Genomic DNA, 56,509 nt, shown 5'->3' with positions numbered 1-56,509 from the left:
CGAGGAGGATCTCGACCGCGTCTTCGAGCCCTTCGAGCGCGGGCGGGGAGCGGCGGTGCGGGCGGTGGCCGGCACCGGCCTCGGCCTCACCATCACGCGGGTGCTGACCCGGATCATGGGCGGCGACATCGCGCTGCGCAGCAAATCGGGGGAAGGCAGCGTCTTCACCGTCCGCCTGCTGCTGTCGGAGGCGATGCAGCGGCCGGGCGACCAGCCGGAACGCCGCGCCGTCACCGGCTATGCCGGGCCGCAGATCACCATCCTGCTGGCCGATGACGACCGCGACCATCTGGCGCTGATGACCGACATCCTGCGCCCGCTGGGATTCGTGCTGTTCACCGCGTCGGACGCCACCGCCTGCCTGGAGCTGGCGGCGCAATGCAAGCCCGACGTCGCCATGCTCGACATCTCGATGCCGGGGGAAAGCGGCTGGGACGTGGCCGAGGAGCTGCGCCGGCAGTTCACCGACCGCATCCGCATCATCATGGTGTCGGCCAACGCCTATGAGGCGCAGGGTCCGGGCGACGGCCGGGCGCCGCACGACGCCTTCGTCGCCAAGCCCATCGAGATCCACGCCCTGCTCGACCGATTGCAGGCGCTGACCGGGCTGGAATGGATCCATGCCCCGGAGAAAGCGGAGAAAACGGAAAAACCGGTGGAACCGGTTGACCCCGCTTCCGCACCGGTCGAACAGGTGCGGAAGCCCGCAGGGCCGCCGGAAACGGCGCTGCGTCATCTCGACGACCTGCGCCAGCTCGGCCGGATCGGCTACATTCGCGGGATCGAGGCCAAGCTGCGCGAGATCGAGGCGGAGGACGCCGGCGCCCTGCCCTTCGTCGAACGGCTGCGAAGGCTGGTGCGCGCCTTCGACCTGAAAGGCTATATGCGTGCGCTGGAGGATGCGGCGACGGAGCGCGACGCCGGACGGGACCAGGCCCAGCAGCGGGGACGGGAACATGACGACGATCGGGCGGAAGACGGGGCCGTGACGGGATGAAGCGCCGCGACATGATCCTGGTGGTGGACGACACCCCCGACACGCTGGGATTCCTGACGGAGGCCATCGAACAGGCCGACCTGACCGTGCTGGTGGCCATCGACGGCGAAAGCGCGCTGGAACTGGTCGGCCAGATCACGCCGGACCTGATCCTGATGGACGCGGTGATGCCCGGCCTCGACGGGTTCGAAACCTGCCGGCGGCTGAAACAGATCCCGCATCTGTCGCACATCCCCGTCATCTTCATGACCGGCCTCAGCGACACCGAGCATGTGGTGAAGGGGCTGGAGGCCGGCGGCGTCGATTACGTCACCAAACCCATCGTGGTGGACGAGCTGATCGCCCGCATCCGCGTCCACCTGACCAACGCCCGCGTCGCCTATGCCGCCCGCGCCGCTTTGGACGCCACCGGCCGCTTCCTGCTGGCGACCGACGGGGAAGGGCGGCTGCTGTGGTGCACCCCGCAGGCGGAGCGGCTGCTCGGCGGGCTGCCGCCCGGTTCCGACGGCGTGCATCCCGATGTCGCATCGTCCCTGGCCGCCGGTCTGGTCCGGCTGCGCCGTCCCTCCCCGCCCGGCGGCGCGATGGAACCCTTCGCGCTGGAACTGCCGGATGGCGAGGGGGTGCGGCGGCTGGAATTCACCTATCTCAGCCCGGCCGGCCCGGATGAATATCTGTTCCGTCTGAGTGAACCGACCGCCGGCCGGCAGGAGGCGATCCTGCGCGACGCGCTCGGCCTGACCGCGCGCGAGGCGGAGGTGCTGCTATGGATCGCCAACGGCAAGCCCAACCGCGACATCGGCGAGATCCTGGGCATCAGCCCGCGCACGGTGAACAAGCATCTGGAGCAGGTCTTCGCCAAGCTGGGCGTGGAGAACCGCGCCTCGGCCGCCGCACTGGCGATCCGCACGCTGGCGGCGCGGGCGTGAGGGATCTGCCCTTCAGCGGTCGGCGATCTCGCAGGCGAGGCGGCGGCCCTCATCCTCCAGCCGAATCTTCAGCACCACCGACCGGCCGCGGTGCTGTGCGACCGCCAGATCGTCGATGACCTGCATGTCGTAGCCGAGTTCGGACAGATGGGACAGCAGCGCCTGTTGCGGGGCACGGATGCCGGGCATGGCGTCGGCATCCCACAATTCGCACAGGATCGGCGGGAAACCCGACCGCTTCAGCGTCTCCGCCGCGCCCTTCAGGACCGGAAGCTCCATACCCTCGACATCGAGCTTCAGCAGGCTCAAATCGCCGATGGCGAAATCATCCAGCCGCACCATGCTGGCCTGCCCCATCCGCACACCCGCCCGGTCGGTGTCGCAGCCCAGACCGGCCTCGCGCCGGATACGCCGAACCTCGGGATCGAGGCTGAGCGCCCCCAGATTGGTATCGCTGGCGTAATCGGGAACGGGAATGTCGATCACGTCCATCCGCTCGCCCAACGCCAGATTATGCACCAGGACATTGTCCAGCCCATTGAGCGCCAGCGATCCGCACAGCAGATGGTAAAGCGGCCGCTGCACCTCGAATCCAACCAGACGGTGGCTGTGGCGGAACTCCAGCGCCATGGGGATGGTGAAGGCGCCGACATTGGCCCCGCCATCCACGATGGTCCCGCCGCCACCGGCCGTCCCGCTCCCCTCCATCCGCACCAGGACCTTGGCGATCTGGAGCATGGTCGGTTCCCAGATGCCGTCGCGGCGCAGATGACGGGTGATGCCGTCCATGCACTCGAACAGCAGGAACCGTCCGATCCTCGTCTCGACAACGGTGGCGTTCGGCAGCATTCGGGAAAGCCTCGCAACGGGAAGGCGGGATAGTACCCCGTGGCGGCGGGGCCGTCATATGGCGATTGTCGCGCCCGGCCCGCTCCGCGCCGCGACGATGTGATTCATGATGCAGGTCATCACCGCTTCGCCGCGCTGGTTCAGCGTGGTGTAGGCCAGCCGCACCGTGCCGCGGCCGCCGCGACGCGACGGGATGGCTTCCACCACCTCCGCCCGGACGCGGATGGTGTCGCCGGGGCGCACCGGCCGCAGCCAGCGCAGTTCGTCCATGCCGGAGCCGCCCAGCCCGGTGCCGGTGATGATTCCGGTGTCGCGCAGCAGCCGGAAGGTCAGCGACAACGTGTGGAAGCCGCTGGCGATCAGCCCCTGGAACGGTCCATCGGCCGCCGCCGCCATGTCGATATGGAAGGGCTGCGGGTCGAAGCGCAGGGCGAAATCGATGATCTGGCTGTCGGTGAGGGTCGCCCCCTCCGATTCGATCACGTCGCCGACGCGGAAATCCTCGAAATGGCGGCCGGGCATCGTCGCGTTTCTCCCTTGATGTGCCTGCTTTGTCGGCTTTGCCGTCGTCGAGGGAGGTTAGCCCGCCCCGGCCATCCGGCAAAGGGCGGGGACGGTCGCGGCCTGGGCATAGGCCCTACGACGTAAACCTTTGGCGTAATTCGCATTCCGCCTGTGATCGGGCATGTTCCCGTTTGGATTCCAAACAATCGACGGACGGATGTCACCCCTGCCAGCGCCAACCGCCTCGCCGCCATCCGCCCCGCCATCGCCCCTCCCTTGCGTCGTGTTCTCGATCGCCGGCAAGGCGTTGGCGCTGCCGACGCAAGCCGTGCGGCGTTTCCTGCCGCTGCCGCGGTTGGACCGATTGCCGACGGCTCCGCCGCCGGTGGAGGGGGTGTTCCGCTATCGCGGGGAGCTGGTTCCGGTCCTGCGCCTGGACATCCTGCTGGAACTGGCGACGGGAGCGCCCGGGTCGGTGATGCCGCCGGGCCTCTATTCACCACTGATGCTCGTCACCTGGCAGGGGCGGCCGGCGGCCCTGCTGGCCGATCAGGTCCATGGCGACATGGCGGTCGACGCCGCCGAGCGCACACCCTCCGATCCGTCGCTGTCCTTCAACGGTTGTGCCGCCGGCGCCTTTCCCGACCGGATCACCGGCCGTGGCGGCGCGGTGACCCTGCTTGATCCCGACCGGCTGCTGAACGAGGCGGAGACCCGCCTGCTCGATGCCTTCCGGGCGGCGGCGGAGCGGCGGCTGGCGCGATGGCGGGATGCCGACACGGACGGGGATGCGGGCAGGGATGGTGCCGCATGATGTCCAGCGCCGCCGCCGGGATCGAGGCGATCCGCCGCGACCCGCATTTCCCGCGCCTGAAGGCGATGGTCATCGACGCCACCGGCCTCGCCTATTACGCCGACAAGGATGCCGCCTTCGCCGAGCGGATCAACCGCCGCCTGCCCTTCGGCCGGATCACCACGGTCGGCGGCTATCTGGCGGCGCTGAAGGCGGAGGGGCCGGGCGGGGCCGAGTATCAGGGGTTGATCAATGAGCTGGCGGTGGGAGAGACCTTCTTCTTCCGCTACATCGAACAGTTCGACGCGCTGCGCGCCGTCGCCATTCCCGAATGCCTGCGCCGCAACCAGGGCAGCCGCCTGCTGCGAATCTGGAGCGCCGGCTGTTCCATCGGGCCGGAGGCCTACAGCGTCGAGATCCTGCTGAAACAGCAGTTCGCCGTCCAGTTAGAGGGCTGGCAGGTCCATATCGTCGGCACCGACATCAACGACGCCTTCCTGGAACAGGCCCGGCGCGGCGCCTATGGCGACTGGGCGGTGCGCGGCCTGGCGCCGGAAACGCTGGACGCCTGCTTCGACCGCCAGGACCGGCTATGGTCGGTCAAGCCGAAATACCGGCAATGGACCAGTTTCATGCCCTTCAACCTCGTCGAGGGAGCGATACCCTCCTATCCGCACGGGATCGGGCATTTCGACATCATCCTGTGCCGCAACGTCATGATCTATTTCGACGAGGCGACGCGGCACCGGTTGCTGGGCGACCTGCACAAGGCGCTGGCCGACGGCGGCTGGCTGGTGGTCGGCCATGCCGAAGCCGGGCCGCAGATGAACGAGCTTTTCATCCCGGTGTCGGTCCCCGGCGCCACCCTCTACCGCAAGCAGGCCGAGCGGGCCATCCCCGCCGCCGGCCCGGTTCCCGGTGCCATGCCGGGTCCGCCGCCGGCCGCCCCGTCTCCCCCCACCCGCCCGCGCCGCACGGCCGCCGCCAAGCCGCCTGCCGAGCCGCCTGCCAAGCCTCCCACGAAACCCGACCCGTCTGCTCCGGCCGCCGCAAATGACCGCTCGACCGCACTGGAAACCTGTCTGGTTCAGGTGGAGGCCAACCGGATGGACCCCGCCGTCCATTACCGGCTGGGCCTGGTGGAGGAGGAGTTGGGCGTGGGCGATCCGGTCGCGGCCTTCAAGCGGGCGCTCTATCTCGATCCGCGCTTCGTCCTGGCCGATTATCACCTGGCGCTCGCCTATTGGCGGCGCGGCCGGCTGGTTCCGGCCCAACGCCATTTCCGCAATGCGCGCGAGGCGCTGGCGGACCGTCCCGACGGCGAGACGGTGACGGAAGGCGCCGGCCTGACCGTTCAGGAGTTGCGCGGCATGCTGGATCTCTGGCTGACCGGCGAGGAGGGTTGATGGACGAGACACTTGCCGCCAAGCTGGCCACCGGCTTGGCCACCCGTGCCGGCGCCGCGCCGCTCCGCGCCGCCCTCGACAGCGCGTCTCCGGACCGCTCGGCATCCCGCCCGGCGATCGACTGGGAGGGGGTGCGCGGGACGCTGGCCCGCCGCACCGCCGACCTGGAGGCGACCTTCGCCGGGCGCGGCCCCTGGGCCGACGCCGTGCTGGCCCGCCGGGCGGAGGAGCTGGCCGACATGCGGCAGCCGGCCGACGAGGCGGAGGCCGGCATTCCGATGCTGGTCGCGCGCGGGGCCGGCACGCTCTATGGCCTGGAGCTTCGCCATCTCGGCCATATCGTGCCGATGCCGCGGCTGGCCCGCGTGCCGGGGGCCGCCCCCGCCGTGCTGGGGGTGATCGCCGTCGCCGGCCGGGCGATGCGGCTGTTCGACATCGACCGGCTTTGCGGCGGGCCGCCCGTCGCCGATGCCGAAAGCGACCGGCCCGGCTACGCCATCGTGCTGCGCACCGCTGCCCGCCGCCCGGCCGCCCTGCGCCTGCGCGCGGTGGAACGGGTGGCCGACATCGCGCCACCGCGCGCCGCCGCGCCGGCGGAGGCCGGGCCGCTGGTCGGCGCGATCACCGCGGACCGCATGGCGATCCTCGACATGGCCGCCCTGCTCGACGCCGTGACGGGCTGACCACCGACCGATCCACCCGAAGGGCCAATCAGAGCCGGAGCATGAAGCCGGAACAAGGGGCCGGAGCATGGGAATGAACATGAAAGTCTCGCACAAGCTGGTCCTGGGATTCGGCGTGGTCTGCGTCCTCTCCGCCCTGCTGGCGCTCTATCAGATGTCGCGCTTCTCCGACGCGCTGTCGGTCATCATGGCGGTGTCGAGCTACGACAACGACGCCGCCGACATGGTGACGGCGGTCGGCAATTTTCAGGCGGAACTGCGCAGCACGCGCGAAACGGCGCTGAACGCGGTGTCCATCGCCAATGCCGAAGGGCGGACCGGCGAAATCCCCACCATCATGATGCCGCTGCGCCGGCATTACGACGAGGTCGGCGGCAGGCTGCGCGATAAGCTGGGCAAGCTGCGCTCGATGGTGGCCGAACGATCCAGTAACAGCGTGACCGACAGCCGCCGCAAGGGCTGGGTGGAACTGGACACCGCGGTGAACGAGATGAACCGCGCCATCATGGCGGTCGGGGACGAGGCGCGGACCATCTACACCCTGCTCGAACGCAACCAGATCGCCGACGCTCTGCAACGCCGCCAGCGGGTGGACGAGCTGCGCAAGGTGATGGAACAGCGCATCGAGGCCGCCCAGACCGCCATCGACCATCTGACCGCCGCCGGCCGCGACGACATCCGCGAGATCTACAATTCCGCCGTCCAGTCGGCGGTCGTCGCGCTGGTCGCCGTCTTCCTCATCGCGGTGGCGGTGGCCTATCTGATCGGCAGCTCGATCAGCCGGCGGCTCGGCCAGGCCATCGATTTCGTCACCGGGGTCGGCCACGGCGACCTGACGCGGGAGATCGTCATCGCCGGCAGGGACGAGCTGGCCATCCTCGGCCGGCATCTGAACGAGATGGCCGGACGGCTGAAATCGATGGCCCGCACCACGCGGGAAACGGCGGAGAGCGTCCATGCGGCGACCGCCCAGATCCGCGCCTCCACCCAGCAGCAGTCGGCCAGCGTCGCCGAACAGCTGGCGGCGGTGGAGCAGACCACCGCGACCCTGTCGGAGATCACCGAATCCGGCGCCCAGATCAACCGCCGGGCCCAGGACGTCGCCCACGGCGCCCAGTCCGTCGCCTCCTCCAGCCAGTCCGGCATGAAGGCGGTGGACGACACCATCCAGGCGATGGACGCCATCCGCGAACAGGCGGAGGCGGTGGCCGAGAACATCGTCATGCTGTCCGAACGCACCCAGGCGATCGGCGAGATCATCGTGACGGTCAACGACATCGCCGAGCGTTGCCACCTGCTGGCGCTGAACGCCGCCATCGAGGCGGCGGCGGCGGGCGAGCATGGCCGCACCTTCTCCATCGTCGCTGGCGAGATCAAGAGCCTGGCCGACCAGTCGAAGGAGGCGACCGCGCAGGTCCGCTCCAACCTGTCGGAGATCCAGCACGGCATCAACGCCTCGGTCATGCTGACGGAGGAGGCGGTGAAGCGCGTCGCCGCCGGCAAGCGCCAGACCGACGCCACCCAATCGACCATCCGCACCATGGCGGACAACATCCAGGAGAGCGTGCTGGCCTTCCAGCAGATCGTCGCCGGCACCAACCAGCAGCAGATCGGCCTCGAGCAGGTGATCCAGGCGCTTCAGAACATCCGCGAGGCCAGCAGCCAGACCGCCGCCGGCACCCGCCAGCTGGAGGGTGCGGCCGCCAACCTGAACAATCTCGGCCAGGGGCTGGTCGAGGCGGTGCGGAACTACCGGGTGTGACGCGGAGCTCCTGATGAACATCCGCCAGCGCCTGCTCGCCGCCTTCGATCTGGAGCACAAGGAGCATCTCTCGGCGATCCGCAACGCCCTGCGCGAGGCGGAGGCGACGGGCGCCGCGCCGGATCTCGCCGACATCCACCGGCGCGCCCACAGCCTGAAAGGCGCCGCCCGCGCCGTCGACCTGCCGGAGGTGGAGGCGATCTCCCACCGGCTGGAAGCCGCCTTCATCGCGGTACAGAAGGGCGAGGTCCCGGTCGATGCCGCCACGATCGGTGTCGTCCGACGCGCGCTCGACGCCATCGAGGATCTGGTGGCCTGGTCGCTGCAAGGCGGCGACGCGGTCGAGGTCGCCGGCACGCTCGCCGACCTCGACGCGCTGGCCGCCGGGCATGACCGCGGTCCCGCCCCCGCCCGCCCCATCGGACGCCCTCCCCCATCCCCCTCCCGGCGCGAGCGCGGCATCGATCCAGACTCCGCCGCCCTGGTCCGCATCGCGGCGCAGGGGCTGGAACGCCTGTCGGAGACCGCGTCGGCCCTGCTGCCCGAAGTCGAGGCGCAGGCGGGGCTGGGCGATCAGCTCCGCCTGCTGCGCCAGGACTGGCGGGCGCTCGACCGGGCATGGCGGCATCTGCGCGTCCAGCTCGGCCGGGGGGCCTTGGGACGGCGAGGCGGGGAACAGGGAGCGGACAGGCTGGACGACCGCGGGGCGCTTCCCGCCCTGATGGCGTTCGAGCGCCGCTTCCGGGCTCTGGGCGGCGCGCTCGATGCCGCCCACCGCGGCCATGACCGGCTTTTGTGGTCGATGCGGCGCTGGGGCGGCGGCCTGCAACAGGATATGCGGCGCCTGCGCATGCTGCCGGCGGAGAACCAGCTGAGCGGCCTCGGCCGCATGGTCCGCGACATCAGCCGGGCCGAGGGCAAGGAGGTCGAGGTGGATGTCCGCGGGCTGGAGGTGGAAGCCGACCGCGCGGTTCTGCAACGGCTGAAGGACCCCATCCTGCACATCGCCCGCAACGCCATCAGCCATGGCATCGAGACCCCGGCGGAACGGTTGGCGCTGGGCAAGCGGCCGGCGGCACGGGTGACCATCGCCGCCTCGGTGGAGGGGGCACGCCTGCGCCTGCGCATCGAGGATGACGGGCGCGGGCTGGACCGCGCGGCGATCCTGCGCAAGGCGGCGGAGCGCGGCCTGATCGACGCCGCCGACCTGCCGTCCGGCGGGCTTTCCGCCGGAGAGGACATCCCGCTGGAAAGGCTGACGGAGTTCCTGTTCCATCCCGGCTTCTCCACCGCTTCCCACACCACGGAGCTGGCGGGGCGCGGCATGGGCCTCGCCATCGCCCGGCGGGAGGTGGAACGGCTTCAGGGCAGCCTGACCGTCACCGACCGGCCGGGCGGCGGCACCGCCGTCACCATCGAGGTGCCGCTCAGCCTGTTGAGCCAGCGCCTGGTCTTCGTCGCCGTGCAGGACCAGATCCTGGCGATCCCCTCGGCCGATGTGAGCCAACTGCGCACCGTCACCGCCGGGGCGCTGTTCTGCGGGATCGGCGCCCCGATGATCCGCATCGGCGAGGAGGAGGTCCCCGTCACCTCGCTCGCCGCCCTGCTGGGGATGGAGGCGCCGGTGGTGCCGGCCGCCGACCGGTCCCTGGCGCTCGCCGTCATCCGGGCGGGCGACCGGCGGCTGGCGCTGGCGGTCGACCGCTTCGTCGCCACGCGCGAGGCGGTGGTGACGGCGGCGGCGGAGACCGGGCTCGACCCCGGCCGCTATCTCGGCACCGTGTTGATGGACGATGGCGGGCCGGCGCTGGTGCTGAACATCCCCGGCCTGACACCGCCCACCGGCAGCGTCCTGCCGGCGCCGGTCCGCGCGGCGGAGGATGCCCCTCCCGACCGGGCGCATATCCTGGTCGTCGATGACAGCATCACCACCCGCACGCTGGAAAAGAGCATCCTCGAAGCCCATGGTTATCGGGTGACCCTGTGCGTTGACGGGCGCGAAGCCCTGGAACGCCTGTCGGAAGGGATGGAGGTCGAGCTGATCATCAGCGATGTCGAGATGCCGCGGATGGACGGCTTCGCCCTGTTGCAGGCGGTCAAGGCCGACCGGCGGCTGGCGGAAATCCCGGTCGTCCTCGTCACCTCGCGCGCCAGCGACGAGGACCGCGAACGCGGTCTGCGGCTGGGGGCTGACGCCTACATCGTCAAGACCCGCTTCGACCAGAACGAGCTTCTGGCCGGCATCCGGCGGCTGCTGTGAACGGGGCCGCGAACGGGGGAACCGCAGGGGAAGCGGCTGGGGGCGCGACTGGCGGAGCCCGGCGCATCCGCGTCCTGGTGGTCGAGGACAGCCCGGTCATCCAGCAACTGCTCAGCCACGTCATCGGGGCCGATCCGCGGCTGGAGGTGGCGGGAATCGCCTCCAGCGGCGAGCAGGCGTTGCGCATGATCGAACGGACGGCCCCGGACGTGGTGTCGCTCGACATCCGTCTGCCGGGGATCGACGGCTTCGAGGTGACCAGCCGCATCATGCGGCAGACGCCGCTGCCGATCGTGGTGGTGGCGTCGGACGTGCGCGACCTCGACATCCCGATGCGGGCGTTGCAGGCCGGCGCCCTGGCGGTGGTGGAGAAGCCCGGCAGCATGGCGCGTGCCGACTACCAGACGGTGGCGCGGCATCTCTGCACCCAGCTGGTCATCATGAGCCAGGTGAAGGTGATCCGCCATCGCATCGGCGCCCGTGCCGCCGCCAGACCGGCCGTCCCCGATGGGCCGGCCCAGGGTGGCGGAATGCGTCGCTTCCGCGCGCTGGGGCTCGTCGCCTCCACCGGGGGACCGGCGGCGCTGGCCCGGATCCTGAAGGAATTGCCGGCGGCTTTCCCGCTGCCGGTCTTCGTGGTGCAGCATATGGGCGCCCCCTTCATGGAGGGTTTCGCCAATTGGCTGGGCACCGTCTCGCCCCTGCCGGTCCGGCTGGGCGAGGCGGGGGCGAGCCCGCGCCCCGGCACGGTCCATGTGGCGCCGGGCGACCGGCACATGCTGGTGGAGGGCGGTATCATCCGCCTGTCCGGCGACCCGCTGGTCTGCGGCCAGCGGCCATCGGGCGATGTGCTGTTCCGCTCGATGGCGCAGGCCTATGGCGCCGCCGGCATCGGCGTGCTGCTGACCGGCATGGGAGAGGATGGAGGGAGGGGACTGGTGGAGATGCATCGGACAGGGGCTTACACCATTGCCGAACACGCCTCCACGGCGGTGATCCACAGCATGCCGGGCACCGCGGTGCGGCTGGGCGGCGTGCTGGAGGAACTGCCGCTCGACCGGCTGGCCGGACGGCTGCTGCATCTGACCTCCGACCAAAAGATGGCGTCATGAACGGGCACCGCACCCTGGTCGTCATGGCCTCCCGGACGCAGGGGCTTCTGTTGAAGCTGCTGCTGGAGGAACGCGGCGTCGAGACCGTCTGTGTCGATGCCGTCGAGCCGGCGCTGGCCGAGATCGCCGGCCGCCCGCAGGATCTGCTGATCGTCGAGGGCACCCTCGCCGGCCCCACCGGTCTGGCCGAATTGCGGGCGCGCTGCGACGCCGCGATCCTGGTGCTGGGGCATGGCGAGGGGGAACATGACCCGTCCGACCCCAGGGGCGTGGTGGAAGCGGCCGTTGGCTTGATGGAGCGGCGCGGCGCCCCGCCTACGGCGGCGGAGATTTTCCACCGCGCCCGCGTCCTCATCGTCGATGACAGCGCCACCTATCGGGAATTCCTGCGTGCCGAGCTGGAGCAGGAGGGCTGCGCCGTCACCGCCGCCCGCAACGCCGACGAGGCGGTCACCGCGCTGGCCGGTGGCGGACTGGATTGCGTCATCCTCGATCTGGTCATGCCGGGCACCAGCGGCACCCAGCTTTGCGAGCGTTTCGACAGGTTCCGCCGCCGTCGCGGCCTGTTCTTCCAAATCGTGATCCTGACCAGCCAGGATGACGAGGAGCAGCTGATGATCAGCCTGAACGCCGGCGCCGACGATTTCGTCGGAAAGGCCCAGACGATGGATGTGCTTAAGGTGCGCTTGATGGCGCTTCTGCGCCGTAAATACTTTGTCGAGGATCATCTGTTGCGGCCGCCTCGGCTTTTACCTTCCGCATAGGAAGGGAGTAGAGCCATCGTGTGATTTCGCAACCCGCCCTATCCGATTATCCTCTGCGGACATTTCGAAACCATCCGACGGTCCGACCGGTGCCCATGGCGATCAGCCTCCAGCCCACCCAGGGGATTCCGATCCCCAGACGCACCGATGCGAGAGACACCGACGCGATGCAGCGATCCACGGCCCCAACCAAGCCCCCGGCTGATCAGCGCCATCGCGAGTGCCTCGACAACGCGCGGCGTCTCTGCGCGGCCGGGACCGTCCCGACCATGCTGGTGGTCGGCGGACCGGACATGGCCGCCGTCCGTTGCAACGATGCGCTGGCCACCCTGTTGAACCGCCCGCATGCCGCCTCCCGCGACGAAAGCGGGCCGACCCTGCTGCCGGCCGGCTGGCCGGTGGTGGCGGCGGCGTTGCGACCGCTCTACGAGGCTGGGGCTGGGGCTGGGGCCGGGGGGGAACGGAGCGCCGACACCATCCTGCTGCCTCTGCCGACCGATCCGCCGCTGACCCTGCGCGCGGCGCCGCTGCTGGTCGAAGGACGCGTGGTGGGGGTGCTGGCGGCGGCGACGCTGGACGGCGCCATCGCCCAGCTGGCGGAGACCATGCGGGCGGAGGTGGCGCGCACCACGGCCGCACGCTCCCGCTTCCTGGCTTCGGCCAGCCACGATCTGCGTCAGCCCTTCCAGGCGATGCGCCTGTTTCTCGACGCCCTGACCACCCAGGTGGAGGGCAACGCGCGGGCGACCCGCACCGCCGGCATGCTGGGCAACGCGATGACGGCGGGCGAACAGCTGCTGAACGCGCTGCTCGACATCTCGACGCTGGATGCCGGCACGGTGGAAGCCGATGTCCAGACGGTGCCGCTCGACGCGCTGCTGCTGTCGCTGGCCGATGAATTCCGCCCGCAGGCGGAGGAGAAGGGCCTGCGGCTGCGGGTCCATCTGTCCGGCCATCCGTCCGGACCGGCGGCCACCCGCAGCGACCCGGTGCTGCTCGGCCGCATCATCCGCAACCTGCTGGCCAACGCCATCCGCTACACCCAGCGCGGCGGCATCCTGCTGGGCCTGCGCAAGCGGGACGGGCGATGGCGGATCGAGGTGTGGGACACCGGCTTCGGCATTCCCCAGGACAAGCTGGACGTCATCTTCGACGAGTTCCACCAGTTGACCAATCCGGCCCGCGACCCCACCCGCGGCCTCGGGCTCGGACTCGCCATCGTGCGGCGGCTGTCGGTTCTGCTGAACGCTCCGGTCGACGTGCGGTCGCGGTCCGGCCGCGGTTCCGTGTTCGCCGTCTCCGTGGATCGTCTGGAGGGGAAGGAGGCGCCCGCCGCCGGCGCGCCGGCCCCGGCGACCGCCCCCCCTGGCTCCGCCCCCGGCATACCGCTGGACGGCATGCGCATCCTGGTGGTGGACGACGACAGCATGGTGCTGTCCGGCCTGCTGCTGACATTGGAGAGCTGGGGCTGCGCCTTCGTCTCCGCCTCCAACATGCGCGAGGTTTTCGCGGCGGTCGATGGGCTGGAAGGCCCGCCCGACGCCATCCTGACCGACCTGCGCCTGCCGGGGAAAGTGTCCGGCTTCGACGTGATCGACCGTGTGCGCAAGCTGTTCAAGGCCGAAATCCCCGCTGTGGTGCTGACCGGCGAAACGGCGCCGGAATCCCTGCTGGAGGGCCAACGCCGCGGCTGCGCCTTTCTGCACAAGCCGCTTCACCCCGGCGAGTTGCGCCGTGTGCTGGAGCAGTTGCGGCGGGACGGCCGGAGCGGCTCTTAGACACGCTTCCTAAAGCCCGAAGAAGCCGCGCAGCCGCGCCAACAGCGCCTGCGATTCAACCGGCGCCGGCGGGGCCGCCCCTTGCTGGCGGTGGCGCTGGGCGGCATTGCGGGTCTGGCGTTCGGCCATCAGCTCCGCCAGCTTTTCGGCCAGTTCGGGACGACGGCGCAGGATGGGGTCGAGATGGCTGCGGGCCAGTTCGAACACCACGGCATCGGTACAGGCGATGACGGAGGCGCTGCGCGGCTGGCCGGTCAGCAGCGACATCTCGCCGAACAGGTCGCCCGGCCGGAGCCGGGTCACATGCATCGGTCCGGTCCGGAAGCCGCCATCGGCGCCATCCGCCGCGGAAACGGAGACCTCGACATCGAACACGCCCTCGGCGATGACGAACAGCGAGTCGCCGGCATCGCCCTCACGGACGGCCGCACCACCGGCGGGGATGTCCACCCGATGCATCGCCTGGGCCAGGGCCTCGACCTCCTCGTCGTCGAAGGCGTCGAACATCTCCGGCCGGCGCAACAGGCCGCGCCGCAGCCTCTCGGTGTCATGTAGGACCGGCTGGCGCCGGCGGATGTCCTGCTTGGGGCTGGCCGGTTCGATCCCGGCGCGGCCGAGATTGGCCAGCGCCGCCGTCAACACGGCGTCGCGCACCTGTGACAGCCGGGCGCCGTCGTCGGTCCAGAAACGCGCCAGATAGGAGATGCCGTTGGGCGTCACCGCATCCACCAGCACGTCCGGCCGCGGGTTGGACAGCACGCCGTCGGCGCACAGCATCGCCGACAGCAGGATGCGCTTCGCCCGCTCCACCGGCACCTCCTGGTCGAGCAGGATCGGCACGCCGCTGCGGAACGCCGGGTTGGGGCGGCTGTAATTGACGAAACGGCTGCCGGCGACGATGCCGTTCGGCACGACGATGGCGGTGCCGTCGCTGGCGATCAGCCGGGTGGCACGCCAGTTGATCTCGTCCACCCGCCCCGTCACACCGGGCGACAGTTCCAGCCAATCCCCCAGCCGGTAGGGATTTTCGATGTTCAACGCGATGCCGGCGAAGATGTCGGCGATCATGTTGCGCAGCGCGAAGCCCAGAACGGCGATGGCGACGCCGGAGGTCGCCAGCAGCCCGGTCACCGGCTGCTCGAAGACGAAGGCGAGGATCGCCAGCACCGCGGCGCCATAGACGAAGAAGCGCAGCAGATCGGCCAGCAGCCGCGGGATGCGCGGCGGCCGGGGCGTGCCGTCCGGATTGAGGCCGCCCTTGCCGGCCGCCAGCAGGGCGATCAGCCCGGCCCCGGCCCAGGCGGCGACCAGCCAGGCGGCCGAAGCGACGGCGATGTCGAAGGCGCCGCTCAGCATCGGGCCGACGAAGGGTTCCAGATGGCCGTGCAACCACGGCTTCGCGGCGACCAGGGTCGCCAGCAGCGCAAGAAGAAGGACAGGGGCGAACAGACGCCGCAAGGCGTTCATCAAAAGGGATCTCCTCGGCGGCCGGCCATCCTCGGCCGGGCGAGGCGTGACGATGGCACGAGCAAGCGCCGTCCCGTCAAGCCGCCAGTTGGCAACCCTCCCATAAAGCCGATGGCGAAAATCGGCGTCCGAAATCAGTCGGTTGACCGGTCAGGCCGTCGCCGGACTCATCGGGACCATGGCCTAGCGGTCGAGCAGCCCGTGCCGACGGTGCCAAGCCTCCAGCGATTCGTCCGGATAGCGGGCGAAATGGACATCGTTCGGGCCGCTCGGCACCTCGACCCACGGCGCCTTGAAGTCCAGCATGATATGGACCCGTTCCGGCGGGGTGGGCAGCGGCGTGTCGATGGCCGAGGCGAAGGGATGGACCAGTTCCGGCCAGGCCGGATCCTCCGCCCACAGCGCCGTGCCGCAACGCTTGCAGAAATGCCGGCCCGACGGCCCAAGGCGGGTCTGTCCCGGATGGTCGGGGTCCTCCACGCAAATGGGACCGCGACCGCCATTGGAGAATGTCGATCCTCCGCAACCATCGGCGCGCCGGCCGGCTGCGCCGCGATGCCCGGCATCGGCTGGTCCGTCCGGCGACGGAAAATGGCGGCCTGGCAACAGGCAAGTCCGCCGGGTGGCGCCACATCCGCCCCCCAAATCCGGAGACGGTGACAAACAAACACTCCCGCCCCCGGAGGAAGCGGTACGCTTCACCTCAGGGGTGACGGGTCACCCCATGATGTTCTCATCCACCATGCGGCGCGGCATGTCGGTTTGATGGTGACGATCCTGCTTCGGCGGCTTGGCGACGCTGAAGCCGATGCCCGACAGCAGAAGGATGCCCAGCGAAGCGACGGTGACGATGTTGCAGAGCATGATGACTGACCCTTTCCCTGACCTCTTGCGACCGCCCGGCTTTGCCGGCGGCCAGACCCTTTTTCCGCGGTCCCCTGCGTTAGATGGCGGGAGCCGCTTCTTTCTTCCATCAGCCATTCCAGGATGAAGGGGAATTAATGATCCGCCGCGCGGATTGTCGATCCTTCAGCATCCTGCCGGCACTGGCTGTGCGGATGCGTCAAATAGTCTCGCAAGTGCGAACTGGCAACGGAAGCCGGCGGAGCATCCGCGCAGCTCTGGTTAACGAAATTGTCATATCGACGGTGGAGTGCCCGCGGAGACGGGCCGGACGGTTGTCACACACCCCGGCTCTCCGCCGCCGACCCCACTGAAGCGGCAGCGGCTTCGGCCGGACGCAGCGTCACCGTCACCTTCAGCCCCCGGCCATCCGGTCCGGCATCGAGCCGCACCGACGCTCCCAGCCGGTCGGCGAGCGCCCGGACGATGGCGAGCCCAAGTCCGCTTCCGGTGCGCGGCGGCTCACCCGGACGGTCCAACCGATAGAAGCGCTCGAACACCCGCTCCCGCTCAGCCTCGGGAATACCGGGACCGTCATCCTCGACCTCCATCACCGGCCCGGCCCCGGTCCCGGTCCCGACCCGCACGGTCACCATGCCGCCCGGCCGGTTGTAACGGATGGCGTTGTCCAGCAGGTTGCCCAGCAGTTCGCCGACCAGAACCGGGTTTCCGGCGACCCGTGGGCCAATCGCGCCGTCCCTCCCGCCCTCGAACCCGCCCTCGAACCGCACCTCGACATCCTGGGCCAGCGCCGCCGGAACCTGTTCGGCGGCCACCTCCATCGCCACCTGCGGCAGGTCGGTCACCTCGGCGGTGGACGGCATGGCCGGCGGATCCTCGTCGGCCCGTGCCAGCGCCAGCAGTTGGACCAGCAGCCGCTCAAGCCGCTTGACCGCCCCCTCGACATCGTCCAGCGCCGCCCGCCCCTCGGCGCTGTCGGTGCCGTAGCGGCGCAGCAGGGCCAGATGGGTGCGCAACACCGCCAGCGGCGTGCGCAGCTGGTGCGAGGCGTCGGCGGTGAAGCGGCGCATGGTGCCGATGGATTGGTCGAGCCGCGCCAGCAGCCCGTTGATGGCGATCACCAGCGGCAGCACCTCCACCGGCACGACGGCCAGCGGCAGCGGCACCAGCGCCGGAGCACCTCCCGTCATCCCACGGGCCGACCGGCTGTCGATCACCCGGCGCAGCCGGCCGAGCGGCGCCAGCCCGCGCCCGACCGCCCCCCACACCAACACCCCGCTGCCGCCGACCAGCGCCACCTCCAGCAGGGCCAGCCACAAGAACAGATGAACCACTTGCGCCCGCCGCCCCTCGGTCGTTTCCGCCACCTGGACCAGCACCGGCTGCGCCACGCCATAGAGCCGGCGAGCCTGTGCCGCCACCCGCACCGGATGACCGTGATAGGTGGCGTCGCGGAACAGCGTGACGTTGGTCGGCATCGCCGAGATGTCGGGCAGCGGCAGATCGAGATAACCGGTGATCACCCCACCCTCATGAGCGACGTTGTAATAGATGTTGTCGCGCGCCTGGCTCTCCAGCATGCCGAAGGCGACGGCGGGCAGATCGACCGTCACCTCGCCATTGTCGTCGTCCACCGCCAGCCTTTCGGCGATGGCCAGCGTCGAGCCGGCAAGCAGCCGGTCATGGGTGGACTGGACGAAGCCATCGATCAGCGCCGCCCCGCCGACGCCCAGCCCCACCGCCAGCGCTCCCAGCGGCACCAGCAGCCGGACCAGCAGCCGGCGCCGCAGCGACGGCACCCGGTCCCGTCCCCCCTGCTTCCGACCCGCCGGGACTGCGGCCATCAGGCATTTTCCATCAGATAGCCCAATCCGCGGATGGTGCGGATCTGCGGCCCGTCGGGCTCCAGCTTCTTGCGCAGCCTGGCGACATACAGTTCGATGGCGTTGGGAGCCACCGGCTCGTCAAAGCCGAAGACCTCGCCGGCCAGCCGGTCCTTCGGCACCACCTTGCCGGCCCGCGTGATCAGCCCCTCCAGCACCGCCAACTCGCGCTTGCGCAGATCCAGCACCCGGCCGTTCAGCGTCACCGTCGCGGTGGAGCGGTCATAGCGCAGGGGGCCGCAGGCCAGCTCCGGTATGGGCGTGCCCTGGCCACGGCGCATCAGCGCCCGCACCCGCGCCTCGAACTCCGCCGGGTCGAAGGGCTTCAGCAGATAATCGTCGGCGCCAAGGTCAAGCCCCTTGACCCGGTCGGCCACCGCCTCGCGCGCGGTCAGGATCATCACCGGGACGGTGGAGCCGCGGCGGCGGATCAGCGTCAGCACCTCGAACCCCGACAGGTCGGGCAGGCCCAGATCCAGCACCACCAGCCCATAGGGCTCCGCCCGCTCCAGCCGCACCGCCTCCTCGCCCGACGCGACATGGTCGACCGCATAGCCGGCGAGTTTCAGCGCCCCGGTCACGCCGCGCGCCAGGGCCGCGTCATCCTCGACGATCAGGATGCGCACGGGCCATACCTATCGTCCGAGCGGGCCATCATCCGATTGCGCCTGTTCCGTTTCACAAACAATTTTGACCCGCGACAGATTGGCGACAGGTTGATTGCCTATAGTCGCGCCAAAGTCGCTTGTAAGCCCAACCAACACGGCCCGCAACGGCGCCGTGGCGACCAACCGCAGGAGAGGAAGAGATGCGCACCAAATTGGCCCTTCTGGTCGCGACCGCCCTGACGATCACGGTTCCGGCCTTCACCGCCGGCACCGCCCAGGCGCAGTCCGTCCCCGCCGGCTACGACCCCGCCTATGCCAAGATCATCGAGGCGGCGAACCAGGAAGGCGCGCTCAGCATCTATTCCGCCACCGACGCGGCCGCCGTGTCGGAACTCCTGAAGGGGTTCGAGGCGCTCTATCCCAAGATCAAGCTGGAATACGCCGACCAGAACTCCACCGAGATGTACAACCGCTTCATCAGCGAGGCGGCGGCCAACACCGGCACCACCGACCTGATGTGGTCGTCGGCGATGGACCTGCAGATGAAGCTGGTCAATGACGGCTATGCCCAGTCCTACGGCTCGCCGGAATCGAAGAACATCCCGGACTGGGCCAACTGGAAGAACGAGGCGTTCGGCACCACCGCCGAGCCGATCGTCTTCGCCTACAACAAGCGCGTGGTCCCCGCCGCCGACGTGCCGAAGACCCATGCCGACCTCGCCAAGCTGCTTGCTGAGAAGCCGGACGCCTACAAGGGCAAGGTCACCTCCTATGATCCGGAGCGCAGCGGCGTCGGGTTCCTCTACATCACCCAGGATGTCCAGGCGAACAAGAACACCTGGGATCTGGTGAAGGCGATGGGCCAGACCGGGGTGAAGCTCTACACCTCGTCGGGCGCGATGATCGAGCGGCTGACCTCGGGCGAGCACACCATCGGCTACAACATGATCGGCTCCTACGTCTATGAGCGCCAGCACAAGGATCCGGAGTCGCTGGGCATCGTGCTGCCGTCCGACTACACCATCGTGATGTCGCGCATCGCCTTCATCCCGAAGGGCGCCAAGCATCCGAACGCCGCCAAGCTGTTCCTCGATTATCTGCTGTCCAAGCCGGGCCAGCAGGCGATGCAGGCGCGCTACATGGGGTCGATCCGCACCGATCTGGCGAGCGCCAACCCGACCGCAGGCACGCCCGACGGCACGCTGCGCCCGATCCATGTCGGCCCGGAGCTGCTGACCTATCTCGATCAGGTCAAGCGCCTGAAGTTCCTGAAGGATTGGCAGAAGGCCCTGCAAGGGAAGTGATAGCCGTCCACCTCCCTCTCCCGCCCCGGGAGAGGGAAGGGTGAGGGGTGAGGCACGAAGCCGTGCGGTTCGGGATCCTTGGAATCCCCCTCACCCTCCCCACGCCAATGGCGTGGGGCCCCCTCCCTCTCCCGGGACGGGAGAGGGCCTTTAGCGCCGAAGCCGCCGAATCAAGGAATCCCCCCATGAACCGCGCGACGCGCATCGCGGTGATCGTCGCCATGGCGATCGCCGTGCTGGCCCCGATCGGCCTGGTCGTCTACCAGAGCTTCCTCGACGGGCCGTTCTTCCAGCCCAAGATCTCCTTCACCCTCGACGCCTACGAGTTCGTGCTGGACGACGAGGATTTCTTCGACGCCCTCTACAACTCGGCCGTCATCGCCTTCGGCATGACCGCCATCGCCGTGCCGGTCGGCGCGCTGCTGGCCTTCCTGATGACCCGCACCGACCTGCCGGGCCGCCGCTGGATCGAACCGGTGATCCTGGTGCCGATGTTCGTATCGTCGGTGGTGCTGGCCTTCGGCTTCGTCGTCAGCCTTGGCCCGGCGGGCTTCGTCACCCTGTGGTTCAAGGGCGTCTTCGGTTTCGTCCCCTGGTATCTCTATTCCAAGACAACGCTGATCGTGATCGCCGGCCTGACCCACGTCCCGCACGTCTTCCTCTACACCTCGTCCGCCCTGCGCAGCCTGGGCTCCGACGTGGAGGAGGCGGCAAGGATGACCGGCGCCGGCCCGTTGCGCACGGCGCTGACCGTCAGCCTGCCGATGGTGATGCCGAACATCCTCTATGCCGCGGTGTTGGTCTTCTTCCTGGGCTTCGAGCTGTTCGGCCTGCCGCTGGTGCTGGGCGACCCCGAAGGCATCCTGGTGCTGGCGACCTACCTCTACAAGCTGACCAACAAGCTGGGCACGCCGTCTTACCAGCTGATGGCGGTGGTCGTGGTGGCGATCATCTGCATCGCCCTGCCGCTGGTGGCATTGCAGCGCTTCCTGCTGCGCACCGCCAACCGCTATGTCTCGGTCAAGGGCAAGGCGGCGGCGCAGAAGCCGGTCTCCATCGGGGTCTGGCGCTGGCCGGCGGCGGCGCTGATCACCGCCTGGCTGCTGTTCACCGTGGTGGTGCCGCTGAGCGGCCTCGTGCTGCGCGCCTTCGTGTCGAGCTGGGGCGAGGGCGTCAACCTGCTGGACGTGCTGACGCTCGCCCATTTCCGCGAGCTGATGGAATTCCCCAACCTGACCCGCGGCATCGTCAACACGCTGCTGATCGCCTCGGTCGGCGGGGCGCTGTCGGTCGGCGTCTACACCATGCTGAACCTCGCCGCCCACCGCTGGCAGACCGGCTGGACCCGGCTGATGGATTATCTGGTCCTGCTGCCGCGCGCCATGCCGGGCCTCGTCGCCGGTCTGGCGATCTTCTGGGTATTCCTGTTCACGCCCTTCCTGTCGCCGCTGCGCCAGACCATGATCGCCATCTGGGTCGCCTACACGCTGGTCTGGCTCGCCTACGGCATGCGTCTGGTCAGCGGCGCCCTGCTCCAGATCGGTCCCGAGCTGGAGGAGGCCGGCCGCATCGTCGGCGCCAGCCCCGGCCGCGTCTCCCGCGACCTGACGATCCCGCTGATCAAGGTCGGGCTGGTCTCCAGCTGGCTGCTGATCTTCGTCACCTTCATGCGCGAATATTCCACCGGCGTCTATCTGCTCGCCCCCGGCACCGAGGTGATCGGCTCGCTGCTGGTCTCGCTGTGGGGAACCGGCGCCGTCGATCTCGTCACCGCGCTGTCAACCGTCAATATCGCGATGATCGGCGGCGGCCTGCTGCTGATGTCGCTCTTCGGGAAACGCTCCCATGGCTAAGCTCATCATCGACGACCTGCACCTGTCCTACGGCAGCAACGAGATCCTGAAGGGCATCACCGCCACCTTCGCCCAGGGCGAGATCGTCGCCCTGCTCGGCCGGTCGGGCAGCGGCAAGACCACGCTGCTGCGCTCCATCGCCGGGCTGGAGGAGCCGAAGAAGGGCGTCATCTCCATCGGCGACCAGCCGGTCTTCGACGCCGCCGCCGGCCTGAACGTGCCGTCGGAAAAGCGCGGGCTTGGGCTGGTCTTCCAGTCCTACGCGCTGTGGCCGCACAAGACGGTGTTCGAGAATGTCGCCTACGGCCTGCGGCTGCGCAACGTGGCCAAGGCCGACCTCCAGCAGCGCGTCGCCGCGGTGCTGGACGGCGTCGGGCTCGGCCATCTCGGCGAGCGCTATCCGCACCAGATGTCGGGCGGCCAGCAGCAGCGCGTGGCGCTGGCCCGCGCGCTGGTCTACAACCCGCCGGTCATCCTGCTGGACGAGCCGCTGTCGAACCTCGACGCCAAGCTGCGGGAGGAGGCGCGAATCTGGATCCGCACGCTGATCAAGCGGATGAACCTGACCGCCGTCTTCGTAACCCATGACCAGATCGAGGCGATGGCGATCGCCGACCGCATCGTCCTGCTCGACGGCGGCCGCATCGTCCAGGCCGGCACCCCCGAACAGCTCTACACCGAGCCGGTCAGCCTGTTCGCCTCGGAATTCATGGGCGTCAACAACCTGATGAGGAGCCGCGTCCAGGACAAGCGCGGCGGCTACGCCCGCATCGAGCTGTCCGGCCACGCGCTGTGGGGCAAGGATCGCGGCGGCAAGGGCGTGTCGGAGGAGGCGACCGGCGTCATCCGCCTGGAACAGGTCGAGATGGTGGACGGCCCCGGCGACGGTGACGGCGACAACCGCGTCCCGGCCCAGTTGGAGACCTCGGTCTATCTCGGCAGCCAATGGGAGCATGTGTTCCGCTGCGGCGACCAGACCCTGCGCGCCTTCGGCCGCCCCCTGGCGGCGGGCACCCACTGGCTGCGTCTGCCGCCGGAACAGCTCTGGGTGTTCTGACGGGCCATCCCCTTTCCGGGGTCGGGGAATGCGGTTCCTGTTTCGGGGCCGTCGGCGTACAGCCGGCGGCCCTTGCCGTATCCAGGAGACACAGGACGCGAGCCGTTGACAGCGCCGGAGCACGGCTCTAGCTCTCGAACCTCGTGACACCCGAAAGCATCCTGAAAGCCCAAGCATGACCGTCGAGCTTGTCATTTGCGAGACCTGCCGCCGTCCGGAAGACCCGCCCGAGGCCATCCGACCGGGGGCGGAGCTGGTGGCGCTGATGGAACGGGCGCTGGCCGATGCCCCCGATCTGGCGGCACAGGTTCGGCTGCGGCCGATGCGCTGCCTGATGAGCTGCCGCCGTGCTTGCGCCGTCGCCGTGCGCGCGGCGACCCGCATGAGCTATGTGCTGGGCGACATGGCGCCGGACGAGGTGACGGTCGAGACGCTGACCGCCTACCTGCGCGCCTACGCGGCCACTGCCGACGGGATCGTTCCGTTCAAGCAATGGCCGCAGGGTGTCAAGGGTCGTTTCGTTTCCCGATTGCCGCCGCTGGAGGAATGAAGGGAGGGCCTCAGCCCTCCGATATCTCCGGATTGAGTTGGATCAGCACCTTGTCGATGCGGCGACCGTCCATGTCGACCACCTCGAAGCGGATGCCGTTCCAATGGAAATGTTCGGCCGCGGTCGGTACGTGGCCGAACTGATCAAGCAGGAAGCCGGCGATGGTGTGGAAATCGCCTTCCCCCTTCAGGTTCTTCATCCCGACCAGCGCCTCGACCTCCTCGACCGGAGTCATGCCGTCGACCAGCCAGCTGCCGTCCTCGCGCTGGACCGCGCCGGCCTCGCCCTCATGGCTGCTGTCGGGCAGTTCGCCGGCGATCGCCTCCAGGATGTCGGTCATGGTGACCAACCCCTCGACGCTGCCATATTCGTCCACCACGATGGCCATATGGACGCTGGCCTGCTTGAACAGGTCGAGCAGGCGGAAGACCGGCGTGCCGTCATGGACGACCAGCGGCTGGACCATCGCCGCCCGCACGTCGAAGGCCACCCCCTTCAGCGCCTGATCGAGCAGAGCCTTGGCGGCGACAACGCCCTGCAACTCGTCCACATCGCCGCGGCAGACCGGAAAGCGGGAATAGCCGCTCTCGCAGATCTCGCGGCCGACCGCCTCGGGGCTGTCGTCGATGTCAAGCCAGATCAGATCGGGGCGCGGCGTCATGATCGACCGTACGGTGCGGTCGGACAGATGCATCACCCCTTCGATCATCTGGCGTTCGGCCGGCTCGAAGACGCCGCTCTGGGTGCCTTCGGCGATCAGGGTCTTGACCTCCTCCTCCGTCACCGTCTGCTCGCGCGAGGTCGGCAGGCGCAGCAGCTTCAGCACCGCGTCGCTCGACACGCCGAGGACCCAGACCACCGGCGCCGACAGGCGCGACACCGTGCGCATCGGGGCGGCGACCAGCGAGGCGATCCGCTCCGAGGAGATCAGGGCGACGCGCTTTGGCACCAATTCGCCGACGATCAGCGAGAAATAGGTGATGGCGGCGACCACCAGGGCGAAGGCGACGGTGTGGCCGTAGGGGGCGATCCACGCGACCTGTTCATCCAGCACGATGCCCAGCCGTTCGGCGAGCGTCGAGCCGCCATAGGCGCCGGCGATGATGCCGGTCAGGCTGATGCCGACCTGCACGGTGGACAGGAAGCGGCTCGGATCCTCCGACAGCTCCAGCGCCGCGCGGGCGCCGGCGCCGCCCTTTTCCTCGGCCATCTGCTGAAGCCGGGCGCGGCGCGCCGACACCAGCGCCATCTCCGACATCGCGAAGAAGGCGTTGAGCAGGATCAGCAGGACGATGACCAAAAGTTCCCAGATCATGGCTTTGTGCCCGAAGGGCGCTCCCTCAACCGATCAATTGTTGCGCCACGGCGATCGCCGCCTGCCCGAGACCGAGCAGGACGGCGGCGACGATGGCGATGGCCAGAAGGCCGGCGACGAGGCCGGCCGACACGAAGACGCCGTCGGATTCCATCAGCCCCAGCGCGATCAGCGCGATGGCGAGTGCCGGGGGCTGGTTTCCGAAGACGATGGGTAGCGCGAGGATGCCGGCGAGGATCACCACCGCCAGCCCCAGCAGCCGTTCGGCGGTGGGACCGGCCAGCGCCGGCAGGCGGGGGCGCAGACGCCGCTCCACCCGCTCGGCCCAGGGCTTGGCCCGGCGGATCACACCAAGGAAGGCCTTGCGGTCGAAACTGGCCGCCAACATGCGACGGGGAAGCCAGGGGCTGTGCCGCCCCGCCGCCATCTGGGCGCCGAGCAGGATCATCGGCACGCCGGTGGCGGTCGACAGGCCGGGGACCGGCAGCACATTGGGAATCGACAGGATCAGCAGCAGGGCGCCGAAGGCGCGGTCGCCCAAAGCGTCCATGATCTCGCCGAGCGAGATGCGAGATGGATCGCTTGCAAGAGGGCCAGCGGAATCAGGCCCGGTGCCACGCGTCAGGAAGTCGTCCAGCAGGTCGGAAACGCGGTCGCAGGACCGTTCCGCACCGGACGGGCGTGCGTCGTTCGACCTGGAGGACGACCCGGGAGGTCGATCTTTGCTCACGGCTCTCCCCGATGCCGGAAACGGGATCGGAGCGGGCCGGGCGAAGGATGGCAGGAACCCATGGACCTTTCGCGTCGCGGCATCATCGATCTCCCTTCTACAGCAAGGGAGACGAAAGCGCCAGCGCGGGTTGCGGCACGAAGAGGCGCCGACAGGGGAGGCCCCCTGTCCATCCGGGCTACTGCCGTTTCTGCAGGACGAAGCTCAACCGCTTCATCAGATCGGCTTTCGACACCGGCTTCACCAGATAGCCGGAGATGCCATAGGCGATGGCGCGCTTCACCACATCCGCCTCGCGATGGCCGGTCAGCACCAGCACCGGCAGATCGGCCAGCGGGTTGCCGGTGGCGGTACGCAACGCATGCAGCAGGTCCAGCCCGCTCATGCGCGGCATTTCCAGGTCGCAGATCACCACATCGACCTCCTCGCCGTTCTTGCGCAGGACATCGAGCGCCTGGATGCCGTCGGTGGCCTCGTAAAGCTTGCGCAGACCGATGTCGTGCAACAGCCGGTAGATCAGCTTTCGGGTGAAGTCGTCATCCTCGACGAGAAGCACGCAAAGATCGTGAATCGACCGGATCTGGTGGGTCCGGCCGCTCGCTTCCACCACCATGACGCTCTCCGTTCCGCCAAAGTTCCCCGGCGGCCACCGCCGCAGCCCGCCCGGCACAGTTTTCTGAATGCACCATTGCACAGTCGTTAACAAAATCCCAATACGGCGGGCTGTAGACGAGCGGAAACCGCGATGGGTGAATGGCATTCGGCGCGGCAACGTCCTATGCTTGCAACGGCCTCGCATCATGCACCAAACCGAACCGACCAGGACCGCCGCCTTGACAGCGCCGCCCGCCGCCACCCCGCCGCCCTTCGGCGGTTCGTCCGACGCGGCGATGTTCGCCGCCGTGGTGGAGGCCAGCGGCGCCGGCATCGCCGTCACCGACGCCACCCGTCCCGACCACCCGATCGTCTATTGCAACCGCGCCTTCCTGGAGATGATCGGCTATACGGCGGAGGAGGTGATCGGCCGGGACGGCGGCTTCCTGCATGGCCCCGCCACCGACGCGGAAACGGCGGCGGCGATCCGTGCCGCCCTGGCCGAGGCGCGCCCCCTGTCGGTGGAGGTGGTGAACCACCGCAAGGACGGCAGCGCCTTTTGGAACGCGCTCAGCCTGCGGCCGGTACCGGGTCCGGACGGGCGCGCGCGCTGGATCACGGCAACCTGTGCCGACGTCACCGACAGCCGCCGGTCGCAGGAGGAACTGCGCGCCGCCGAGGAGCAGTTGACCCGGCTGGCGGCCGAGACCTTCGCGCTGGCCGAGAAGCTGGACGGCGCGCGGGAGGAGGCGGAGGACGCCCGCGTCGCGGCGGAGAATGCCAGCCGGGCCAAGTCCCGCTTCCTGGCGATGATGAGCCACGAACTGCGCACGCCGATGACCGCGGTGATCGGCATGGGCGATCTGCTGCTGGGCACCGGGCTGAACGAGCAGCAGATCGCCCTGGTCAAGACGCTGCGGTCGTCGGCGGACACGCTGATGACCATCCTGAACGACGTGCTCGACTTCTCCAAGATCGAGGCGGGACAGCTGACACTGGAGGAGATCGACTTCTCGCTGCCCCGGCTGGTCGAGGATGTGGTGCAGCTGTTCCTGGTGCGGGCGGCGGCCAAGGGGCTGAGCCTGTCGGCCTCCATCGCCGAGAACACGCCGCGCCACATCCGTGGCGACCCGACGCGGCTGCGGCAGGTGCTGTACAATCTGGTGTCCAACGCCATCAAGTTCACCGACCGCGGCGCCATCGAAATCGCTGTGTGGTCGCCCGACCCGCCGGCCTCCCCCCTGTCCGCGTCGCCGATGACCCTGCGCTTCGAGGTTCAGGACGACGGCATCGGCATGACGGCGGACCAGCGCGCCCGCCTGTTCGACGCCTTCGTCCAGGCCGACGCCTCGACCAGCCGCAAATATGGCGGCACCGGCCTGGGGCTGTCGATCTGCAAGCGGCTGGTCGAGGCGATGGGCGGCGAGATCTCGGTGGCCAGCACGCCGGGCCGCGGCTCCACCTTCCGTTTCTCGATCCGCACCCGCCGGGCGGAGGCGCGGCCGGTGGGCGATCTCGGCGCCCGGCCGGTTCCGGCGGAGATGACGGAAGAGCCGGCGGCGCAGGTGCCGCTGCGCCTTCTTCTGGCCGAGGACAACGACATCAACCGCATGCTGGTCGTCGCCATGATGAGCCGCGCCGGTCACCGGATCGACGCGGTGACCGACGGCCGCGCGGCGCTCGACGCGATCGCCGCCGCCGATTACGACGCGCTGATCCTCGATATGGAGATGCCGGTGCTCGACGGGCGGGCGACCGCGCGGGCGATCCGCCGGATGGATGGACCGGTCGCCCGGATCCCCATCGTCGGGCTGTCCGCCGACGCCATGCCGGAACATCGCGACGGCCACATGGCCGCCGGGCTGGACGCCTATCTGACCAAACCGATCGACTGGGACCAGTTGAACGCCGTGCTGATCGATCTCGCCACCCGGCCCCAGGAGGGGCGCGTGGCGCCGGTGCCCAGCCGCCCGGCGGCCGAGGGCAGCCGTTTCTCCGCCCTGCCGCTGGTCGATCGGGTGAAGCTGGCGGAACTGCGGCTGGCGCTCGGTGGCGAGGCGCTGGACGGCATGCTGGAACTTCTGCCCGAAACGGCCCTGCGCGAACTGACGGCCATCCGGTCCGCACTGCAAGCCGGCAGGCCGCAGGAGTTGAAGCAGGCGGCCCACACGCTGGCGGGACTCGCCGCCAATTTCGGCACGCCGCGGATGGCCGCCATCGCCCGCGCCATCAACGATACCCCGACCGATGCCGAGGCGGTCGCCACCCTGCTGCCCCTGCTGGAGACCACCGTGACCGCCACCAGCAGTCTGGTCCGCGAGACCACCGGAAACGAGGATTGAGGCGCGCATGCCCGATGCGACGCCACCGCCCGACGCGCGGTTGAGCGGCGCCCCCCCGATCTGGTAGAGACATGGGGGCCATGACGAAAGCAACGCCGAAGCGGCGGAGCGGGTCGCCCCGCGTTCCCCATCCCGACCAGTTCGACCTGCTCGACGTGCCCGAGCCGACGGCGGTCATGATCACCTATTCCGGCCGCACGGTGGATCTGGAGCGGCCGGACTTCGGCCCCTTCGACATCGAGGACATCGCCCGCCCGCTGGCCTACCAATGCCGCTTCGTCGGCAACACCCAACGCTTCTTCAGCGTGGCCCAGCATTGCGTCCTGGCCAGCCGGCTGGCGCCTGTGGGCTACGCCTACGACGCCCTGATGCATGATTGCGAGGAGGCCTTCACCGGCGACTGGCCGACGCCATGGAAGGTGCGGATCGGCCGCGATGCAATCCGGCAGGCGGTCGAACCGATCAAACGGGCGCTGGCGGCCCGTTTCGGCTTCCGCCATCCCGAACCCAAGGCGGTCAAGCTGGCCGACCAGCGGGCGCTGGCCACCGAATTGCGCGACCTCTGCGCGCCGCACCGGGTCAACTGGCGCGACCTGCCGGCCCCCGACGCGGCCGCCATCGTGCCGCTCGGCCCGGAGGAGGCCCTGGCCGATTTCCTCGAGCAGTACCGGCGGCTGAAGCCGGTCTGAGGGTGGAACGGATCAGGCGCGGTCGCCCTGCTCCACCCGCCGCCGGCGCCGGCGTGCCGGCGCTCCCTCCGCCGCGCCCCCCCCCTCGGCCTGTTGCTCGGCGCAGCGCTCGGCCAGTTCGCGGATGGCGCCGCGGATGTGAGGGTCGCGGATGCTCTGGAAATAACGCGCCAGCATCAGCGCCTCGCGCGATTGCAGGGTGTTCTCCTGCTCCTCGCCACCGGCCGCCGGCCGCACGCCACCCTCCGCCACCGGCTCACGGTTCTCCAACCCCTCGAAGAAGACCGAGACGGGAACCCGGAAGAACTGGCCCAGCGTGAACAGACGGCTGGAGGACACGCGGTTGAAGCCACGCTCGTATTTCTGCAATTGCTGGAAGGTCAGCCCGAGCGCGGAGGCGACGTCGCTCTGGCTCAGGCCGGCGAGCATCCGCAGTTCCCGCAGGCGCTGGCCGACGAACACATCAACCTCGTTCAGGCCTTCCTTCTTTTCCCGGCCACGCCGCTTCATGTCTTTGGTCCCTTCGATCCTGTGCTGGTCCCGGCAGCCGATTCTTCCCGCCGCCGTCCGGGACGCCGGTCGAGTCCGTCCACCGTTAAGCATCGCCTTCGGCGCGGAAGCTTAGGAACACGTCGCCGGGAAAGACGAATCGGCCGGTTACGGACATGGAATGCAACTCAGCTATGATCGAGTTCTGTCGATGTCAACCGCGGTCGGGTCGAATACCTCTTTTGGACAGTGCGTTTTTCGCTGGAATCGGCCGGTTCGTCATACCATCGCACTCCTTTCGCGCATCGGCCGGTATCATCCTACCCACGGTCGCCGATGCCTGGGCGGCCCCGCCATCGCGGCGAACTCCTGCGGCATCGTGACCCAGGGTTGCAGACCGGAAGCTGACATTATCGTCGCAAGGCTGCAACATTTGCGGGGCGCTAGGCATATTTTGCCGGGCGCCCGGCAAAAATTGCCGCCGATTAACCCTCTCTTCATCAAGACGACGCAGCATGCCACAGCATAGGCATGCCCGGCGCGGAACTTGCACAATCCATCTCGCATTGGCGAAACGGAGCTGTGTGGAGAGTATGCCGGGGAGATATCCGATCGGGGACCGCGCGTGAACAACCTGCTGCAGACCTTGCGCAATCTCGGACCCGCCCGCCTTGCCGCGATCGGCGGCGTCGGGCTGCTGCTGATCGGATTCTTCGTCTATCTGACCACCCGGCTGTCGACACCGGAAATGGAACTGCTCTACGCCGAGCTCCAGCCGACGGAGGCGGCGGCCATCGCCAAGAAGCTGGAGGAGGCCAAGGTTCCCTTCAGCGTCGACAAGAGCGGCACCAAGATCATGGTCCCGGCGGATCAGGTCGGCCCGATGCGCATGCGCATGGCGGCGCAGGGCCTGCCGTCCGGCGGCTCGGTCGGCTACGAGCTGTTCGACAAGGGCGAAGGCTTCGGCGCAACCAGCTTCATGCAGAACATCAACCACCTGCGCGCGCTGGAAGGCGAGATGGCGCGCACGGTGCAGACGCTGAACGGCGTGCAGCAGGCCCGCGTCCATCTGGTTCTGCCCAAGCGCGAGCTGTTCGCCCGCCAGCAGAATCCGGCGACCGCCAGCGTCTTCCTGAAACTCCGCCCCGGCGCCCAGCTGAGCCGCGAGAACATCCAGGCGATCCAGCAGCTGATCGCCGCCTCGGTCCCCAACCTGGACCCCAACCGCATCTCCATCGTCGACGACAAGGGCAAGCTGCTGGCGCGCGGCACCGGCAGCGACACCGCCGAAGCGATGATGGCGAGCGCCGAGGAGAAGAAGCAGGCCTATGAGGGCCGTCTGGCCCGCACCATCGAGGATCTGCTGGGCCGGACCCTCGGCTATGGCAAGGTGCGGGCGGAGGTGTCGGCCGACCTCGACTTCGACCGCATCACCACCCAATCGGAAATCTTCGATCCGGACAGCCAGGTCGTCCGTTCGACCCAGACCGTCAATGAATCGAACGAGAGCAGCGACCGCGACCCGCTGGCCCCGGTCACGGTGGACCAGAATCTGCCGACCGCGCAATCGAGCAGCAGCGCCAGCCCGCTGTCCTCGAACAAGTCGAACCGCGCCGAAGAAACGATCAATTACGAGATCACCAAGACCACCAAGTCGCATGTCCGCGAAAGCGGCCAGGTCCGCCGCCTCTCGGTCGCGGTGCTGGTGGACGGCACCTACCAGCTTTCCAAGGACGCGCCGCCGGCCTATCAGCCGCGCAGCGACCAGGAGATCGAGAGCATCAAGGCGCTGGTGCGCTCGGCCGTCGGGCTGGACGCCGTGCGCGGCGACTCGCTGGAGGTGATCAACATGCGCTTCTGGTCGCCCGAGGACGACATCCAGAAGCCGGACGAGCTGTTCATGGGCATGACCAAGGACGACCTGTTCCGCATCGCGGAGATGGTCGTGCTCGGCATCGTCGCCGTCCTGATCATCCTGCTGGTCATCCGCCCGCTGATCGCCCGCGCCTTCGAGAAGGCCGAGATGCAGGAGGAGGACGAGATGGACCGGCTGCTGACCGATCAGGCCGGCATGCCGGCGGCACTCGCCGCCCCCACCGGCGCGCTGGCCCAGGATCTGGCGCTGGAGGCAGCCCAGGCCGACGAGGAGCTGGAGCAGATGATCGACATCAACCGGGTGGAGGGCCGCGTCCGCGCCTCCTCCCTGCGCAAGGTCGGCGAAATCGTCGACAAGCACCCGGAAGAGGCCGTGTCGATCCTGCGCAACTGGCTGTATCAGGAGAGCTGAGCGATGCCGGCCTCCGTTTCCATACCGCCTGAAGGGGGACCACGGCGATGAGCGTGCGCAAATTCCTCTTCGACGAGTCCTTCGACGTCGATGCCGTCCCCCGCATCACCCATGTGGACCAGGACGAGCTGCTGCCAGAGGACGAGCTGTCGGCTCAGCCGGAACCGGAGCCGGAGCCGCCGCCCGCCCCGACCTTCGGCGAGGAGGAGCTGAACGCCGCCCGCGCCCAGGCCTATGAGGAGGGCATGGCCGCTGGCAAGTCGGAGGGCACCGCCGCCGGCTACGGCAAGGGCTTCACCGACGGCATGGCCGCCGGGCAGAACACCGGTTACGAGCGCGGCAAGACCGAGATCGAGGCGACGGTGAACAACCGCATCGCCAACGCACTCGCCCAGATCGCCGACGGGGTGGCCCGGCTGCTGGCCGAACGCGAGGCCGGCAATGCGGCGCGCGGCGAACAGCCGGTCCATCTGGCGCTGGCCATCGTCCGCAAGCTGCTGCCGGAATGGGCGCGGCGCGGCGGCATGCTGGAGGTGGAGGGAATGGTCCGCACCTGCCTGACCGACCTGACCGACGAGCCGCGGCTGGTCATCCGGGTGGCGGAGGACACGATGGGTCTGGTGCGCGACCATCTGGACGGGACGGTTGGGGCGCGCGGCTTCGGCGCCAAGCTGATGGTGATCGGCGATCCGTCGATCGCCCCCGGCGGCTGCCGCATCGAATGGGCCGAGGGGGGCATGGAGCGGGATACCGCCCAGTTGCTGGCCGAGATCGAACGCCGCGCCGCGCACATGCTGGAGGCTCCGGCCCCCGTCTGAGGGGTGTCCGGAATGAGGGAGGTCCGAGACCGACATGCCGAGCGACAATTTTTCGCTGAACGATCTGCACGGCGGCGACAACGACGAATACACCAGTCCAGGCATCGCCAAGGATCTGGAGGCGGTGTACGACATCCCCGTCCAGATTTCCGCCGTGCTGGGCAAATCGACGATGCAGGTGGCGCAGCTGCTGAAGCTGGGCCGCGGCGCCGTGGTCGAGCTGGACCGCAAGGTCGGCGAGGCCATCGACATCTACGTCAACAACCGCCTGGTCGCCCGCGGCGAGGTGGTGGTGGTGGAGGACCGGCTGGGCATCACCATGACTGAAATCATCAAATCGGACCGGGGCTGATGGCGGTTTCCTCCGACAGCACCGCATCCCGCGCCAAAGCGGCGGCCGGCGGCCCCCGTGCCGCGGCGCAGGCCGAGCCGACGGCCAGCGGCGCCCCCACCGGTGCGAGCGCGCCGGGGCGGAGCGTGCGGCTGCGCGGCGGGCTGGACATGGCGACGCTGGTCGGGCTGGCCGCCGCCGCCGCGGTGATCCTGATCGCCATCACCACCGGAGGTTCGGCCCGCGCCTTCCTCGACCCGCCGTCGCTGCTGATCGTGCTGGGCGGGACGCTGGCGGTCACCACCGCCTCCTTCTCGCTGGGCGACGTCGCCGTCGCCTGGAAGAACGCGGCGGCGGTGCTGGTCCACCAGACGCTGGATCCCAAGGGGGTGGCGCGGCAGGTGCTGCTGCTGGCCGAGGCGGCGCGCCGGGCCGGGCCGGAGACCCTGCGCAACGTCCTGCCGGAGCTGCGCGCCGAGCCCTTCCTGCACCGCAGCGTCACCCTGATCACCGAGGGGCTGCCGCCCGACGCCATCGAGCGGATGCTGACCGGCGAGGTCGAGGCGACGGCCGGCGGCCATGGCAAGAGCGCCGGCGTGCTGCGCCGCGCCTCCGAGGTGGCCCCGGCCATGGGGCTGATCGGCACGCTGGTCGGGCTGGTGCAGATGCTGGGCAGCCTCAGCGACCCGTCGGCCATCGGGCCGGCGATGGCCTTGGCTCTGCTGACGACCTTCTACGGGGCCGTGCTCGGCAACGTCGTCCTCTCCCCGCTCGCCGCCAAGGTCGAGCGGGCGGCGGAGGAGGACGCGCTGGTCAAGACCCTCTATACCATCGGCGCCGTGTCCATCGCGCGCCAGGAGAATCCGCGGCGTCTGGAGATGCTCCTGAACGCCGTCCTGCCGCCTGGAAAGCGGATCCAGTATTTCGACCGGGAAGCCCCGAGAGTGGGAGCGTAAGGCTATGCGTCTGCTGATCGTTGGAACGTTGGAAGGCTACATCACCGCCGCCGGCAAGATCGCCATGAAGCGGGGCGCCAAGGTGTCGCACACCGACAGCATCGAAGGGGCGCTGACCGCGTTGCGCGCCGCCGCCGGTGCCGATCTGGTGATGATCGACGTCAAGCTGGACATCGCCACCTTCATCGACAGCCTGAAGTCGGAGCGGATCACCATCCCGGTGGTCGCCTGCGGCATCGGCACCGATGCGGCCGCCGCCGTCCGCGCCATCCGTGCCGGCGCCAAGGAATATCTGCCGCTGCCGCCCAATGCCGAGCTGATCGCCGCGGTCCTGGAGGCGGTGGCCGAGGAAAGCCATTCCATCGTCTGCAGCGATCCGGCGATGCTGGCGACGCTGCGGCTGGCCGAACAGGTGGCGCCCAGCGACGCCTCCGTCATGATCACCGGCGAAAGCGGCACCGGCAAGGAGCTGATGGCCCGCTTCATCCACCGCAAGAGCCGGCGGTCGGGCGAGCCCTTCGTCGCGGTGAACTGCGCCGCCATCCCGGAAAACCTGCTGGAATCGGAGCTGTTCGGCCATGAGAAGGGCGCCTTCACCGGCGCCGTCGCCCGCCGGCTCGGCAAGTTCGAGGAGGCCAACAACGGCACCCTGCTGCTGGACGAGCTGTCGGAGATGCATCCGCGGCTCCAGGCCAAGCTGTTGCGCGCCATCCAGGAGAAGGAGATCGACCGCATCGGCTCCAGCCAGCCGGTCAGGGTCAATGTCCGCCTGATCGCCACCTCCAACCGCAATCTGGAGGCGGAGGTCCGTTCCGGCAATTTCCGCGAGGATCTGTATTTCCGCCTGAACGTGTTCAGCGTGGCGATCCCCTCCCTGCGCGAACGCCCGGCCGACATCCCGCTGATCGCCGACCATTTCCTGAAGAAATACGCCGAGGCCAACGGGCTGGGCGAGAAGCGCCTGACCGAGGACGCGCTTTTGATGCTGAAGACGCATCACTGGCGCGGCAACGTGCGCGAGCTGGAAAACACCATGCACCGCGCCGTTCTGCTGTCGCGCGGCGAGGAGGTCGGGCCGGAAGCGATCATGCTGACCAGCAAGATGCTGGCGCCGGAAGGCAGCGCCCAGGCCTCCATCCCCAGTGATTCGCCGGTCGCCAACCCCTTCGCCGGTCCCGGCGGCACGGTGCCGGCCGCTGTCGCCCCGCCGCTGATGCCCCCCCCCCAGGGAGGGCTGCCGAGCGGTTACGGACCGCCCAAGGGCGGCAAGCCCGGCCCTTACGGCATGCCGGCCAACGGTGGTGCGGCGGCGGCCGCTGCGGCGGCCTCCGCCAACAACGGCAGCGCCGCCGGCCTCGCCGCGCTGATCGGCCGCACCGTGGCGGATGTCGAGCGCGACCTGATCCTGGAGACGCTGACCCACTGTCTGGGCAACCGCACCCACGCCGCCAACATCCTGGGCATCTCGATCCGCACGCTGCGCAACAAGCTGAAGCAGTACGGCGACGAGGGCCGCGCCGTGCCGGCGCCCGGCAACGAAGAACGGGCGACAGCCTGACGGCGCGTCCATCCGGGCCTGAGCGGCGGGAGCAGACATGGCGCTGACGGAGCAGAACAGCGGCGGGGGAGGTGCCGGCGGTGGCGGCGGTCCCGGCAACATGGCCGCCTTCGGCGAGATGTGGGCGGTCACCAAGGCGTCGTTGAAGCGCGGCGACGTGGCGATGGCCATCGGCATCCTGATCGTCGTGGTCGGGCTGATCATGCCGCTGCCCAGCATCATGCTCGACATGATGCTGGGGCTGAACATCACCGTCTCCATCCTGATCCTGATGGTGGTGCTGTTCATCGAGAAGCCGCTGCAACTGTCCTCCTACCCGACGATCCTGCTGATCACCACCCTGCTGCGCCTGTCGCTGAACATGGCCTCGACGCGCCTGATCCTGACCCAGGGGCATGAGGGCACCTCGGCCGCCGGCCATGTGATCGAGGCCTTCGCCAGCCTGGTGATGGGCGGCGACTTCGTCATCGGCGTGATCATCTACTCCATCCTGACCATCGTGAACTTCAAGGTCATCACCGCCGGTTCGGGCCGCATCGCCGAAGTGGCGGCGCGCTTCACCCTAGACGCCATGCCCGGCAAGCAGATGGCCATCGACGCCGACCTGTCGGCCGGCATGATCGACGAGGGCACCGCGCGGGCGCGCCGCAAGGAGCTGGAGGACGAAAGCGCCTTCTTCGGCTCGATGGACGGCGCGTCGAAATTCGTGAAGGGCGACGCGGTCGCCGGCCTGATGATCATGTTCATCAACATCATCGGCGGCGTCACCATCGCGGTGCTGCGCCACGACATGCCGGTGATGACGGCGCTGGACACCTTCACCAAGCTGACCATCGGCGACGGCCTCGTCTCCCAGATCCCGGCGCTGGTGATCTCGATCTCCGCCGGCTTCCTGGTGTCGAAGGCCGGCATGGGCGGCTCCACCGACAAGGCGGTGGTGGGCCAGCTCACCGGCCACAGCCAGGCGCTGGCGCTCGCCGCCACCGCCATCGGCGTGCTGGCCCTGCTGCCGGGCATGCCGATCCTGACGCTGGCCCCGGTCATCGGCGCCGTTGGCTTCGCCGCATGGTACATGCCGCGCCTGCGCGCGCGGAAGGAGGCGGAAGAGGCCGCGGCGGCGGCGGAGGCCGAGGCGGCCGGCGCCGGACCGGGCGGCGCGCCGGGCGTCGGGCCCGCCCCGGACGAGCCGATCGCCACCGCGCTCGCCATCGATCTGATCCGGCTGGAGCTGGGCTATGGCCTGTTGTCGCTGATCAACCAGCCGCAGGCGGGCAGCCACCGGCTGACCGACCAGATCAAGGGCCTGCGCCGGCAGATCGCCGGCGAGGTCGGTTTCGTCATGCCGGCGGTGCGCATCCAGGACAACCTCCAGCTGCCGCCCAACACCTACATCATCCGCGTGAAGGAGATCGAGGCCGGGCGCGGCGACATCCGCCCCAACATGCTGCTGGTGATGGACCCGCGCGGCGACGCCATGAGCCTGCCCGGCGAACAGACGGTCGAGCCGACCTTCGGCCTGCCCGCCATCTGGATCGAGCCGGGATACCGCGAGGAGGCGCTGTTCAAGGGCTACACCGTGGTCGACCCGTCGACCGTGGTCACCACCCACCTGACCGAGCTGATCAAGGACAACATGCCGGAACTGCTGTCCTTCACCGAGACGCAGAAGCTGCTGGACGAGACCGACAAGGAACACCAGAAGCTGATCGGCGACGTGGTGCCCAGTCAGATCACTGTGGGCGGATTGCAACGGGTGTTGCAGAATCTCCTTGCCGAACGCGTCTCGATCCGGGATCTTCCCACCATATTGGAAGGGGTATCCGAAGCGACCAGCCAGACCCGCAGCATCACCCAGATCACCGAGCATGTGCGCTCCCGCCTTGCCCGGCAGATCTGCGACGCGAACACGAACGAGATGGGCTTCATCCCGCTCGTCACCCTGTCGCCCGAATGGGAACAGGCGTTCGCCGAATCCCTGGTGGGCGACGGGGACGACCGGCAGCTGACGATGGCCCCGTCCCGCCTGCAACAGTTCATCACCTCCGTCCGCCAAACCTTCGAGCGACATGCCATGATGGGCGAGAGTCCCGTTCTGTTGACCAGCCCGCTGATCCGGCCCTTCGTCCGCTCCATCGTCGAGCGGTTCCGGCCGGCGACCGTGGTCATGTCACAGAACGAGATCCATCCGAAGGCCCGCATCAAGACGCTGGGGCAGATCTGATGGCGCGCGCCGTCCCCCTTTCCTTCGCTGACGGAAGGCGCTGCCCATGCGGCTGAAGTCCTTCCACGCCAAGACCATGTCCGACGCCATGCGGATGGTGCGCCAGTCGCTGGGCGACGATGCCATCATCGTCGCGACGCGCGAGGAGGAAGGCGGCGGCGTGCGGGTCACGGCGGCGGTGGAGGAGGACGACCTTCCGCCGGCCCCGGCCAACGGCGGACGCGGGGCGCGCGGCAAGGCGCCGGTGAAGCCGATCGAACCCGAGATCGATGTCGGCGACGTGGTCGCCGACGCCCTGCAACGCCACGGCGTGCCGGCGGCGCTGGCCGAACAGCTGATCGACGCGGCGTCGGGCCTGGACACCGACGATCCGCGGCTGGCGCTCGGCTCGGCGCTCGATTCCTTCTTCACCTTCAATCCGCTGCCCGACGGCCGGTCGCCGGTGAAGCCGCTGGCCCTGGTCGGCCCGCCGGGATCGGGCAAGACGCTGGTCGCGGCCAAGCTGGCGGCGCGGGCCGTCTTCCGGAAATGCTCGGTCGGCGTCATCACCACCGACACGGTGCGGGCCGGCGGCGTCGACCAGTTGGCCGCCTTCACCCGGCTGATGAAGCTGAAGCTGGCGACGGTCGAGGATCCCGACGCGCTGGCCGGCGCCTTCGAGGTGCATCGCCGCACCGACCTCGTCCTTGTCGATACCGCCGGGCGCAACCCATTCGACGCCGACGACATGCAGGATTTGCGGACCATGCTGGCCGCCGGCGAGGTGGAGCCGGTGCTGGTGCTGCCCGCCGGGCTGGACGCGCTGGAGGCCGCCGACATGGCGCTCGCCTTCAAGGCGGTCGGTGTGCGGCGCATGCTGGTCACCCGGCTCGACATGGCCCGCCGTCTGGGCAGCGTCCTGGCGATCGCCGCCCGCGCCCGGCTGTCCTTCTGCGATGCCAGCATCTCCTCCAAGGTGGCCGAGGGCCTGACGGCGCTGAACCCGCTGGCGCTCGCCCGCATGATGATCCCACCCGAGGAGAAGGCGGCGGCGGTGAAGGACGAGGCCCCGCGCCGGACCTCACGGGCCGCCGAGCCCGACGAGGATGAGGATTCCCACGAAGATCGGCAGGAGGACCGGGAACCGGAGCGGAGGCCCAAGCGCGGTCCCCAGTTCGGACCGGGATTCGGCCGGGGTCAGGACCATCCGGACGATGATCCGGAGAATGAACAGGACATGGCGCCGACACCCCCACCACAGCGCCGGGCCGCCGCGAAGCCGGCGAAGCCCGCGACCCAGAAATCCGCAACCAAGGCAAAAGCCGCCAGTTCCCCCTCGTCGAGGACCCTGCCATGACCGATCCGGTGTTCCCGGCCGCCCTCAAGAACGTTCGCCCGTTGCGCGGCGCCAACGTCATCGCCGTGGCCAGCGGAAAGGGCGGCGTCGGCAAGACGTGGTTCTCGATCACGCTCAGCCACGCCCTGACCAAGGCGGGCATGAACACCCTGCTGTTCGACGGTGACCTCGGCCTCGCCAACGTCGACATCCAGCTGGGATTCTCGCCCAAGAATGATTTGGGCGCCGTCATCAACGGCGAGGTGACGCTGGCCAAGGCGGCGCAGCGCTTCCCCGACACCGGTTTCGACATCATCGCCGGCCGCTCGGGATCCGGCACCCTGGCCCAGCTGCCGAGCCAACGGCTGTCCGGCCTGCGCAACGATCTGCTGGAGCTGGCCAAGAGCTATGACCGGGTGGTGATGGACATGGGCGCCGGCGTCGACCGCACGGTGCGCACCCTGTCCGGCCCGGCCGGCACCACGCTGGTGGTGACGACGGACGAGCCGACCTCGCTGACCGACGCCTACGCCTTCATCAAGCTGACCCACGCCACCAACCCGTCCGCCGACCTCAGGATCGTGGTCAACATGGCGCAGAGCGTGAAGGACGGCGAGCGCACCTATGGCACCATCCTGAAGGCCTGCCAGAATTTCCTGAAATACAAGCCGGCGCTGGCCGGCATCATCCGCCGTGACCTGAAGGTGCGGGACGCCATCCGCAACCAGACCCCGCTGCTGACCCGCTCGCCCGCCAGCGACGCGGCGCGCGACGTCGAGGCGATCGTGCAGCGGTTGCTCGCCAGCGCCAAGTAACGGGCGGCCATGGGCGGGGCGATCCCACCGTCGGTCACGCCGGTTGCCGCCACCGCCGCGGCGACGCCCGCCGCGCCCGCCCCCGTCACGGCGGAGGCCACGGTCGTCCAGCTTCCCGAGCGACTGCCGGAGGTGACCCGCCCGGTGGTGCTGACCGGCACCGTCGCCGGCCAGACGCCGGAGGGGCTGACCCGCGTGCGCACGGCGGCGGGCGAACTGCTGCTGGACAGCGCGGCCGATCTGCCGCCGGACAGGCCGGTCACCGTGCAGTTGACGCCGAGCTCCTCCTCCCCGGCGGCAACCCCCACGGGAACGCCAACCACGGGCAAGCCGACGGCGCTGATCCTGCTGCAATCGCTGACAGGCCCGGCGACGCCCGCCACCGGCGCGACGGCCCCCGGTCCAAGCCCGGCTGCGGGGAGCGGTGCCGCGCCGGCCGTGCTGCTGCCTACCCCCGGTCCGGCGACGGTCATCCCAAACCTGCCGCCGCTGCTGCCGGGCACCGTCGTGCCGGCGCTGGTGCTGGCCAGCGGATCGTCGGGCGCCAAGCCGCTGCCGATGGCCGGACCACCACCGCAGGATACATCCGCAACGCCGGCCGTCACCGTGCCGACTGGAAACGCGCCTGAGGGAACGGCCCCCGCCAAACCGGACGCTCCGACTGGCGGAGCATCGGCCCAACCCCCTCCGGGGGCGCCGGCCTCCGCGGCTCCGCCGTCCTCCCCGGCCATGGCCGGCGGCAGCGCCACCTTCGGCACGCCGGTCGAACTGGGCGGCGACGCCGCCCATCCCGGCGCCGAAAGCCCCGTCTCTCCTGGCCCGCCCCCTTCAAACCAACCCTCCGCGGGCCCGTCCGCCGGCGGCGTCGACCCCGCCGAACCACCGGAGCTGCCGCGCGGCGCCACAGTGGCGCTGAAAATCCTGACCGTCACCCCGCCGCCGCAACAGCCACGCCCTCCCGGCGATCCGGAGGCCGGCGGGCGGAATGGGCAGGCCGGGAGCCAGTCCGGCCAGCAACCCGGCGGACAGGCGACAGCCCAGCCGGATGACCTGCCGCCCGACACCCCCGTCCTGCGCGGGACGGTGGCCGGCAGCACGCCGCAGGGCCAGCCGATCCTGGCGACGAAGCAGGGCATGCTGGCGCTGACCGTGCCGGCCAGCCTGCCGCAGGGGGCGACGGTGACGGCGGCGCTGACCGACCTCGCCCGTGCCACCCAGGCGGCGGCCCCCGCCCTGCCCGGTCCGCCGGGACCGCTGGACGGGCGTGACTGGCCGGCGATGCGCCAGCTGATGGCGACGCTGGCGGCGGCCGATCCGGCGCTCGCCAGATCGATGCTGGCGACGATGCCGCAACCGAACCGCAAGCTGACGGCGGCGCTGGGTTTCTTCATCGCGGCGATGCGCGGCGGTGACGCCCAGGGCTGGCTGGGCGACGACGCCACCTCCGCCCTGGACAAGGCCGGGCGGCGCGACCTGCTGGAGCGGCTGGAGAAGGATTTCGACGGCCTGCGGCGCGAGGCGGCGGAGCCGCTGCCCGGCGACTGGCGCAGCTACACCATCCCGTTGATGGACACCAACGGGCCGAAGCCGATCAAGCTGCATGTCCACCCGCTGAAGGACGATGAGGATGGCGGCAAGGAGCGGTCCAAACCGGGCAGCCGCTTCGTCATCGACCTCGACCTCAGCCGCTTCGGCCCGATGCAGCTGGACGGGCTGGTGCGGCCCAATCATTTCGACCTGATCCTGCGCAGCCACGCCGCCTTGCCGCCGGATCTGCGGGTGGAGCTGATCCAGGTCTTCGCCGACAGCGTCCGCGCCGTCGGCTACACCGGCGGCCTGTCCTTCCAATCGGGCGCGCGGAGCTGGGTGAAGCTGACCCGCGCCGGGCAGGCCGGGCTGGGGGTGTCGGCATGAGGCGGGAGCGGCTGTCCACCCGCGCCTCGCCCGACGCCCGCCATGATTTCCTGGTGGAGCTGCGCGGTGAACCGCTGCCGGAGGTGCGGCTGACCGTGCTGCTGGTGCCCGACCTGCTGGTGCCCGAGCCCGGCGGCTTCGTGGCCTATCTGGCGGAATTCGCCGGCTTCGCCGACGGGCTTGAGGCGCTGGCGGTCGCCATCCTCGACGACCTCAACAACGAACTGGTGCCCCGCTGGGTCGAAGTGGCGGTGGAGAGCGACGCCCCCCTGCCCCACCGCGTGGTGATCGAGGACCGGCAGCCAAGCTGGGACAATCCCAAACTGATGGGGCGGCTGCGTCCGCTGTGAAACGGGTCAGTCATCCTCGTAAAGCCCTTGCGCCGCGGTGCGGTGGCAGGCCTCGCAGTCGCTCTTGGCGCCGACAGCCTCGCGGCTCCAGATCGACGGGGCGAAGTCATGCTTGCGCAGCCACCAGCGCTGCTCGGTGATGCGGATCAGGCCGGCATCGCCACGCCCGGCATTCCGCGTCAGATAGCTGCGGATGGCCGACGCCGTGTCGGCCGGCAGGCCGGCATTCTCGCCAAAATGATCCCGCAAGCCATCCATGATTCGGCCCCAGGACGCCGCCGGCAGCAGGCCGGGCTGGAAGACCATATGGCATTCGCCGCATTCCTTCGCGGTGGCGGCATGGGTTACCGGCGGCACCCGCTCGAACTCGCTGGCCAACGCTGCACCCGACAGCGTGGCCAGGACGGCGATTCCGGCGAACGCATGAGCTCTGGATTTGGAGAACATCGACGTCTCTCTATCGGCTCGACAGGAAGGTGATGAAGTCGCCCTTCTCCCGCGCGGTGCAGGCACGGCCGAGGACGTTGACGCAATCGCGCTCGAACCGCTTTTCGACCTCGGCGGGATCGGTGAAACGCTTGGGATTGGCGGAGACCGCCATCGGCGGGATCTCGCGCCCGGTCTTGTGGTGGCGGCCGGGGTCGGCCGGGTTGCGGGTGTGGCAACTGGCGCAGGCGGGGGTTTCGGCCACCTTGCCGCCGCCATGCGGCCCGAGATAGAGCGCCTGTCCGCGCTCCGCCGAGAAGCCGGTGAAGTCCGGGGCTTTCGCCTGGGCGGCATAGCCGTCGAGGAGGCGGGCACGCTCGGCGTCGCCGGTGGCGGCCAGCGCCACGCCGCCGCCCAGCAGCGCCATGGTGGCGATCAGCAGGCTCTGTTTCATGGGATCATCCGATTGGAAGGCCGATTGGAGAAAGCCGAGCGCCACGCCGTCCAGCGCGAGGCGAAACCTAGCGGCAACCGCTTCAGGCCATGCAGCGCGAAGACCAGGACGATGTGCGCCAGGATGAGGAAGAGGGAGGCTTCGCCGAGTTCCTTGTGCAGATGCTCGACCGGAATGAGGACGTCGGCGACGGCCCCGGTTCCCGCCGCCAGCCCGACACCGGCCAGCAGGGCGGCCGCCATCCAGGCGGTCAGCGGGCTGCGACCGGTCCGGGCCTGCGGATCGCCGGCGAACAGCCGCCCGCCCCAGGCCGCCAGCGCCGCGACGGAGGGCCGGGGCAGGCGCAACGGGCTTCCCGCCGGGGCCGGCAAGCCGGCCGCCCCCCGCAGGACGATGGCGGCAAGCACGGCATAGCCGGAAAAGACATGCATGCCGTAAGTGTCCTCGTCGCCGGTCAGATAGGCGACGATGAAGGCGCCCGACAGGACGGCATGAAAGCCCAGCAGGGTGGCCATCTCGACGGCGCTTGGTTTGCGGGTGGTCATGGCGGGCTCCTCAGCCGCGGCGGGTGAGGACGCCGGTCAGCGGGGCGGCGACGCCCGCGGCACCGTCGGCCCTGGCCTGATAGGCGGCGGCGAGCGCGCCGACGGCCGCGGCCATCAGCAGGGTGTGGAAGATCATTCTCTTCAGCATGGCGCGGCTCCGTTCAATCATCGTCGCGGTCGCCATCACCGCCCTTGTCGTGGCCGTGGCGATGGCCTTCGCCGGTCCCCGTGGCGTCCCGGCCGAAGGCGGTGCCGTCCTGGCGGATGATCTGCCCGGCCTGGATCGCGCCCTGGCGCACCCCGCCGACGACGGTGATGCGATCGCCGGACTGGATGCCGTCGGGCAGGAAGCCACGGCTGGCGACGTCGATGCGATCGGTCCCATCGTTGAGCACGAACCAGTTCGCCGCCATTTTCTCGATGGTGCCGGTCACGGTGCCGCCGCCGGCCTTCATCACCTCGGCGATGGGCTGCGGGCCGGCCGGTTGAATGGCGGCACCACGGTGATGGTCGCCGGCCCAGGCGGTGCCGGCTATGGTCAGGGGAGCGGTCAGGGCGACGGTAAGGAGAGTGGCGTGGGAAACGGCTTTCAGCATGGCATCACCTGTGGTGCGGGGGGAGCGCCGTGGCGCCCGATGGACCACACCCTGGCTCAACCCGCCTGAGCCGGGCCTGAACGGCCCGTTCATCCACCGTTCAGGCGCGGAAACCGGAGCATCCGCATTCAGCGGCGGTTCAGGGATGCGACGATATGCTGGTCCGATCGCGCGTCACCCTTGCGTGATGTTGTCCAGGATCAGAGGTCGATGATGAGGATCGGTCCCGCCTTGCTGCTTCTGCCTGTCCTGCTGGCCACAGCGGGACCGGCCGCCCGCGCCGACGACGATCACGAACGCGCCCGCGCCGCGCTGCGGGAGGGGCGCATCCTGCCGTTGGAACGGATCGTCGAAAGCGCCAGGCAGCGCTTCGGCGGCAAGGTGCTCGACGTCGATCTGGAAGGCGAGGAGGAGGATGGCGGCTTCCATTACGAACTGAAGCTGATCACCGCCGACGGCCGCATCATGAAGCTGGACTATGACGCCGCCACCGGCGAACTGCTGCGGATCCGGGACCGCCACCGGAAGCGTGACGGGGGGCGACATGCTGGTCAAGAGGGCGGCCAGGAAGACGGGGAGAGGTGACGCCATGCGCGTGCTGGTCGTCGAGGACACGCCGGAGCTGGCCCGGCAGCTGACACAGCGGCTGGCCCGCGAGGGCTACGCCGTGGACGGCGCCGCCGACGGCGAGGAGGGACGCTTCCTCGGCGAGACCGAGCCCTATGACGCGGTGATTCTCGATCTCGGGCTGCCGAAGATCGACGGGCTGACGGTCCTGCGCGGCTGGCGGCGGGCGGGCATCTCCGTTCCGGTGCTGATCCTGACCGCGCGCGGCGCCTGGACCGAGAAGGTCCAGGGCATCGACGCCGGGGCCGACGACTATCTCGCCAAGCCCTTCAGCATGGAGGAGCTGCTGGCCCGCGTGCGCGCCCTGATCCGCCGCGCCAAGGGCCATGCCAGCGCCGAGATCACCTGCGGCGGGGTGGTGCTCGACACCAGGACCGGGCGGGTCACGGTGGATGGCGAGCCCATCGAACTGACCGCCTTCGAATACCGGGTCCTGTCCTATCTGATGCACCGCAAGGGGCAGGTGGTGTCGCGCACCGAGCTGACCGAGCATGTCTATGCCCAGGATTTCGACCGCGATTCCAACACCATCGAGGTCTTCGTCGGTCGCCTGCGCCGCAAGCTGGGGGTGGACGTCATCAAGACGGTACGCGGGCTGGGCTACCGCGCCGACGAGCCGTAGGAGCGGGGCGGACGATGGACCACGGGGGGATGGACCACGGGGGGATGGGCCACGGGGGAATGGGATGGACGGAGTCGCTGCGCTTCCGACTCCTGGCCGGTGCGGCCGTTTGGGTGGCATTGGCGCTGCTGCTGGCCGGCTGGATCATCGCCGACCTGTTCCAGACCCATGTCCGCCAGCGTTTCGAAGCCGAACTGGCCACCCATCTGGAGCAGTTGGCGGCGGTGCTGGAGATCGGCGCCGACGGCAAGCCGGCGCTGCGCCAGCCGCTGAGCGACCCGCGATTCCGCCGGCCGTTGTCGGGCCTGTACTGGCAGGTGGGGGAAAGCGGAGCCGGACCGCTGCGCTCGCGCTCGCTGTGGGACAGCATCCTCGATCTGCCGGCCGACCGGGTGGAGGATGGCGGGCTGCACCGGCACGATACCGCCGGGCCGGCGAACCAGAGCCTGACCGTGCTGGAGCGCTTCATCCTGCTGCCGGAACGGGCGGAACCGGTCCGCATCGCCGTCGCCGCCGACCGGGCCGAGCTTGCCGCCGTGACCCGCTCCTTCAACGCCACGCTGGCCCTGTCGCTCGCCATTCTGGCCGCCGCCCTGATCGTCGCGGCGCTGATCCAGGTGCAGATCGGCCTGAAGCCGCTGTCACGCCTGCATGGCGCGCTGACCGAGGTGCGGGCCGGACGGAGGAAGCGTTTCGACGTTGCGATGCCGACGGAGATCCGGCCGCTGGTCGAGGATCTGAACGCCCTGCTGGCCCATGCCGAGGAGGTGGTCGGACGCGGGCGGCTCCAGGCCGGCAATCTGGCCCACGCGCTGAAGACCAACCTCGCCGTGCTGGCGAACGAGGCCGCGGCACTGGACGAGGGCAACGCGCGCGCGGTGGGAACGCTGATGGCGCGGCAGGTGGAGCTGATGCGCCGGCATGTCGATCATCACATGGCCCGCGCGCGCGCGGCGGCGGCCCGTGGCGTTCCGGGCATCAGCACGCCGGTTCTTGACTGTGTGTCGGCCCTGGCGCGGGTGATGGGCAAATTGTCGGGATCGGCGGCGCCGGACATCCGCGTCGATGCCGCCGCCGGCCTGCGCTTCGCCGGCGAGCGCGAGGATCTGGACGAGATGCTGGGCAACCTGCTGGACAATGCCTGCAAATGGGCGCGCGGCCGGGTCGATGTGACCTGCCGGGCCGAGGCCGACGGCATGCTGACCGTCACGCTGGACGATGACGGCCCCGGCCTGCCCGCCGATTGCCGCGAGGCGGTGCTGGAACCGGGTGTGCGGCTGGACGAGGGAACGCCGGGAAGCGGTCTTGGCCTTGCGGTGGTGCGGGATGTGGCGCGGCTCTATGGTGGCGACATCCGGCTGGACGCCTCGCCGCTGGGGGGGCTACGCGCGGTGGTGCGGCTGCCGGCGGCGGAATGAAGGGGCGGATGGGTCAGGCCCGCGAGAAATTCGGCTGGAACAGCTCAGCGCTGTCCAGGTTGCCAAGTCACGGCAACATTAAAACGGCGGAGATTTCTCTGGGGAAGGTGCCAAACAGGGCGGCACCAAAATCGACACAAGGGTAAAGGTTCCCAAGGAGTTTGCGCTCCAGAAAACCAAATGCACCGCCCGATGCATCGAATTTTTTGAAAACCTTGCGGTGGCGGAGGGGATGGGATTCGAACCCACGATAGGGCTTTAAACCCTATGACGGTTTAGCAAACCGTTGCCTTCAGCCACTCGGCCACCCCTCCAGCCAGTGCGGCGTCCCGTTGGGCGTCGCTGGCGTGGGGAGCGTTCTAGCGGTCGGCCGTTGCCTTGTCAACGCTTTCGGAACCATGAATCCGCTTTTCCCAAAAATCGCAGGGGAAGGACAAATCTGTGTAAAATTTTAGGTACTTTTTAATGAAGAAGGATTATGGTACCACCATGAGCAACAAAAATTCTTGGTGACGCACAACTTGGTCGTGTGGGATTGGTCCCGAAGAGACAGTTCCGCCGGGCAGTGACGCCACCGCACCCGTCGCCGTGGAGGATGCCATGACCCTGTCACGCCGTTGCGCCGAAACGCTGATCGACCTCGTCGAGATCAAGCTGAGCTGCCTGGAAATCACCGACCGCGAGGATCAGCGGGAAAAGGAACTGCTGCAACGCTGCCTGCAGGAACTGCATGCCGAGTTGCGCGGGGAAAACGGGGCGCTCGCCAACTTCGCGGCCCCCAAGCGTCGCGGACGGCGGCCCAAGCACCTCCAGTTCCACGAATTGCACGTCGCCTGATCCGCCAACCGCGATCACCGCCGATCCCCCGCCCGCGAGCGGGCTTGATGACGCTTCCGCGTCACCCCAACGCCGGTTCCTGAACCGCCGCCGGCTGCAAGGCTGGCGCCTCGCGGGGGAGCAGCATGGTGAAGCGCGTGCCCTGCCCCGGCCAGGACTGTACGGACACCGTACCGCCCAATGGGCCGGTGACGGTGTTGAACACGATGTGCAGGCCCAGGCCAGACCCTCCTTGCCCGCGCTTGGTGGTGAAGAAGGGGTCGAAAACCTTCGAAAGATGCTCCGGCGCGATGCCGACACCGTCGTCGACGAAGTCGATGCGCACCTTGTCCCGGCCATCGGGTTGCGCGATGATCCTGATCGTCCCGTCCGGTCTTTCGGCCAAGCGGTCGCCCCCCCTGTCGGACAGACGGTCGCCGTCGCCATAGGCATGTATGACGGCGTTGATGACCAGATTGGTCAGCACCTGTCCCAGCGCGCCGGGAAAGCTGTCCATCGTCAGGTCGTCGTCGCACTCGACCGCCACGGTCAGATTGGTGCGTTTCAACCGGGGACGCAGCGAGAACAGCAGCTCGCGGATATAGCTTCCCAGCTCGAACACCCGACGGTCACCGGAGGACTGGTCGACAGCCACCTGTTTGAAGCTCTGGACCAGCGATGCGGCACGGTCGATGTTGGCCATCAGCAGGCGGCTGCTTTCGCTCAAGCCATCCAGGAATTCCAGGAATTCCGACCGCCGCAGCGCGTTGCCGGTGAAACGCTCCCGCAGAATCTGCGCCTGTTCGCCAATATGGCTGGCGGCGGTCAGGCCGATGCCGATCGGCGTGTTGATCTCATGCGCCACCCCGGCAACCAGCTGGCCGAGCGAGGCCATGGTCTCGGCCTGGATCAGGCTTTCCTGCGCCTCCCGCAGGTCGGCCAGCGCCTGTTCGGCCTCCTCGCGCGCCTGGATCATCGCCGATTCGACAGCCTTGCGGTCGGTGATGTCATAGAGCCAGGTCAGCAACGCCGATTCGCCGTCCAGCTCGATGCTGTTCCAGGACGACAAAGCCCAGACGATGCTGCCGTCCGGGCGGCGGAACCTGATCTCGACATTGCGGAATGCCCCTTCGCGGTCGAATCGGGCAATCAGCGCCTCACGGTCGGCGGGATCGTCGTAAAGCTCCGCCACCGGCGTGCGCATCAGCTCCGTCCGGTCACGCCCCATCAGCCGGACCGACTGGGCATTGCAGAACAGCCAGCGGCCATCGCGCGTCGTCACATTCACCGCGATGGGCGCCGCCTCCATGATCTTCAGCAGCCGCTCCTCGCTGGCGCGCAGCCGTTCCTCCTGGCGACGGGACTCGGTGATGTCGGTCATGATGCCGGCATAGCGCACGGCCCGCCCGCTCTCGTCGCGGAAGGCGCGGCCCTTGGCGGCGATCCAGACCCAACCGCCGCCCTCGTGCCGCAGGCGGTAGCTGTAGGCATAAGCGGACGTCTCCCCCGCCAGATGCGAGGCGATGTGGGCCAGCACACGGTCGCGGTCTTCCGGGTGCAGGCGGCGCTCCCAGAAGTCGGGAGGCATCGGTGGGCGGCTGCGGTAACCCAGCATGCGGGGGAAGGTGTCCGACCACCAGCAGGTGCCGGCCACCAGATCGGCATCCCACACCGCGGCGCCGGTGGCCTCCAGCGCCATCTCCAGCCGCTGGCCGATCTCCGGATCATGGACGGGGATGCCGGACACGGTGACGGCGGAGGTGGCGGTCGGCAACGGGCGCCGAGCCGACCGGCGCCCGGCATGCAGGCCCAGCAGCATTCCGAGCAGACCGCCGACGGCACCAACCGCCAGCGCCACCATCACCGGCTCCGCCGCCATGGTTCCTCCACCGTTTCCAGCACTGTGGCGATGGAAACCGGAAAAATTCAACTGCGGCCTTACCGTACCGACGGGGGACAGGCCTGAAAAAAGCCCCTCCGCCGGGCGGAGGGGCTTTCTTTCGGACCGGAGGAAACCATCGGTCCCGTCAACGGGGCTCGGCCGCTCAGCCTTTCAATTTACTGGTCAGGATCTCATTGACCATGGCCGGATTGGCCTTGCCCTGGGTCGCCTTCATCACCTGGCCGACGAAGAAGCCGAACAGCTTGTCCTTGCCGCTGCGGAACTCCGCCACCTTGTCGGGGTTGGCCGCAAGAACGGCGTCGATCGAGCCTTCGATGGCGCTGGTGTCGGTCACCTGGCGCAGGCCCTTCTTCTCGACGATGTCGGCCGCCTTCCCGCCGGTTTCGAACATCGCCTCGAACACCTCCTTGGCGATACGGCCGGAGATGGTGTTGTCGGCGATCAGATCGATCAGGCCACCGAGATTCTCGGCAGACACCGGGCTTTCCTCGATCTCCTTGCCAGCCTTGTTCAGATAGCCGAACAGTTCGCCGGTGACCCAGTTGGAGGCCAGCTTGGGATCGCGGCCCTTGGCCACCGTCTCGAAATAGTCGGCCTTCGACTTCTCAGAAACCAGCACGCCGGCGTCATAGACCGACAGCTTGTAATCCTCGATGAAGCGGGCCTTCTTGTCATCCGGCAGTTCGGGCAGGGTCTTCTTGATGTCCTCCACCCATTCCGCGTCGAGTTCGAGCGGCAGCAGGTCGGGGTCGGGGAAATAGCGGTAGTCGTGCGCCTCTTCCTTCGACCGCATCGAGCGGGTCACGAACTTGGTCGTGTCCCACAAACGGGTCTCCTGGTCGATCTTGCCGCCCTCCTCGATGATCTCGATCTGGCGGCGCGCCTCATACTCGATCGCCTGCATGACGAAGCGGATCGAGTTGACGTTCTTGATCTCGCAACGGGTGCCGAAGGGGGCGCCCGGCTTGCGCACCGACACGTTGACGTCGCAGCGCATGGAGCCTTCCTCCATGTTGCCGTCGCAGGTGCCGAGATAGCGCAGGATCGAGCGCAGCTTGCGCACATAGGCGCCCGCCTCCTCCGAACTGCGCATATCCGGCTCCGACACGATCTCCATCAACGCCACGCCGGACCGGTTCAGGTCGATGTAGCTCTTGGACGGGTGCTGGTCGTGCAGCGACTTGCCGGCGTCCTGCTCCAGATGCAGGCGGGTGACGCCGACGGTGCGGCTGGTGCCGTCCGGCAGGTCGAGCACGATCTCGCCCTTGCCGACGATCGGCTGCAGGAACTGGCTGATCTGGTAGCCCTGCGGCAGGTCGGCATAGAAATAGTTCTTGCGGTCGAAGACCGAGTGCAGGTTGATCTCGGCCTTCAGGCCCAGACCGGTGCGCACCGCCTGTTCGACGCAATATTCGTTGATGACGGGCAGCATGCCGGGGAACGCGGCGTCGACGAAGCTGACCTGGCTGTTCGGCGCGGCCCCGAATTCGGTGGCGGAGCCGGAGAACAGCTTCGCGTTCGAAATCACCTGGGCATGGACCTCAAGCCCGATCACGACTTCCCAATCGCCCGTTTCACCCTGGATGTACGACATCGTTCCGCTCTTCGACGTTCACGGCACGGGACCGGCCGGGCACCACCCTGGAAAGGACGCCCCCGGCCATACCCTTGGAATCCTGTTTCTTCTAACGCCCTTTGCGCCCGCGCGCACGCTTTATCGCGCCGCGCGCTCCCTACCCCCTTTGCGCGGCCGTCCGGAGACCAACCGTTAACCCTCGGGCAAGCTTTGCCAGCCACGCTTATCGGGTCGAGCGCAGGAGAGTCTGATGTCGGTACGGACGTTGATGCGGAAGATCGGGTTCGGTTGCGGTCTGGGCGCGCTGCTGATCGCGGGTGCCGCAATCGGCCATGCCGCCACCCAGCCGGACGGACTTTCTTTCAGCCCGGCGCCCACCCTTCCCGCCGCCGCCGCGCCAGCATCGCCGGACTTCCCCGATGCGGCCCTGTCCCGCAACGATCAGGACGACCTCACCATCCTGCGGCTGGACGGCATCATCACACCGGGGGCGGAACGCGGCTTCGTCGACGCCCTGCATGCCCTGCCGGCCCGCCGGCCACTGGTGATCGAACTGTCGAGCCCCGGCGGCTTCACCGCCGCCGGCTATCGGATGATCGACGCCGTTCTGGCGGAACGCCAGAGCGGACGGCCGGTCGCCACCCGGGTGCGCGACGGCGAGTCCTGCGAAAGCATGTGCGTCGGCCTCTATCTGGCCGGCTATCCGCGCTATGCCGCCCCGCGGGCGGAGTTCATGGTGCATGCCCCGCGTATGGCCGAGAATGGCCGGATGACCATGCGCTCCACCCAGATGATGGTGGACCGCCTGGTGTCACTCGGCGCGTCGCCGGGCTGGATCCGGCGCGTGACCGCGGAGGGTGGCTTCTCAGGCGCCCACGACCATCGCGAAACAGCCGACCGGCTGAGCGCCGACGGCGCCAACATCGTCACCGACCTGCTGCGCTGAGCATCCCGTCGGCCACCATCTCCGGCGAGCAGCCGACGAGCCGCTGATACACCTCCGGATCGGTCGCGCCTTCGGTCCCGAACACCAGCACCCGCGCGTCGGGTACGAGGCCCAGCGCAAGGCGGGTCTCCTCGTGCGCCGCGGCGCAGAGCAGCCCGGCCAGCCCGGCGACACCGGATTCGCCGGCCACGATCGGGCGGCCGCCGTGCCTGCCCTCCGCCAGCTTGCGCATGGCCACCGCCGCCCCCTCGTCGGGAATGGTCAGGAAATCGTCGGCGCCGCGTTCCAGGATCGCCCAGGCCAACAGCGAGACCTCGCCGCAGGCCAGCCCGGACATCACCGTGTCCAGATTGCCCTTCGAATGCATCGGCCGGCCGGCGACGGCACTCTGGTACAGGCAGTCGGCATTGTGCGGCTCGACTACCACGAAGCGCGGACGCTGGCGCCCCCAACTCTCCCACAGATGGCCGCAGACCGCGGCCGCCAGCCCACCGACCCCACCCTGCACGAAGACATGGGTCGGCCGCTCGCTGGCCGGCAGTTGGGAGATCGCCTCCTCCACCATCACGGTGTAGCCCTGCATCACGTCGCGCGGGATGTCCATATAGCCGGTGTAGGAGGTGTCGGAGACGACGAACCAGTCCTGTTCCGCCGCATCGGCGGCGGCACGCCGCACCGCCTCGTCGTATGACCCCTCGACCACGACCAGCCGCGCCCCGTACGCCTCGATGGCGGCACGGCGGCCGGGCGTACAGGCGTCGGGCACATACACCACGCAATTGCAGCCGAACACCTGCGCGCCCCAGGCGACCGACCGGCCGTGGTTGCCGTCGGTGGCGGTGGTGACGGTCAGCGTCCGGGTCACCCTGGCGTAATGGCCGACGACGAGGTCCAGCGCGGTCACCGGGACACCGGGCACGCGCGCCGTCACCTCCCGCACGAGCAGCCGGAGCACGGCGTACGCTCCACCCAACGCCTTGAAGCTGCCGGTGGCGAAACGCGCGCTTTCATCCTTGTACCAGAGGCGGTCGATCCCGGCCTCGCGCGCCAGTCCGGGCAGGGAACGCAGCGGGGTGGGCGTATAGCCGGGCCAGGCGCCGATCTCCGCCATCGCCTCCTCGAAGGCGGCGCGGCTGAGGATCGCGCGTTCCGACGGGCCGTAGACCCGCTCATGGTCGGCATGGGGATTGGAAAAATGGCGCGGCAGGCAGGAGGATGGGGAGACGGCTTGATCGGACATGGCGTCGCTCTCCGGGGCCGGCGACGCCGTCGGCGACGGCACATCCCACGACCGCACTCAACGAGACCAGATGCCATCGCCCGCCGTCAAGACATCACAGCGGTTGCGGCTGCTACGGAATGAAGCAGCGACAACGATGATATATCACTGTCAGCGCTTCCACTCGCGGCTGGACTTGATGAAGTCCGTCAAGGTGACGCCGATCTTGTCATCGATGATCGCGACCTCGCCACGGGCGACCAGCACACCCTCGACATAGACGTCGGTCGGGTCCTTCAAATGGCGGTCCAGCTCGACGACGGCGCCGCGGCCCAGCTTCAGCAGGTCGCGGACGCGGAGCATGGCGGTGCCGATGACGACCTTGATCTCGACCGGGGCGTCGCCGATGGCGAAGGACGAGGCGTCGCCATCATTGGGATCGGACGCGCCCAGCAGATCATCGATGTTGGCCATGGCTGTCCAAGCTCCTGCGCGGGAACGGGCGCTGTCTTACCCGAGCGCGGGCAATATACACCCTGGACGGGCCGGTGGACAACCCGACCGCCGGCCAACCGTTGGCCGATGTTGCGACAAGATTGGGCTTTCCCCGGCCCGCCGCTTCGCCCACACTGTCGGCCGCGCCCAGGACGGCAGGCCTCCGCCGGCCCGGAGGTTTTTCATTGCGTTTACGCAATGAAACCCGCCGAGCAAGGGCATCGATCAACCGGAACCGGGTTCATCCTGATGACCGACAGCAGCACCTCCCCCCTTGTGGACGCCTCCTGGCTGAAAGGCCGGCTCGCCACTCCCGGCATCGTCGTCCTCGACGTGCGAACCCCGCCGGCTGGCGGCTTCATTCCGGAAGCGGTTCATTCCGATTACGCAACAGCCGGCTGGCGGACGGTAGTTGGCGGCGGCGCCGGGATGTTGCCGGACGTGACGGTGCTGGAGGGGCTGATCGGCTGTCTCGGCATCGGCAATGGTGACCATGTGGTTCTGGTGGCGGCCGGCGCCAACGCCTCCGACATGGGCAACGCCACCCGCGTCCATTGGACCTTCAAGATGCTGGGCCACGACGCGGTGTCGGTGCTGGATGGCGGCTTCGCCGCCTGGACGGCGGTCGGCGGGCCGCTGACCGCTCAACCGGCGACACGCAAGCCGACGATTTTCACCGCCCGTCCCCGCACCGATTTGCGCGCCACCCTGGAGCAGGTCGAGACGGCGGTGAAGGACGGCGGAACGCCATTGCACGACGCCCGCTCCGCCGAGCAGTTCGCCGGCAAGGCCAAGAGCCCGCAGGCCCGCGCCGCCGGCACCCTTCCCGGCGCGGTGAACCTCGACATCGCCCCGCTCTTCTCGGCGGCCGACCATCGCTTCGCCACGGCCGAGACGGTGAGGGCGCTGGCCGGGCAGGCCGGATTGCCGCTAGGGGGCCAGCCGATCACCTTCTGCAACACCGGACACCTCGCCTCGGTCTCCTGGTTCGCGTTGAGCGAAATCGCCGGAGTGCCGGGCGTCCGGCTCTATGACGGCTCGATGTCGGAATGGAGCGCCGATCCGCAACGGCCGTTGCAGACCGAAGGGTAACTCACGCCTTCGCCCGGCGGCGGCGCAGGCGGCCGAGGTCGCTGCGCCGCACCAGCCCGAGCGACAGGGCGGCGACGGCGTAGACCGCCAGCCCGACCAGCGCCAGCACCGTCAGACCGCCCAGCCGCTCCGCCAATCCGACGGCATCGAGCCAGGGGGCGAGCCGCTCTGTCGCCAGCCACAGCACGCCGGCCATGACCGTGGCGGCGGCGGCCATGCGCGGCAGGTTGCGGATCAGCCGCGCATCGGCACGGAACAGGCCGCGGCGGTGCAGCAGCAGCGCCAGCAGCCCGGCATTCACCCAGGCGCCGACCGAGGTGGCGACCGCCAGCCCGACCTGGGCCAGCGGACCCATCAGCACCAGCTTCAGCGCCACATTGATGCCGACCGCCACCAGCGCCACCCGCACCGGCGTCGCCGTGTCGTGGCGGGCGTAGAAGCCGTTGACCAGGCTGCGGATCACCACGAAGGCCGGCAGGCCCAAGGCGTAGGCCTGCAGGGTGAGGGCGGAGGCGGCGGCATCCGACGGACCGAAGGCGCCGCGCTGGAACAACACCGACAGGATCGGCATGCCGGCCACCAGAAAGGCGATGGCCGCCGGCAAGGTCATCACCAGCGACAGTTCGATGGCGCGGTTCTGGCTGTCGACCGCGCCGGCCTCGTCACCGCTCTTGATGCGCTTGGACATCTCCGGCAACAGAACGGTGCCGACGGCGATGCCGATCACCCCCAGCGGCAGCTGGTTCAGCCGGTCGGCGTAATAGAGATAGGACACCGCCCCCGTCGGCAGGGCCGAGGCGATCAGCGTGTCGGCGAACAGGCTGATCTGGGTCAGGCCGGAGCCCAACGCCGCCGGCCCCAACACCGCCAGGAATCGCTTCACGTCGGTCGACAGGCGCGGCATGACCGGCCGCAGGGCCATGTCGGCCCGCCGGGCGTCCCAGGCCAGATAGAGATACTGCGCGACACCGGACGCCAGCACCCCCCAGGACAGCGCATGGCCGGCGGTGGGCATCAGCGGCGTGCCGACCACCAGCGCCGCGATCAGGCACAGATTCATCAGGATGGGGGCGGCGGCGGCCGAGCCGAAACGGCTCATGCTGTTCAGCACGCCGCCATAGAGCGACACCAGCGAGATCAGCAGCAGATAGGGGAAAGTGATGCTGGTGAACAGCACCGCCAGCCGGAACTTCTCCGGCTCGTCGGCGAAGCCGGGGGCGAACACCGTCATGAACTGCGGCATGAAGGCCAGCACCGCCAGCAGCAGCAGCAGTTGCACGATGACCAGCAGGGTCATCACCTCGTCGGCGAAACGGCGGGCGGCGGCGGCGCCATCCTGCACCAGCTTGCCCGAGAACAGCGGCACGAAGGCGGAGTTGAAGGCGCCCTCGGCGAACAGGGCGCGGAAGTGATTCGGCAGGCGGAAGGCGACGAAGAAGGCGTCGGCCACCGGCCCGGCGCCGAGCAGCGCCGCGGTCAGCACGTCGCGCAGGAAGCCAAGCACCCGGCTGGCCAGAGTCAGGCCGCCGACGGACAGGATATGACGGAACACGATGGCAGGGTCGCTTCTGTGATGCGGATGATGCCCGGCCGCATCCTAGCGATGCGGCCGCGTTCGTCATAGGAT

At 69.1% G+C, this 56,509-nt stretch carries 53 protein-coding genes and 1 tRNA gene (1 of these 54 running past the window's edge); 32 read left to right on the top strand and 22 right to left on the bottom strand.

Annotation, left to right across the window (positions count from 1 at the left end):
• Positions 1 to 997, top strand: the 3' end of a protein-coding gene (locus AZL_RS17075) for a hybrid sensor histidine kinase/response regulator (protein WP_012975747.1). Its footprint begins 2,489 nt before the window's first position; only the last 997 of its 3,486 coding nucleotides appear in the window; the start codon falls outside the window, past its left edge; the stop codon is at positions 995 to 997.
• Entirely contained in the window at positions 994 to 1,926 is a 933-nt protein-coding gene (locus AZL_RS17070) for a response regulator transcription factor (RefSeq protein WP_012975746.1), read from the top strand. Before AZL_RS17075 ends, AZL_RS17070 begins: the two co-directional genes overlap by 4 nt.
• Positions 1,927 to 1,938: 12 nt before the next feature.
• On the opposite strand, the gene AZL_RS17065 is transcribed toward AZL_RS17070, so the two are convergent.
• On the bottom strand, positions 1,939 to 2,775 hold the full coding sequence (locus AZL_RS17065) for an FkbM family methyltransferase (RefSeq protein WP_012975745.1): 837 nt from the start codon (positions 2,773 to 2,775) through the stop codon (positions 1,939 to 1,941).
• A gap of 54 nt (positions 2,776 to 2,829) precedes the next feature.
• A complete protein-coding gene (locus tag AZL_RS17060; protein ID WP_012975744.1) occupies positions 2,830 to 3,297 on the bottom strand; it encodes a MaoC family dehydratase in 468 nt (155 codons plus the stop codon).
• Between the two features lie 265 nt (positions 3,298 to 3,562).
• On the opposite strand from AZL_RS17060, the gene AZL_RS33495 reads away from it, so the two are divergent.
• From AZL_RS33495 to AZL_RS17020, 8 genes are all read left to right on the top strand, one after another.
• Entirely contained in the window at positions 3,563 to 4,093 is a 531-nt protein-coding gene (locus AZL_RS33495) for a chemotaxis protein CheW (RefSeq protein WP_247894395.1), read from the top strand.
• A complete protein-coding gene (locus AZL_RS17050; protein WP_042444130.1) occupies positions 4,090 to 5,478 on the top strand; it encodes a CheR family methyltransferase in 1,389 nt (462 codons plus the stop codon). The genes AZL_RS33495 and AZL_RS17050 overlap by 4 nt, the downstream gene beginning before the upstream one ends.
• The gene (locus AZL_RS17045) at positions 5,478 to 6,161 is read left to right on the top strand and encodes a chemotaxis protein CheW (protein WP_012975741.1); all 684 of its coding nucleotides are present in this window, start codon (positions 5,478 to 5,480) and stop codon (positions 6,159 to 6,161) included. The genes AZL_RS17050 and AZL_RS17045 overlap by 1 nt, the downstream gene beginning before the upstream one ends.
• A gap of 73 nt (positions 6,162 to 6,234) precedes the next feature.
• Positions 6,235 to 7,923: a methyl-accepting chemotaxis protein gene (locus AZL_RS17040; protein WP_042444128.1), complete on the top strand. Its 1,689-nt coding sequence runs from the start codon at positions 6,235 to 6,237 to the stop codon at positions 7,921 to 7,923.
• Positions 7,924 to 7,936: 13 nt separating this feature from the next.
• Positions 7,937 to 10,183: a hybrid sensor histidine kinase/response regulator gene (locus AZL_RS17035; RefSeq protein WP_012975739.1), complete on the top strand. Its 2,247-nt coding sequence runs from the start codon at positions 7,937 to 7,939 to the stop codon at positions 10,181 to 10,183.
• A gap of 74 nt (positions 10,184 to 10,257) precedes the next feature.
• A complete protein-coding gene (locus AZL_RS17030) occupies positions 10,258 to 11,295 on the top strand; it encodes a chemotaxis protein CheB (RefSeq protein ID WP_042444529.1) in 1,038 nt (345 codons plus the stop codon).
• Entirely contained in the window at positions 11,292 to 12,059 is a 768-nt protein-coding gene (locus AZL_RS17025) for a response regulator transcription factor (protein ID WP_012975737.1), read from the top strand. Before AZL_RS17030 ends, AZL_RS17025 begins: the two co-directional genes overlap by 4 nt.
• A gap of 167 nt (positions 12,060 to 12,226) precedes the next feature.
• Positions 12,227 to 13,837: an ATP-binding response regulator gene (locus AZL_RS17020; RefSeq protein ID WP_247894394.1), complete on the top strand. Its 1,611-nt coding sequence runs from the start codon at positions 12,227 to 12,229 to the stop codon at positions 13,835 to 13,837.
• Positions 13,838 to 13,846: 9 nt separating this feature from the next.
• Here AZL_RS17020 and AZL_RS17015 read toward each other — a convergent pair whose 3' ends face one another.
• The 5 genes from AZL_RS17015 to AZL_RS17000 all read right to left on the bottom strand — a co-directional run bounded on the left by AZL_RS17015 (position 13,847) and on the right by AZL_RS17000 (position 18,677).
• Positions 13,847 to 15,304 (bottom strand): mechanosensitive ion channel family protein, encoded by a 1,458-nt coding sequence (locus AZL_RS17015; RefSeq protein ID WP_012975735.1) that lies wholly within the window; start codon positions 15,302 to 15,304, stop codon positions 13,847 to 13,849.
• A 183-nt stretch (positions 15,305 to 15,487) separates the two neighbouring features.
• Positions 15,488 to 15,784 carry a GFA family protein gene (locus AZL_RS35615; RefSeq protein ID WP_371304238.1) on the bottom strand — a complete coding sequence of 99 codons (297 nt, stop codon included), beginning with the start codon at positions 15,782 to 15,784 and terminating at the stop codon, positions 15,488 to 15,490.
• 237 nt (positions 15,785 to 16,021) lie between these two features.
• Positions 16,022 to 16,168, bottom strand: a complete 147-nt coding sequence (locus AZL_RS36610) for a hypothetical protein (protein WP_173380504.1) — start codon at positions 16,166 to 16,168, stop codon at positions 16,022 to 16,024.
• 317 nt (positions 16,169 to 16,485) lie between these two features.
• Positions 16,486 to 18,012, bottom strand: a complete 1,527-nt coding sequence (locus AZL_RS17005) for a sensor histidine kinase (protein WP_012975733.1) — start codon at positions 18,010 to 18,012, stop codon at positions 16,486 to 16,488.
• On the bottom strand, positions 18,012 to 18,677 hold the full coding sequence (locus AZL_RS17000) for a response regulator transcription factor (RefSeq protein WP_012975732.1): 666 nt from the start codon (positions 18,675 to 18,677) through the stop codon (positions 18,012 to 18,014). The genes AZL_RS17005 and AZL_RS17000 overlap by 1 nt, the downstream gene beginning before the upstream one ends.
• Before the next feature lie 182 nt (positions 18,678 to 18,859).
• Between AZL_RS17000 and AZL_RS16995 the strand changes: the two genes are divergently transcribed.
• From AZL_RS16995 to AZL_RS16980, 4 genes are all read left to right on the top strand, one after another.
• Complete coding sequence (locus AZL_RS16995) at positions 18,860 to 19,963, top strand: ABC transporter substrate-binding protein (protein WP_012975731.1); 1,104 nt, start codon at positions 18,860 to 18,862, stop codon at positions 19,961 to 19,963.
• 185 nt (positions 19,964 to 20,148) lie between these two features.
• A complete protein-coding gene (locus tag AZL_RS16990) occupies positions 20,149 to 21,816 on the top strand; it encodes an ABC transporter permease (protein WP_012975730.1) in 1,668 nt (555 codons plus the stop codon).
• Positions 21,809 to 22,873, top strand: a complete 1,065-nt coding sequence (locus AZL_RS16985; protein WP_012975729.1) for an ABC transporter ATP-binding protein — start codon at positions 21,809 to 21,811, stop codon at positions 22,871 to 22,873. Before AZL_RS16990 ends, AZL_RS16985 begins: the two co-directional genes overlap by 8 nt.
• Positions 22,874 to 23,048: 175 nt before the next feature.
• Positions 23,049 to 23,423 carry a DUF1636 domain-containing protein gene (locus AZL_RS16980; protein ID WP_012975728.1) on the top strand — a complete coding sequence of 125 codons (375 nt, stop codon included), beginning with the start codon at positions 23,049 to 23,051 and terminating at the stop codon, positions 23,421 to 23,423.
• Between the two features lie 10 nt (positions 23,424 to 23,433).
• On the opposite strand, the gene AZL_RS16975 is transcribed toward AZL_RS16980, so the two are convergent.
• The 3 genes from AZL_RS16975 to AZL_RS16965 form a co-directional block, all read right to left on the bottom strand.
• A complete protein-coding gene (locus AZL_RS16975; protein ID WP_012975727.1) occupies positions 23,434 to 24,738 on the bottom strand; it encodes a hemolysin family protein in 1,305 nt (434 codons plus the stop codon).
• A gap of 25 nt (positions 24,739 to 24,763) precedes the next feature.
• On the bottom strand, positions 24,764 to 25,363 hold the full coding sequence (locus AZL_RS16970) for an exopolysaccharide biosynthesis protein (protein ID WP_042444523.1): 600 nt from the start codon (positions 25,361 to 25,363) through the stop codon (positions 24,764 to 24,766).
• A 283-nt stretch (positions 25,364 to 25,646) separates the two neighbouring features.
• Entirely contained in the window at positions 25,647 to 26,081 is a 435-nt protein-coding gene (locus tag AZL_RS16965; protein WP_012975725.1) for a response regulator, read from the bottom strand.
• 220 nt (positions 26,082 to 26,301) lie between these two features.
• Here AZL_RS16965 and AZL_RS16960 point away from each other — a divergent pair, with 220 nt between their 5' ends.
• Together AZL_RS16960 and AZL_RS16955 are read left to right on the top strand one after the other, a co-directional pair.
• Complete coding sequence (locus tag AZL_RS16960; protein WP_042444521.1) at positions 26,302 to 28,404, top strand: ATP-binding protein; 2,103 nt, start codon at positions 26,302 to 26,304, stop codon at positions 28,402 to 28,404.
• An 80-nt stretch (positions 28,405 to 28,484) separates the two neighbouring features.
• Entirely contained in the window at positions 28,485 to 29,093 is a 609-nt protein-coding gene (locus AZL_RS16955; protein ID WP_063828246.1) for a hypothetical protein, read from the top strand.
• Positions 29,094 to 29,105: 12 nt separating this feature from the next.
• Here the strand turns inward: AZL_RS16955 and AZL_RS16950 are convergent, their stop codons facing one another.
• Positions 29,106 to 29,603, bottom strand: coding sequence for a helix-turn-helix domain-containing protein (locus AZL_RS16950; RefSeq protein WP_042444125.1), 498 nt, complete (start codon positions 29,601 to 29,603; stop codon positions 29,106 to 29,108).
• Between the two features lie 604 nt (positions 29,604 to 30,207).
• On the opposite strand from AZL_RS16950, the gene fliF reads away from it, so the two are divergent.
• From fliF to AZL_RS16900, 10 genes are read left to right on the top strand one after another with little or no spacing between them, the layout of a single operon-like run.
• Positions 30,208 to 31,869: a flagellar basal-body MS-ring/collar protein FliF gene (gene fliF, locus AZL_RS16945; protein ID WP_012975721.1), complete on the top strand. Its 1,662-nt coding sequence runs from the start codon at positions 30,208 to 30,210 to the stop codon at positions 31,867 to 31,869.
• 47 nt (positions 31,870 to 31,916) lie between these two features.
• Positions 31,917 to 32,687 carry a FliH/SctL family protein gene (locus AZL_RS16940; RefSeq protein ID WP_012975720.1) on the top strand — a complete coding sequence of 257 codons (771 nt, stop codon included), beginning with the start codon at positions 31,917 to 31,919 and terminating at the stop codon, positions 32,685 to 32,687.
• Between the two features lie 34 nt (positions 32,688 to 32,721).
• Entirely contained in the window at positions 32,722 to 33,039 is a 318-nt protein-coding gene (fliN, locus tag AZL_RS16935) for a flagellar motor switch protein FliN (RefSeq protein WP_012975719.1), read from the top strand.
• Entirely contained in the window at positions 33,039 to 33,974 is a 936-nt protein-coding gene (locus AZL_RS16930) for a motility protein A (RefSeq protein WP_012975718.1), read from the top strand. Before fliN (AZL_RS16935) ends, AZL_RS16930 begins: the two co-directional genes overlap by 1 nt.
• Before the next feature lie 4 nt (positions 33,975 to 33,978).
• A complete protein-coding gene (locus AZL_RS16925) occupies positions 33,979 to 35,532 on the top strand; it encodes a sigma-54-dependent transcriptional regulator (RefSeq protein ID WP_012975717.1) in 1,554 nt (517 codons plus the stop codon).
• Positions 35,533 to 35,569: 37 nt separating this feature from the next.
• Positions 35,570 to 37,753 (top strand): flagellar biosynthesis protein FlhA, encoded by a 2,184-nt coding sequence (gene flhA, locus AZL_RS16920; protein WP_012975716.1) that lies wholly within the window; start codon positions 35,570 to 35,572, stop codon positions 37,751 to 37,753.
• A 46-nt stretch (positions 37,754 to 37,799) separates the two neighbouring features.
• Entirely contained in the window at positions 37,800 to 39,089 is a 1,290-nt protein-coding gene (locus AZL_RS16915) for a GTPase (protein ID WP_012975715.1), read from the top strand.
• Complete coding sequence (locus AZL_RS16910; protein WP_012975714.1) at positions 39,086 to 39,883, top strand: MinD/ParA family protein; 798 nt, start codon at positions 39,086 to 39,088, stop codon at positions 39,881 to 39,883. The genes AZL_RS16915 and AZL_RS16910 overlap by 4 nt, the downstream gene beginning before the upstream one ends.
• 9 nt (positions 39,884 to 39,892) lie before the next feature.
• Positions 39,893 to 41,797, top strand: coding sequence for a hypothetical protein (locus AZL_RS16905; protein ID WP_012975713.1), 1,905 nt, complete (start codon positions 39,893 to 39,895; stop codon positions 41,795 to 41,797).
• Entirely contained in the window at positions 41,794 to 42,147 is a 354-nt protein-coding gene (locus AZL_RS16900) for a hypothetical protein (protein ID WP_012975712.1), read from the top strand. Before AZL_RS16905 ends, AZL_RS16900 begins: the two co-directional genes overlap by 4 nt.
• Positions 42,148 to 42,153: 6 nt before the next feature.
• On the opposite strand, the gene AZL_RS16895 is transcribed toward AZL_RS16900, so the two are convergent.
• The 5 genes from AZL_RS16895 to AZL_RS16880 are packed head-to-tail and all read right to left on the bottom strand — an operon-like array spanning position 42,154 to position 44,168.
• Positions 42,154 to 42,594, bottom strand: a complete 441-nt coding sequence (locus AZL_RS16895) for a cytochrome c (protein ID WP_012975711.1) — start codon at positions 42,592 to 42,594, stop codon at positions 42,154 to 42,156.
• A 10-nt stretch (positions 42,595 to 42,604) separates the two neighbouring features.
• Positions 42,605 to 43,027: a DUF1924 domain-containing protein gene (locus AZL_RS16890; RefSeq protein WP_012975710.1), complete on the bottom strand. Its 423-nt coding sequence runs from the start codon at positions 43,025 to 43,027 to the stop codon at positions 42,605 to 42,607.
• A complete protein-coding gene (locus tag AZL_RS16885) occupies positions 43,024 to 43,572 on the bottom strand; it encodes a hypothetical protein (protein WP_012975709.1) in 549 nt (182 codons plus the stop codon). The genes AZL_RS16890 and AZL_RS16885 overlap by 4 nt, the downstream gene beginning before the upstream one ends.
• A 10-nt stretch (positions 43,573 to 43,582) precedes the next feature.
• Positions 43,583 to 43,720: a hypothetical protein gene (locus AZL_RS36350; RefSeq protein ID WP_158305988.1), complete on the bottom strand. Its 138-nt coding sequence runs from the start codon at positions 43,718 to 43,720 to the stop codon at positions 43,583 to 43,585.
• 13 nt (positions 43,721 to 43,733) lie between these two features.
• A complete protein-coding gene (locus tag AZL_RS16880; protein WP_042444123.1) occupies positions 43,734 to 44,168 on the bottom strand; it encodes a hypothetical protein in 435 nt (144 codons plus the stop codon).
• 210 nt (positions 44,169 to 44,378) lie between these two features.
• Here AZL_RS16880 and AZL_RS16875 point away from each other — a divergent pair, with 210 nt between their 5' ends.
• Genes AZL_RS16875 through AZL_RS16865 form a run of 3 tightly spaced genes read left to right on the top strand, consistent with a single transcriptional unit; the run spans position 44,379 to position 46,835 of the window.
• The gene (locus AZL_RS16875; RefSeq protein WP_012975708.1) at positions 44,379 to 44,753 is read left to right on the top strand and encodes a PepSY domain-containing protein; all 375 of its coding nucleotides are present in this window, start codon (positions 44,379 to 44,381) and stop codon (positions 44,751 to 44,753) included.
• A 4-nt stretch (positions 44,754 to 44,757) separates the two neighbouring features.
• On the top strand, positions 44,758 to 45,417 hold the full coding sequence (locus tag AZL_RS16870; RefSeq protein ID WP_012975707.1) for a response regulator: 660 nt from the start codon (positions 44,758 to 44,760) through the stop codon (positions 45,415 to 45,417).
• 44 nt (positions 45,418 to 45,461) lie between these two features.
• Entirely contained in the window at positions 45,462 to 46,835 is a 1,374-nt protein-coding gene (locus tag AZL_RS16865; protein ID WP_042444121.1) for a sensor histidine kinase, read from the top strand.
• 221 nt (positions 46,836 to 47,056) lie between these two features.
• Here AZL_RS16865 and AZL_RS16860 read toward each other — a convergent pair.
• Positions 47,057 to 47,149: transfer RNA gene (locus tag AZL_RS16860), tRNA-Ser, on the bottom strand.
• 286 nt (positions 47,150 to 47,435) lie between these two features.
• Here AZL_RS16860 and AZL_RS16855 point away from each other — a divergent pair.
• Entirely contained in the window at positions 47,436 to 47,672 is a 237-nt protein-coding gene (locus tag AZL_RS16855) for a hypothetical protein (RefSeq protein WP_042444119.1), read from the top strand.
• Positions 47,673 to 47,733: 61 nt separating this feature from the next.
• Here AZL_RS16855 and AZL_RS16850 read toward each other — a convergent pair whose 3' ends face one another.
• Both AZL_RS16850 and gatB read right to left on the bottom strand, forming a co-directional pair.
• Positions 47,734 to 49,530 (bottom strand): PAS domain-containing sensor histidine kinase, encoded by a 1,797-nt coding sequence (locus AZL_RS16850; protein WP_012975705.1) that lies wholly within the window; start codon positions 49,528 to 49,530, stop codon positions 47,734 to 47,736.
• 166 nt (positions 49,531 to 49,696) lie between these two features.
• On the bottom strand, positions 49,697 to 51,148 hold the full coding sequence (gene gatB / locus AZL_RS16845) for an Asp-tRNA(Asn)/Glu-tRNA(Gln) amidotransferase subunit GatB (RefSeq protein ID WP_012975704.1): 1,452 nt from the start codon (positions 51,146 to 51,148) through the stop codon (positions 49,697 to 49,699).
• Between the two features lie 232 nt (positions 51,149 to 51,380).
• Here gatB and AZL_RS16840 point away from each other — a divergent pair, with 232 nt between their 5' ends.
• Positions 51,381 to 52,076: an ATP-dependent Clp protease proteolytic subunit gene (locus AZL_RS16840; RefSeq protein ID WP_012975703.1), complete on the top strand. Its 696-nt coding sequence runs from the start codon at positions 51,381 to 51,383 to the stop codon at positions 52,074 to 52,076.
• Here AZL_RS16840 and AZL_RS16835 read toward each other — a convergent pair.
• Positions 52,057 to 53,316, bottom strand: a complete 1,260-nt coding sequence (locus tag AZL_RS16835) for a diaminopropionate ammonia-lyase (protein WP_012975702.1) — start codon at positions 53,314 to 53,316, stop codon at positions 52,057 to 52,059. The genes AZL_RS16840 and AZL_RS16835 overlap by 20 nt on opposite strands.
• 150 nt (positions 53,317 to 53,466) lie before the next feature.
• The gene (fliN, locus tag AZL_RS16830; protein ID WP_012975701.1) at positions 53,467 to 53,769 is read right to left on the bottom strand and encodes a flagellar motor switch protein FliN; all 303 of its coding nucleotides are present in this window, start codon (positions 53,767 to 53,769) and stop codon (positions 53,467 to 53,469) included.
• A gap of 270 nt (positions 53,770 to 54,039) precedes the next feature.
• Here fliN (AZL_RS16830) and AZL_RS16825 point away from each other — a divergent pair, with 270 nt between their 5' ends.
• Positions 54,040 to 54,882, top strand: a complete 843-nt coding sequence (locus AZL_RS16825; protein WP_012975700.1) for a sulfurtransferase — start codon at positions 54,040 to 54,042, stop codon at positions 54,880 to 54,882.
• Position 54,883: 1 nt separating this feature from the next.
• Here AZL_RS16825 and murJ read toward each other — a convergent pair whose 3' ends face one another.
• Entirely contained in the window at positions 54,884 to 56,434 is a 1,551-nt protein-coding gene (gene murJ / locus AZL_RS16820) for a murein biosynthesis integral membrane protein MurJ (RefSeq protein WP_012975699.1), read from the bottom strand.
• Positions 56,435 to 56,509: the final 75 nt, after the last annotated feature.

Source organism: Azospirillum sp. B510 (genome assembly GCF_000010725.1).
Taxonomy (GTDB): Bacteria; Pseudomonadota; Alphaproteobacteria; order Azospirillales; family Azospirillaceae; genus Azospirillum; species Azospirillum lipoferum_B.
This window is presented reverse-complemented; position numbering and strand designations above follow the sequence as displayed.

Excerpts from the sequence above, each read along its gene's own strand:
- AZL_RS17070 (WP_012975746.1), top strand. The coding sequence starts at position 994 with ATGAAGCGCCGCGACATGATCCTGGTGGTGGACGACACCCCCGACACG.
- AZL_RS17065 (WP_012975745.1), bottom strand. The coding sequence starts at position 2,775 with ATGCTGCCGAACGCCACCGTTGTCGAGACGAGGATCGGACGGTTCCTG.
- AZL_RS17060 (WP_012975744.1), bottom strand. The coding sequence starts at position 3,297 with ATGCCCGGCCGCCATTTCGAGGATTTCCGCGTCGGCGACGTGATCGAA.
- AZL_RS17050 (WP_042444130.1), top strand. The coding sequence starts at position 4,090 with ATGATGTCCAGCGCCGCCGCCGGGATCGAGGCGATCCGCCGCGACCCG.
- AZL_RS17045 (WP_012975741.1), top strand. The coding sequence starts at position 5,478 with ATGGACGAGACACTTGCCGCCAAGCTGGCCACCGGCTTGGCCACCCGT.
- AZL_RS17040 (WP_042444128.1), top strand. The coding sequence starts at position 6,235 with ATGAACATGAAAGTCTCGCACAAGCTGGTCCTGGGATTCGGCGTGGTC.
- AZL_RS17035 (WP_012975739.1), top strand. The coding sequence starts at position 7,937 with ATGAACATCCGCCAGCGCCTGCTCGCCGCCTTCGATCTGGAGCACAAG.
- AZL_RS17025 (WP_012975737.1), top strand. The coding sequence starts at position 11,292 with ATGAACGGGCACCGCACCCTGGTCGTCATGGCCTCCCGGACGCAGGGG.
- AZL_RS17020 (WP_247894394.1), top strand. The coding sequence starts at position 12,227 with ATGCAGCGATCCACGGCCCCAACCAAGCCCCCGGCTGATCAGCGCCAT.
- AZL_RS17015 (WP_012975735.1), bottom strand. The coding sequence starts at position 15,304 with ATGAACGCCTTGCGGCGTCTGTTCGCCCCTGTCCTTCTTCTTGCGCTG.
- AZL_RS36610 (WP_173380504.1), bottom strand. The coding sequence starts at position 16,168 with ATGCTCTGCAACATCGTCACCGTCGCTTCGCTGGGCATCCTTCTGCTG.
- AZL_RS17005 (WP_012975733.1), bottom strand. The coding sequence starts at position 18,012 with ATGGCCGCAGTCCCGGCGGGTCGGAAGCAGGGGGGACGGGACCGGGTG.
- AZL_RS16995 (WP_012975731.1), top strand. The coding sequence starts at position 18,860 with ATGCGCACCAAATTGGCCCTTCTGGTCGCGACCGCCCTGACGATCACG.
- AZL_RS16990 (WP_012975730.1), top strand. The coding sequence starts at position 20,149 with ATGAACCGCGCGACGCGCATCGCGGTGATCGTCGCCATGGCGATCGCC.
- AZL_RS16985 (WP_012975729.1), top strand. The coding sequence starts at position 21,809 with ATGGCTAAGCTCATCATCGACGACCTGCACCTGTCCTACGGCAGCAAC.
- AZL_RS16980 (WP_012975728.1), top strand. The coding sequence starts at position 23,049 with ATGACCGTCGAGCTTGTCATTTGCGAGACCTGCCGCCGTCCGGAAGAC.
- AZL_RS16975 (WP_012975727.1), bottom strand. The coding sequence starts at position 24,738 with ATGATCTGGGAACTTTTGGTCATCGTCCTGCTGATCCTGCTCAACGCC.
- AZL_RS16965 (WP_012975725.1), bottom strand. The coding sequence starts at position 26,081 with ATGGTGGTGGAAGCGAGCGGCCGGACCCACCAGATCCGGTCGATTCAC.
- AZL_RS16955 (WP_063828246.1), top strand. The coding sequence starts at position 28,485 with ATGACGAAAGCAACGCCGAAGCGGCGGAGCGGGTCGCCCCGCGTTCCC.
- AZL_RS16950 (WP_042444125.1), bottom strand. The coding sequence starts at position 29,603 with ATGAAGCGGCGTGGCCGGGAAAAGAAGGAAGGCCTGAACGAGGTTGAT.
- AZL_RS16940 (WP_012975720.1), top strand. The coding sequence starts at position 31,917 with ATGAGCGTGCGCAAATTCCTCTTCGACGAGTCCTTCGACGTCGATGCC.
- fliN (WP_012975719.1), top strand. The coding sequence starts at position 32,722 with ATGCCGAGCGACAATTTTTCGCTGAACGATCTGCACGGCGGCGACAAC.
- AZL_RS16930 (WP_012975718.1), top strand. The coding sequence starts at position 33,039 with ATGGCGGTTTCCTCCGACAGCACCGCATCCCGCGCCAAAGCGGCGGCC.
- AZL_RS16925 (WP_012975717.1), top strand. The coding sequence starts at position 33,979 with ATGCGTCTGCTGATCGTTGGAACGTTGGAAGGCTACATCACCGCCGCC.
- flhA (WP_012975716.1), top strand. The coding sequence starts at position 35,570 with ATGGCGCTGACGGAGCAGAACAGCGGCGGGGGAGGTGCCGGCGGTGGC.
- AZL_RS16915 (WP_012975715.1), top strand. The coding sequence starts at position 37,800 with ATGCGGCTGAAGTCCTTCCACGCCAAGACCATGTCCGACGCCATGCGG.
- AZL_RS16910 (WP_012975714.1), top strand. The coding sequence starts at position 39,086 with ATGACCGATCCGGTGTTCCCGGCCGCCCTCAAGAACGTTCGCCCGTTG.
- AZL_RS16905 (WP_012975713.1), top strand. The coding sequence starts at position 39,893 with ATGGGCGGGGCGATCCCACCGTCGGTCACGCCGGTTGCCGCCACCGCC.
- AZL_RS16900 (WP_012975712.1), top strand. The coding sequence starts at position 41,794 with ATGAGGCGGGAGCGGCTGTCCACCCGCGCCTCGCCCGACGCCCGCCAT.
- AZL_RS16895 (WP_012975711.1), bottom strand. The coding sequence starts at position 42,594 with ATGTTCTCCAAATCCAGAGCTCATGCGTTCGCCGGAATCGCCGTCCTG.
- AZL_RS16890 (WP_012975710.1), bottom strand. The coding sequence starts at position 43,027 with ATGAAACAGAGCCTGCTGATCGCCACCATGGCGCTGCTGGGCGGCGGC.
- AZL_RS16885 (WP_012975709.1), bottom strand. The coding sequence starts at position 43,572 with ATGACCACCCGCAAACCAAGCGCCGTCGAGATGGCCACCCTGCTGGGC.
- AZL_RS36350 (WP_158305988.1), bottom strand. The coding sequence starts at position 43,720 with ATGCTGAAGAGAATGATCTTCCACACCCTGCTGATGGCCGCGGCCGTC.
- AZL_RS16880 (WP_042444123.1), bottom strand. The coding sequence starts at position 44,168 with ATGCTGAAAGCCGTTTCCCACGCCACTCTCCTTACCGTCGCCCTGACC.
- AZL_RS16875 (WP_012975708.1), top strand. The coding sequence starts at position 44,379 with ATGATGAGGATCGGTCCCGCCTTGCTGCTTCTGCCTGTCCTGCTGGCC.
- AZL_RS16870 (WP_012975707.1), top strand. The coding sequence starts at position 44,758 with ATGCGCGTGCTGGTCGTCGAGGACACGCCGGAGCTGGCCCGGCAGCTG.
- AZL_RS16865 (WP_042444121.1), top strand. The coding sequence starts at position 45,462 with ATGGGCCACGGGGGAATGGGATGGACGGAGTCGCTGCGCTTCCGACTC.
- AZL_RS16855 (WP_042444119.1), top strand. The coding sequence starts at position 47,436 with ATGACCCTGTCACGCCGTTGCGCCGAAACGCTGATCGACCTCGTCGAG.
- AZL_RS16850 (WP_012975705.1), bottom strand. The coding sequence starts at position 49,530 with ATGGCGGCGGAGCCGGTGATGGTGGCGCTGGCGGTTGGTGCCGTCGGC.
- gatB (WP_012975704.1), bottom strand. The coding sequence starts at position 51,148 with ATGTCGTACATCCAGGGTGAAACGGGCGATTGGGAAGTCGTGATCGGG.
- AZL_RS16840 (WP_012975703.1), top strand. The coding sequence starts at position 51,381 with ATGTCGGTACGGACGTTGATGCGGAAGATCGGGTTCGGTTGCGGTCTG.
- AZL_RS16835 (WP_012975702.1), bottom strand. The coding sequence starts at position 53,316 with ATGTCCGATCAAGCCGTCTCCCCATCCTCCTGCCTGCCGCGCCATTTT.
- fliN (WP_012975701.1), bottom strand. The coding sequence starts at position 53,769 with ATGGCCAACATCGATGATCTGCTGGGCGCGTCCGATCCCAATGATGGC.
- AZL_RS16825 (WP_012975700.1), top strand. The coding sequence starts at position 54,040 with ATGACCGACAGCAGCACCTCCCCCCTTGTGGACGCCTCCTGGCTGAAA.